This window comes from Sphingopyxis sp. MC1 (assembly GCF_000371385.1).
GTDB lineage: Bacteria > Pseudomonadota > Alphaproteobacteria > Sphingomonadales > Sphingomonadaceae > Sphingopyxis > Sphingopyxis terrae.
Genome location: NZ_AOUN01000003.1, coordinates 109481 through 162966 on the forward strand (window position 1 = coordinate 109481; position 53486 = coordinate 162966).

The 53486-nt window shown below is 66.2% G+C and carries 62 protein-coding genes (2 of these 62 running past the window's edge); 30 read left to right on the top strand and 32 right to left on the bottom strand.

All coding sequences use genetic code 11. The features are described 5' to 3' along the window. Nucleotides 1–208: the 3' end of a glycosyltransferase family 2 protein gene (locus EBMC1_RS17735; RefSeq protein ID WP_196795395.1), read on the top strand. The gene continues 860 nt to the left of window position 1, outside the view; the window shows 208 of its 1068 coding nt (coding positions 861–1068); its start codon lies off the left edge, out of view; its stop codon occupies nt 206–208. Then, nucleotides 205–1224 (top strand): glycosyltransferase, encoded by a 1020-nt coding sequence (locus tag EBMC1_RS04290; protein ID WP_003041160.1) that lies wholly within the window; start codon nt 205–207, stop codon nt 1222–1224. The genes EBMC1_RS17735 and EBMC1_RS04290 overlap by 4 nt, the downstream gene beginning before the upstream one ends. Before the next feature lie 10 nt (nt 1225–1234). Here the strand turns inward: EBMC1_RS04290 and EBMC1_RS04295 are convergent, their stop codons facing one another. Further along, entirely contained in the window at nt 1235–2017 is a 783-nt protein-coding gene (locus EBMC1_RS04295; RefSeq protein WP_003041163.1) for a nucleotidyltransferase family protein, read from the bottom strand. Next, complete coding sequence (locus EBMC1_RS04300) at nt 2014–2937, bottom strand: alpha/beta hydrolase (RefSeq protein ID WP_003041166.1); 924 nt, start codon at nt 2935–2937, stop codon at nt 2014–2016. Before EBMC1_RS04300 ends, EBMC1_RS04295 begins: the two co-directional genes overlap by 4 nt. Nucleotides 2938–3074: 137 nt before the next feature. Here EBMC1_RS04300 and EBMC1_RS04305 point away from each other — a divergent pair, with 137 nt between their 5' ends. From EBMC1_RS04305 to EBMC1_RS04320, 4 genes are all read left to right on the top strand, one after another. Further along, the gene (locus EBMC1_RS04305) at nt 3075–3905 is read left to right on the top strand and encodes a diacylglycerol/lipid kinase family protein (RefSeq protein ID WP_051066336.1); all 831 of its coding nucleotides are present in this window, start codon (nt 3075–3077) and stop codon (nt 3903–3905) included. Next, nucleotides 3905–4750: a metallophosphoesterase family protein gene (locus tag EBMC1_RS04310; protein ID WP_003041171.1), complete on the top strand. Its 846-nt coding sequence runs from the start codon at nt 3905–3907 to the stop codon at nt 4748–4750. Before EBMC1_RS04305 ends, EBMC1_RS04310 begins: the two co-directional genes overlap by 1 nt. A 62-nt stretch (nt 4751–4812) precedes the next feature. Then, the gene (locus EBMC1_RS04315) at nt 4813–5904 is read left to right on the top strand and encodes a hypothetical protein (protein WP_156000965.1); all 1092 of its coding nucleotides are present in this window, start codon (nt 4813–4815) and stop codon (nt 5902–5904) included. Further along, the gene (locus EBMC1_RS04320; protein ID WP_003041175.1) at nt 5901–6944 is read left to right on the top strand and encodes a phosphotransferase; all 1044 of its coding nucleotides are present in this window, start codon (nt 5901–5903) and stop codon (nt 6942–6944) included. The genes EBMC1_RS04315 and EBMC1_RS04320 overlap by 4 nt, the downstream gene beginning before the upstream one ends. On the opposite strand, the gene EBMC1_RS04325 is transcribed toward EBMC1_RS04320, so the two are convergent. From EBMC1_RS04325 to EBMC1_RS04350, 6 genes are all read right to left on the bottom strand, one after another. Then, nucleotides 6941–7501 (bottom strand): type 1 glutamine amidotransferase domain-containing protein, encoded by a 561-nt coding sequence (locus EBMC1_RS04325; protein ID WP_003041179.1) that lies wholly within the window; start codon nt 7499–7501, stop codon nt 6941–6943. The two genes, EBMC1_RS04320 and EBMC1_RS04325, sit on opposite strands and share 4 nt — an antisense overlap. Before the next feature lie 138 nt (nt 7502–7639). Then, nucleotides 7640–11125, bottom strand: a complete 3486-nt coding sequence (locus tag EBMC1_RS04330; protein WP_003041181.1) for an autotransporter domain-containing protein — start codon at nt 11123–11125, stop codon at nt 7640–7642. A gap of 207 nt (nt 11126–11332) precedes the next feature. Next, entirely contained in the window at nt 11333–11830 is a 498-nt protein-coding gene (rpsI, locus tag EBMC1_RS04335; protein WP_003041184.1) for a 30S ribosomal protein S9, read from the bottom strand. Further along, nucleotides 11830–12309 carry a 50S ribosomal protein L13 gene (gene rplM / locus EBMC1_RS04340; RefSeq protein ID WP_003041188.1) on the bottom strand — a complete coding sequence of 160 codons (480 nt, stop codon included), beginning with the start codon at nt 12307–12309 and terminating at the stop codon, nt 11830–11832. The genes rpsI and rplM overlap by 1 nt, the downstream gene beginning before the upstream one ends. A 178-nt stretch (nt 12310–12487) precedes the next feature. Then, complete coding sequence (locus EBMC1_RS04345) at nt 12488–13267, bottom strand: hypothetical protein (RefSeq protein ID WP_003041192.1); 780 nt, start codon at nt 13265–13267, stop codon at nt 12488–12490. Continuing rightward, nucleotides 13264–14307: a COX15/CtaA family protein gene (locus EBMC1_RS04350; RefSeq protein WP_003041196.1), complete on the bottom strand. Its 1044-nt coding sequence runs from the start codon at nt 14305–14307 to the stop codon at nt 13264–13266. Before EBMC1_RS04350 ends, EBMC1_RS04345 begins: the two co-directional genes overlap by 4 nt. 99 nt (nt 14308–14406) lie before the next feature. Between EBMC1_RS04350 and EBMC1_RS04355 the strand changes: the two genes are divergently transcribed. The 6 genes from EBMC1_RS04355 (at nt 14407) to galU (ending at nt 19316) form a co-directional block, all read left to right on the top strand. Then, on the top strand, nt 14407–15378 hold the full coding sequence (locus EBMC1_RS04355) for a M48 family metallopeptidase (RefSeq protein ID WP_003041199.1): 972 nt from the start codon (nt 14407–14409) through the stop codon (nt 15376–15378). Nucleotides 15379–15446: 68 nt separating this feature from the next. Then, nucleotides 15447–15980, top strand: coding sequence for a peptide-methionine (S)-S-oxide reductase MsrA (msrA, locus tag EBMC1_RS04360; protein WP_003041200.1), 534 nt, complete (start codon nt 15447–15449; stop codon nt 15978–15980). A gap of 140 nt (nt 15981–16120) precedes the next feature. Beyond that, nucleotides 16121–16663, top strand: a complete 543-nt coding sequence (locus EBMC1_RS04365; protein ID WP_156000967.1) for a YfiR family protein — start codon at nt 16121–16123, stop codon at nt 16661–16663. Next, entirely contained in the window at nt 16660–17868 is a 1209-nt protein-coding gene (locus EBMC1_RS04370) for a diguanylate cyclase domain-containing protein (RefSeq protein WP_003041205.1), read from the top strand. The genes EBMC1_RS04365 and EBMC1_RS04370 overlap by 4 nt, the downstream gene beginning before the upstream one ends. A gap of 20 nt (nt 17869–17888) precedes the next feature. Further along, complete coding sequence (locus EBMC1_RS04375) at nt 17889–18398, top strand: OmpA family protein (protein WP_003041208.1); 510 nt, start codon at nt 17889–17891, stop codon at nt 18396–18398. A 54-nt stretch (nt 18399–18452) separates the two neighbouring features. Next, a complete protein-coding gene (gene galU, locus EBMC1_RS04380) occupies nt 18453–19316 on the top strand; it encodes a UTP--glucose-1-phosphate uridylyltransferase GalU (RefSeq protein ID WP_003041212.1) in 864 nt (287 codons plus the stop codon). 48 nt (nt 19317–19364) lie between these two features. On the opposite strand, the gene aqpZ is transcribed toward galU, so the two are convergent. After that, nucleotides 19365–20090 (bottom strand): aquaporin Z, encoded by a 726-nt coding sequence (aqpZ, locus tag EBMC1_RS04385; RefSeq protein ID WP_003041215.1) that lies wholly within the window; start codon nt 20088–20090, stop codon nt 19365–19367. Between the two features lie 109 nt (nt 20091–20199). After that, nucleotides 20200–21483, bottom strand: coding sequence for a methyl-accepting chemotaxis protein (locus EBMC1_RS04390; protein WP_003041216.1), 1284 nt, complete (start codon nt 21481–21483; stop codon nt 20200–20202). A gap of 173 nt (nt 21484–21656) precedes the next feature. Between EBMC1_RS04390 and EBMC1_RS04395 the strand changes: the two genes are divergently transcribed. Further along, complete coding sequence (locus tag EBMC1_RS04395; RefSeq protein ID WP_003041220.1) at nt 21657–21962, top strand: hypothetical protein; 306 nt, start codon at nt 21657–21659, stop codon at nt 21960–21962. 60 nt (nt 21963–22022) lie between these two features. On the opposite strand, the gene soxR is transcribed toward EBMC1_RS04395, so the two are convergent. Further along, complete coding sequence (gene soxR, locus EBMC1_RS04400) at nt 22023–22493, bottom strand: redox-sensitive transcriptional activator SoxR (RefSeq protein ID WP_003041223.1); 471 nt, start codon at nt 22491–22493, stop codon at nt 22023–22025. An 88-nt stretch (nt 22494–22581) separates the two neighbouring features. Between soxR and EBMC1_RS04405 the strand changes: the two genes are divergently transcribed. Then, nucleotides 22582–22977: a VOC family protein gene (locus EBMC1_RS04405; protein ID WP_003041225.1), complete on the top strand. Its 396-nt coding sequence runs from the start codon at nt 22582–22584 to the stop codon at nt 22975–22977. Nucleotides 22978–23039: 62 nt separating this feature from the next. Continuing rightward, complete coding sequence (locus tag EBMC1_RS04410; RefSeq protein WP_003041229.1) at nt 23040–23504, top strand: pyridoxamine 5'-phosphate oxidase family protein; 465 nt, start codon at nt 23040–23042, stop codon at nt 23502–23504. Here the strand turns inward: EBMC1_RS04410 and EBMC1_RS17740 are convergent. Then, entirely contained in the window at nt 23501–23983 is a 483-nt protein-coding gene (locus tag EBMC1_RS17740) for a MarR family winged helix-turn-helix transcriptional regulator (RefSeq protein WP_051066338.1), read from the bottom strand. The two genes, EBMC1_RS04410 and EBMC1_RS17740, sit on opposite strands and share 4 nt — an antisense overlap. Nucleotides 23984–24033: 50 nt before the next feature. Further along, nucleotides 24034–25020: a dipeptide epimerase gene (locus EBMC1_RS04420; RefSeq protein ID WP_003041235.1), complete on the bottom strand. Its 987-nt coding sequence runs from the start codon at nt 25018–25020 to the stop codon at nt 24034–24036. A gap of 24 nt (nt 25021–25044) precedes the next feature. Between EBMC1_RS04420 and EBMC1_RS04425 the strand changes: the two genes are divergently transcribed. From EBMC1_RS04425 to EBMC1_RS04435, 3 genes are all read left to right on the top strand, one after another. Next, a complete protein-coding gene (locus EBMC1_RS04425; protein ID WP_156000969.1) occupies nt 25045–25440 on the top strand; it encodes a YkvA family protein in 396 nt (131 codons plus the stop codon). 108 nt (nt 25441–25548) lie between these two features. Continuing rightward, a complete protein-coding gene (locus tag EBMC1_RS04430; RefSeq protein WP_003041241.1) occupies nt 25549–26112 on the top strand; it encodes a hypothetical protein in 564 nt (187 codons plus the stop codon). Between the two features lie 123 nt (nt 26113–26235). Beyond that, nucleotides 26236–26688, top strand: coding sequence for a Dps family protein (locus tag EBMC1_RS04435; protein WP_003041243.1), 453 nt, complete (start codon nt 26236–26238; stop codon nt 26686–26688). A 78-nt stretch (nt 26689–26766) separates the two neighbouring features. On the opposite strand, the gene EBMC1_RS18915 is transcribed toward EBMC1_RS04435, so the two are convergent. Continuing rightward, nucleotides 26767–27564, bottom strand: coding sequence for a cold-shock protein (locus tag EBMC1_RS18915; protein ID WP_003041246.1), 798 nt, complete (start codon nt 27562–27564; stop codon nt 26767–26769). Between the two features lie 260 nt (nt 27565–27824). Here EBMC1_RS18915 and EBMC1_RS04445 point away from each other — a divergent pair, with 260 nt between their 5' ends. The 4 genes from EBMC1_RS04445 (at nt 27825) to EBMC1_RS18305 (ending at nt 29925) form a co-directional block, all read left to right on the top strand. After that, nucleotides 27825–28442, top strand: coding sequence for a ribonuclease D (locus EBMC1_RS04445; protein WP_003041249.1), 618 nt, complete (start codon nt 27825–27827; stop codon nt 28440–28442). Nucleotides 28443–28458: 16 nt separating this feature from the next. Then, a complete protein-coding gene (locus EBMC1_RS04450; RefSeq protein ID WP_003041252.1) occupies nt 28459–29097 on the top strand; it encodes a hypothetical protein in 639 nt (212 codons plus the stop codon). Further along, nucleotides 29094–29672, top strand: coding sequence for an LptA/OstA family protein (locus tag EBMC1_RS04455; RefSeq protein WP_003041256.1), 579 nt, complete (start codon nt 29094–29096; stop codon nt 29670–29672). The genes EBMC1_RS04450 and EBMC1_RS04455 overlap by 4 nt, the downstream gene beginning before the upstream one ends. Before the next feature lie 103 nt (nt 29673–29775). Continuing rightward, a complete protein-coding gene (locus tag EBMC1_RS18305) occupies nt 29776–29925 on the top strand; it encodes a hypothetical protein (RefSeq protein WP_156000971.1) in 150 nt (49 codons plus the stop codon). A gap of 48 nt (nt 29926–29973) precedes the next feature. Here EBMC1_RS18305 and EBMC1_RS04460 read toward each other — a convergent pair whose 3' ends face one another. Further along, the gene (locus tag EBMC1_RS04460; RefSeq protein WP_040589453.1) at nt 29974–31299 is read right to left on the bottom strand and encodes a hemolysin family protein; all 1326 of its coding nucleotides are present in this window, start codon (nt 31297–31299) and stop codon (nt 29974–29976) included. Nucleotides 31300–31511: 212 nt separating this feature from the next. On the opposite strand from EBMC1_RS04460, the gene EBMC1_RS04465 reads away from it, so the two are divergent. Beyond that, nucleotides 31512–32201, top strand: a complete 690-nt coding sequence (locus EBMC1_RS04465; protein ID WP_003041261.1) for an OmpA family protein — start codon at nt 31512–31514, stop codon at nt 32199–32201. A gap of 58 nt (nt 32202–32259) precedes the next feature. On the opposite strand, the gene EBMC1_RS04470 is transcribed toward EBMC1_RS04465, so the two are convergent. From EBMC1_RS04470 to EBMC1_RS04500, 7 genes are read right to left on the bottom strand one after another with little or no spacing between them, the layout of a single operon-like run. Continuing rightward, nucleotides 32260–32889, bottom strand: coding sequence for a MarC family protein (locus EBMC1_RS04470; protein ID WP_003041264.1), 630 nt, complete (start codon nt 32887–32889; stop codon nt 32260–32262). Beyond that, nucleotides 32886–33560: a hypothetical protein gene (locus EBMC1_RS04475; RefSeq protein ID WP_003041266.1), complete on the bottom strand. Its 675-nt coding sequence runs from the start codon at nt 33558–33560 to the stop codon at nt 32886–32888. Before EBMC1_RS04475 ends, EBMC1_RS04470 begins: the two co-directional genes overlap by 4 nt. Beyond that, nucleotides 33560–34465, bottom strand: a complete 906-nt coding sequence (gene folD / locus EBMC1_RS04480) for a bifunctional methylenetetrahydrofolate dehydrogenase/methenyltetrahydrofolate cyclohydrolase FolD (protein ID WP_003041269.1) — start codon at nt 34463–34465, stop codon at nt 33560–33562. The genes EBMC1_RS04475 and folD overlap by 1 nt, the downstream gene beginning before the upstream one ends. After that, nucleotides 34465–34764 (bottom strand): YggT family protein, encoded by a 300-nt coding sequence (locus EBMC1_RS04485; RefSeq protein WP_003041270.1) that lies wholly within the window; start codon nt 34762–34764, stop codon nt 34465–34467. The genes folD and EBMC1_RS04485 overlap by 1 nt, the downstream gene beginning before the upstream one ends. 45 nt (nt 34765–34809) lie before the next feature. After that, nucleotides 34810–35718, bottom strand: a complete 909-nt coding sequence (argB, locus tag EBMC1_RS04490; RefSeq protein WP_174531827.1) for an acetylglutamate kinase — start codon at nt 35716–35718, stop codon at nt 34810–34812. Next, complete coding sequence (locus tag EBMC1_RS04495; RefSeq protein WP_003041276.1) at nt 35715–36392, bottom strand: queuosine precursor transporter; 678 nt, start codon at nt 36390–36392, stop codon at nt 35715–35717. The genes argB and EBMC1_RS04495 overlap by 4 nt, the downstream gene beginning before the upstream one ends. A 43-nt stretch (nt 36393–36435) precedes the next feature. Beyond that, the gene (locus tag EBMC1_RS04500; protein WP_003041279.1) at nt 36436–38400 is read right to left on the bottom strand and encodes an alpha/beta hydrolase family protein; all 1965 of its coding nucleotides are present in this window, start codon (nt 38398–38400) and stop codon (nt 36436–36438) included. A gap of 157 nt (nt 38401–38557) precedes the next feature. Here EBMC1_RS04500 and EBMC1_RS04505 point away from each other — a divergent pair, with 157 nt between their 5' ends. From EBMC1_RS04505 to EBMC1_RS04515, 3 genes are all read left to right on the top strand, one after another. Beyond that, nucleotides 38558–39910 carry a NupC/NupG family nucleoside CNT transporter gene (locus EBMC1_RS04505; protein WP_003041282.1) on the top strand — a complete coding sequence of 451 codons (1353 nt, stop codon included), beginning with the start codon at nt 38558–38560 and terminating at the stop codon, nt 39908–39910. A gap of 125 nt (nt 39911–40035) precedes the next feature. Next, nucleotides 40036–40647: a beta/gamma crystallin-related protein gene (locus tag EBMC1_RS04510; protein ID WP_003041284.1), complete on the top strand. Its 612-nt coding sequence runs from the start codon at nt 40036–40038 to the stop codon at nt 40645–40647. Nucleotides 40648–40658: 11 nt separating this feature from the next. Continuing rightward, nucleotides 40659–40979, top strand: coding sequence for an MliC family protein (locus EBMC1_RS04515; protein ID WP_162928219.1), 321 nt, complete (start codon nt 40659–40661; stop codon nt 40977–40979). Nucleotides 40980–40998: 19 nt separating this feature from the next. On the opposite strand, the gene EBMC1_RS04520 is transcribed toward EBMC1_RS04515, so the two are convergent. The 8 genes from EBMC1_RS04520 to gluQRS form a co-directional block, all read right to left on the bottom strand. Continuing rightward, nucleotides 40999–42141, bottom strand: a complete 1143-nt coding sequence (locus tag EBMC1_RS04520; protein ID WP_003041291.1) for an epoxide hydrolase family protein — start codon at nt 42139–42141, stop codon at nt 40999–41001. Between the two features lie 36 nt (nt 42142–42177). Next, nucleotides 42178–42669, bottom strand: a complete 492-nt coding sequence (locus tag EBMC1_RS04525; RefSeq protein ID WP_003041294.1) for a hypothetical protein — start codon at nt 42667–42669, stop codon at nt 42178–42180. Between the two features lie 80 nt (nt 42670–42749). Continuing rightward, the gene (locus tag EBMC1_RS04530) at nt 42750–43616 is read right to left on the bottom strand and encodes a 3-hydroxyacyl-CoA dehydrogenase NAD-binding domain-containing protein (RefSeq protein ID WP_003041296.1); all 867 of its coding nucleotides are present in this window, start codon (nt 43614–43616) and stop codon (nt 42750–42752) included. Between the two features lie 82 nt (nt 43617–43698). Then, nucleotides 43699–44685, bottom strand: a complete 987-nt coding sequence (gene egtD, locus EBMC1_RS04535) for an L-histidine N(alpha)-methyltransferase (protein ID WP_003041299.1) — start codon at nt 44683–44685, stop codon at nt 43699–43701. 2 nt (nt 44686–44687) lie between these two features. Further along, nucleotides 44688–46010, bottom strand: coding sequence for an ergothioneine biosynthesis protein EgtB (gene egtB, locus EBMC1_RS04540; RefSeq protein WP_003041301.1), 1323 nt, complete (start codon nt 46008–46010; stop codon nt 44688–44690). Between the two features lie 106 nt (nt 46011–46116). Then, nucleotides 46117–46698 carry a cob(I)yrinic acid a,c-diamide adenosyltransferase gene (locus EBMC1_RS04545; RefSeq protein WP_003041304.1) on the bottom strand — a complete coding sequence of 194 codons (582 nt, stop codon included), beginning with the start codon at nt 46696–46698 and terminating at the stop codon, nt 46117–46119. 31 nt (nt 46699–46729) lie between these two features. Then, complete coding sequence (locus EBMC1_RS04550) at nt 46730–46954, bottom strand: HIG1 domain-containing protein (protein ID WP_003041307.1); 225 nt, start codon at nt 46952–46954, stop codon at nt 46730–46732. A gap of 9 nt (nt 46955–46963) precedes the next feature. Next, nucleotides 46964–47824, bottom strand: coding sequence for a tRNA glutamyl-Q(34) synthetase GluQRS (gene gluQRS / locus EBMC1_RS04555; protein ID WP_003041309.1), 861 nt, complete (start codon nt 47822–47824; stop codon nt 46964–46966). A 170-nt stretch (nt 47825–47994) separates the two neighbouring features. On the opposite strand from gluQRS, the gene EBMC1_RS04560 reads away from it, so the two are divergent. From EBMC1_RS04560 to ppc, 4 genes are all read left to right on the top strand, one after another. After that, nucleotides 47995–48561: an HNH endonuclease gene (locus tag EBMC1_RS04560; RefSeq protein ID WP_003041310.1), complete on the top strand. Its 567-nt coding sequence runs from the start codon at nt 47995–47997 to the stop codon at nt 48559–48561. A 64-nt stretch (nt 48562–48625) separates the two neighbouring features. Continuing rightward, nucleotides 48626–49048, top strand: a complete 423-nt coding sequence (locus EBMC1_RS04565) for a YbaY family lipoprotein (protein WP_003041314.1) — start codon at nt 48626–48628, stop codon at nt 49046–49048. Between the two features lie 131 nt (nt 49049–49179). Beyond that, on the top strand, nt 49180–49626 hold the full coding sequence (locus EBMC1_RS04570) for a hypothetical protein (protein ID WP_003041316.1): 447 nt from the start codon (nt 49180–49182) through the stop codon (nt 49624–49626). 79 nt (nt 49627–49705) lie between these two features. Beyond that, nucleotides 49706–52375, top strand: coding sequence for a phosphoenolpyruvate carboxylase (gene ppc / locus EBMC1_RS04575; protein WP_003041319.1), 2670 nt, complete (start codon nt 49706–49708; stop codon nt 52373–52375). Between the two features lie 124 nt (nt 52376–52499). Here the strand turns inward: ppc and EBMC1_RS04580 are convergent, their stop codons facing one another. Both EBMC1_RS04580 and EBMC1_RS04585 read right to left on the bottom strand, forming a co-directional pair. Beyond that, entirely contained in the window at nt 52500–53015 is a 516-nt protein-coding gene (locus EBMC1_RS04580; RefSeq protein WP_003041321.1) for a hypothetical protein, read from the bottom strand. Between the two features lie 140 nt (nt 53016–53155). After that, on the bottom strand, nt 53156–53486 hold the final stretch of the coding sequence (locus tag EBMC1_RS04585) for an SDR family oxidoreductase (RefSeq protein ID WP_003041324.1). It continues 473 nt past the right edge of the window; only the last 331 of its 804 coding nucleotides appear in the window; the start codon falls outside the window, past its right edge; its stop codon occupies nt 53156–53158.

A 53486-nucleotide genomic window follows, 5' to 3' on the forward strand; every position in this document is an offset into this window, starting at 1 on the left:
CTGCTGGCGGCTGCTGTCGAGCAGCGCCTTTCGCATGCCCTGGCGTGACCTGCGCCGCAAGCTCGCCCGCTATCGCGGTATGATGGACGCCGAATCGCCGATCGCTTTTGCGACGCTCGCGCGCCTTTACCGGAGCCGCGGGCGCTTGCCGCGCGCGGTGATACTATCCGCCTGCCTGTGGTTGGCGCAAGCGGACGATGCCGGGTGAACGACGGCGCGGCGGACGACAAAGGGCCGTGGCTCAGCATTCTCATGCCGGTTTTCAACGTCGCGCCCTATCTGGCCGAGACGCTTGCCTCGATCGCCGCGCAGCTTCCCGCGGCGGGCGTGGAACTGCTGCTTCTTGACGATTGGTCGACCGACGGATCGGACGCCATCGGCGCGCGGATCTGCGCAGAGATCGGACCCGCGGCAAGCTTACATCGGCAGGCGGAAAACGGCGGCGTCGCCGCGGCGCGCAATCGCCTGCTCGACTTGGCGAGGGGCGATTATGTCTGGTTTATCGATGCCGACGACCTGCTGCTTCCCGGCGCGATCGCCGCGCTACACGCGATCGTCATGCGCGATGCACCCGATCTGGTCCTTTGCGATTATCGCAAGCGGGGCCGCGACGAGGCGGCTTTCACGGGAACTGCGCGCCGCATCGTGAGCGACCGCGAAGCATTGCTTCATGGCCTGTTCGCTCGCCGCCGGATGCATTTATGGACCAAGATCGCGCGCCGCAACCTATGGCATGATCTGCGCTTTCCGCCCCTCGCCTGCTTTGAGGATATGGCAGTCGTCCCGCATCTGTTCTTGACGGTGCGCAGTCATTATTACGAGCCCGCGCCGTGGATCGACTATCGTGTGCGGGAGGGCAGCCTGACCGGGCTCGCGACCCGCACGGCAGGACATTTCGACACGGCTGGCAATGACGCGCTGACAGCGGTTCTGGCGGACATCATGGCGGCGGTGACGGCCGGTCTGCCCGCCATGCACGATGACATGCGCTACTGCCTCGCCCAATTTTGCGCGAAGGAATATACGAAAATCGGCTGGCGTCTCGTCAGCACGCGCGCCGGCCGGATTCCGTGGCAGGCGCTGCGCCGCGAACTGCGACGCTACCGCGATCTCACCGAGGCAGCGTCGCCGATGCCTTTCGCGGCGCTGCTCCGCACGCACCGACAGCACCGCAAATTCGGGCGCTGGTTCGTTCTGGCCCTGTTTGTGCGCCTGGCCGCATAGGGCCCTGACCCTAGCCGCGCTGGGCCAGAATGCGTTCAATCAGCGTCACGTCCGACGGCTTGTCGGCGTCGATACAGGCTTCGGCGTCGGACATCGGCACCACGCGCGCGGCGAGGCCGAAGCGGCACCCGGCGCGGGCGACGCCGCCCTGGATCGTGAACAGTCGCAGCAAAGCTCCCGCGAGCAGCCACGGTCCGAAGGCGGCAACGATCTTCAGCCCCTTCTTGCGGTCGCGTTCGATCCGTCCCCAAAAGTCGAGCAGCGGCAGCACGCGCTGCCCGCGCAGGCGAAAGAGATTGGCGCCCGACCACCAGCCGCGACGAAATTTGAGCCAGGTGCGCCGCGATTCGGGATAGCGCGCGAGCAGTACGCGCCGCTCGACCATCGCAACCGCGACGTCGCTGCCCGCTGCCCCGGCGAGGAATTCGGCGATCATCGCAGGCGTCAGCAACACATTGTCGGCCGTCGTCACCAGCACCGGTGCGTCGCCTTCGGGCAGGGCGGCGGCGAGCGAGGCACTGATTCCCTGTCCCGAATCGGCAAAGTGCAGGTCGGGCACGGTCGCCAACATGGGCTCGCGCGCCAGTTCGGCGCTGTTCTGCGCGAGCACCCGGATCGCGCCCACCTCGGGCGCGGCACGCAGCGCGGCGATGACATGGACAAGCATCGGCCGTCCGCCGACCGGCAGCAGCGCCTTGGTCGATACGCCGCTGCCGGTCAGCAGCGGGTCGGCACCGGGGCGGCTTCCGGCGAGGACGATGGCGGAAATCGGTCCGGGGATGGGAGCTGTCATTGCGCCGCCGCCGCAGGCGCGACCCGGCGCGCCGTCACGCCGCGCAGAAAGTCGGTGGCCTCGTCGAGCACTGGCCCTTTCGCGCGAAAGGGGGCCGCAAGCGCCATGACGATGCCGGTGTGCCCCATGCCCGGATAGACGCGCAGCGTCGCCGATCCGCCCAGCCGTTCGATCGCGGCGGAAAGGTTCCGGCTGTTGCGCGGGCGCACCGTTTCGTCCTCGTCGCCGCTCGCCAGCCATAGCGGGGGCGCATCGCCGCGCGCATAGTGAATCGGCTGCGTCTTTTCGCGCGGGCGCACCTTGCCCATCGCGCGGTCGGCCATGCCGCCCTTTTCGAACGGCAGGAAATCATAGGGGCCCGCGAGGCCCGCAACGCCGCGGATCACCGACGCGTCGCTCTTGGCCGCGCGCATCCATACCGGATCGAGCGCGAGCATCACCGCATTATAGGCACCCGCCGAATGGCCCATCAGCGCGATACGATCGGGATCGCCGCCCAGTTCGCCGATGTGGCGGTGGGTCCACGCGACAGCCGCCGCGGCGTCCTCCAGAAAGTCGGGCCAATGCGCCTTGGGGACCAGCCGGTAATCGGGGATCACGACAACGAAGCCCTGACTGGCCAGCGCCCGGCCGGCGAAGCCGTAGCTTTGCCGTTCACCGCTGCCCCAGCCGCCGCCATAGAAGAAGACCACGACCGGCAGCCGGTCGCCCGCCTGCGCCTGTTCGGGCACCCAGATATCGAGCGATTGCCGCACGCCGCGGCCATAGGGCTGGTCCGCAAGGAGCAGGCGCGCGCCCTTGCCGCTGCCGAGCAGCTTGTCGGCAAGGTCGAGCGACTTGGCGCCGCCCGCGACGATCGCCCTGGCTCCGCCGCCGAACAGCAGCACGAGCAAGCCGATGAGAAGAAGGAATTTGATCAACCGCCGTTGTTCCCTGACCGTCCGATCCGCCATTGCTTCACCCCGCGACCCGGCCCGTCTCCGCGCCCTACAGATGTCGGCGAGCGCGAACAAGCGCCGTGCGCGTTACCTTTTCGCGCGTCGTGCGTTGGGCGGGCATGACCAGCCCCTATTCGCGCCCCGCCCTGATCTGCAACGACCGGAGCGGCAGCTATGACGAGAGCATCCACCGCCAATTGATTGACGCGTGCGCAGCCGCAGGCGCGCGCGTCGCGGCAAGCTTCGTCCTGCCGAAGGACGATCTGCCCGACGCGGCGGCGCTGCGCGCAAGCGACATCGACCTGCTGATCGTGTGGACCGGCGACGGGACGATCAATGCCGCCGCGACCGGTTGCGAAGGCTGGCACGGCCCGCTGTTGCCGCTGCCCGGTGGCACGCTGAACCTCCTGTCGAAACATTTGCATGGCGACCATCCGGCCCCCGCCATTTTGGAGCGCGCGCTGGTGAGCGGCGGGCGGCGCGCCCCGGTCCCGACCATCCGGTCGGCGGCGCGCGAAGCGTTCATCACAGTCGTCGCGGGGCCGGCGACACGCTGGGCCGAGGTCCGCGAAACGATGCGCAGCCAAGGGCTGATCGAAGCGAGCCGCGAAGCGCCCGACGCGCTCGAGGAAATGCTCAACGCCCCCGGGGTGCAGGTCGCGGGATCGGGCGCCGCCTATCCGGCGATCATCCTGACCCCGACCCGTGACGGCATTACCGCCGACGGCATAGTGGCGGACGCCACGGGCGATGTGCTGCGCCACGGGCTCGCATGGCTCGGCGGCGATTTTCGCGATGGTCCGCACGAGCGCGTCGCGACCGCGGAAACAATCATTCTCGAAAGCGATCGCATCATCGCGCTCGAATATGACGGCGAACTGGCCGAAATCCCCTCGCCCGCCCGCTTTTCGATCGGGCAGAGCGCGCTCGACTTCATCGCGACCGCCTGATGCGCCTGTTCCACATCAGCGACCTGCACTTCGGGCTCGAAGATCGCGACGCGCTCGCCTGGTTCCGCGAATGCGTTCGCCGCGAACAGCCCGACGCGGTGTTGATAACCGGCGATCTGACGATGCGGGCGCGGAGCCGCGAATTCGCCGCCGCCTGCGATTGGATCATGGCGCTCGACCTGCCTGTGACGGTCGAAGTCGGCAACCACGACCTGCCTTATTTCAACCCGGTCGCGCGGTTCCTGCACCCTTATCGCCGGATTCGGCGGATCGAGGCGCTGGTCGAACGCGAGCTCGACTTTCGCAACCTGGCCGTCGTTCCGCTGAAGACCACGGCGCGGGCGCAATGGCGGCTCGACTGGTCGAAAGGCTGGGTGACACGCAAGGCGCTCGCCCGCACACTCGCGGCGATCGATGCCCTGCCGCGCGGGACGCAGGTGCTGGTGACGGCGCACCACCCGCTCGTCGAAGCGGGGACCAAGGGGCGCGCGCTGACCCGCGGCGGCGCGGCGGCACTTGCCGCCCTTGCCGATCGCGGCGTCGCCGCCGTACTGACCGGGCATGTCCATGACGCCTTCGATCTGATCGCCGACACCCCCGCAGGCCCGATCCGCATGATCGGCGCCGGCACCCTGTCGCGCCGGATCCGGTCGACGCCGCCGAGCTTCAACGAATTGCGTATTCGCGGCGGGGAGATTTCGGTCCGCGTCCGCAATCTGGCGCGGGTGCCGACTCCCGACATGCTGATCGACGCCATACCGCCCGACGCGCGGCCGCCACGCGAACCCGGCGAGCCCATTGCACCCGTCGGCGCGGTGCCGCCGACCGATCCGCCCGTCCATTGACGCATCGGGATTGACGCAGTGCCGCGTCCCGTTAGGTTGCACAAAAAAACGGGATGAGGATCATGCTGACAAAAGGCGACGATTATCCGTTGCACCAGACCAGCGAGCCGATTGCGTTCGCCGGGACCGACCGCAACTTCTACGACCGCTATTTCTTCAACGGCTACAGCGCGGACGGCAGCGTCTTTTTCGCCGCCGCGATGGGGTTTTACCCCCAGCTCGGCATCGTCGATGCCAGCTTTTGCGTGATCGCCGAGGGGGTGCAGCATAATCTGCGCGCCAGCCGTCGTTCGGGCGGCGAACGGCTCGACCTGTCGGTCGGCCCCATCGCCATCACCATCGACGAACCGCTGCACAAGGTGACGCTGCGGATCGCCGCAGGCGATGGACCGCTGGCCGCCGAACTGACGTTCACCGGGCGGCATTTTCCGATCGAGGAACCGCGCTTCATCCGCCGCAACGGTACGCGGCTGTTCATGGACTATACGCGGATGACGCAGAACGGCCGCTGGTCGGGATGGCTTTCGATCGACGGCGCGCGCACCGATCTTGGCGCGGGGTGGACGGGTACCCGCGACCGGAGCTGGGGGGTGCGGCCGGTCGGTGCCGCCGAACCGCAACCGCCGCCGGAGGGCAATTTCAACCAGTTCTTCTGGCTGTGGACGCCGTGCAACTTCGAGGCCGCATCGCTCTTCTTCCACAGCAATGACGATGGTGTCGGCGCGCCATGGAACCGGCGCGGCGTGATCAGCGGCGACGACGGGACCGAACGCCATTTCGATGCGCCCGGCTTTGCCATCGACTGGCAGAGAGGGACGCGCCGCATCGCACGAATGACCGCCGATCTCGGCGGCGGCCGCGCGCTGGCCCTGACCCCGGCGGGTCCGGTGTTCGCGATGAGCGGGCTCGGCTACACGCATCCCGTCTGGGGCCACGGGCTCGATCATGGCGCCGAGCTTGCCGTCGCGCATGACCGGCTGACCGAGGCCGAGCGCGGCTGGGGCAATCCGCTGGCGATGCACATCCAGGCTTTCGTGACTGCGGAACTGATCGATGGCGGACGGACCCACCACGGCGTCGGGGTGCTCGAACAATTGTTCGTCGGACCGCACAGCCCGACCGGATTGACCGGCCTGATGGATCCCGCTGCATGAGCTTTCCGACCGCGCCGCAGGCGATGACGGCAGACTGGATCGCCGACAAGCTGGGTCAGCCCAAGGGCGCGCTCAAAGGCTTTAGCGCTGCCGCCATCGGCACCGGGCAGATGTGCGACAGCTTTCGTCTGACGCTCGATTGGGCGGACGGCACCGGGCTGCCCCCAACGATCGTCGCCAAATGCCCGAGCCATGACGAGGCAAGCCGCAATATCGCGGCGCTCACCGCCACCTATGTCAAGGAAGTGAGCTGGTATCGCGAACTGGCAGCGGGCAGCGGCGTCGCGGCACCGCACTGCTACCATGCCGATATTGCGGACAATGACGTCGACTTCATCCTGCTCCTCTCCGACCTCGCGCCGGCGCGGCAGGGCGACCAGCTCGCCGGGCTCAGTCTTGCCGGGCTCGTGCCTTGCATCGACGCCGCGGCAGGGCTGCATGCGCTGTTATGGAACGACGTCCACGCGGATGCGCTGCCATGGCTGAACCGCGACACGAGCCAACTCGTCCGCGCGCTGTTTCCCGCACTCTATGAGGGGTTTCGCGAGCGCTACGCGGGTCGGCTCGACCGCGACGCGCTCGATCTCGGCGCCGGGATCGTCGATCGTCTCGACGCCTATCTGACGCGCACGCCGGCCGCGCGCACGATCGTTCACGGCGACCTGCGCATCGACAATATCCTCTTCGCCCCCGACGGAGCGCGTTGCTGGCTGGTCGACTGGCAGACATTGGGCCGTGGCAGCGGCGCGACCGACATCGCCTATCTGGTGGGGACGAGCATCGCCGATCCGGTTGAACGCGCGGCCGCCGATCGCGCCGCCTTCGACTCCTGGATCTCTGCGCTGCGCGCGCGCGGCGTCGAACCCGACGAAGCGGAATTGTGGGACGATTATCGTGTCGGGGCGCTGAGCGGATATTTCATGGCGGTGTTCGCATCGATGAATGTCGAGCGCACCGAACGCGGCGACGAAATGTTCGCGGTGATGGCCGAGCGCCCCGCGCGGCAGGCGATCGCGCTCGGCAGCCTCGACCTTCTCTAGGTGGCGACGAGGCTGTCGACCACCGCCTCGACGATCGCAGCACAAAAGGCGTCGAGGTCGTCGGGGCAGCGGCTCGTGATGATCCCGCGATCAACGACCACCGCCTCGTCGAGCAGCTTTGCGCCAGCGTTATCGATGTCGGTACGGATCGACTTGTAACCGGTCATCCGACGACCTTCGGCCAGTCCGGCCTCGATCAGAAGCCATGGCGCATGACAGATGGCGGCAATCGGCTTACCCGCTTTGGCGAAGGCGCGGATCAGGTCGATCGCCGCGTCTTCTACGCGCAGCAAATCGGGATTGATCTGCCCGCCCGGGAGCACCAGCGCGTCATAATCTTCGACATCAACGTCCTTGATCAGACGATCGACCGCGACCTTGTTGCCCCAGTCGTCGCCGTCCCAGCCGCGAATGTCGTCCGTCCGCAGCGACGCGATGCTTATGTCGGCGCCTGCGTCCTCAAGCTGCTTCAACGGCACTTCGAGTTCGGATTGTTCGAAACCATCGGTCGCCATGATCAATATCTGGCGGCCGGTGAGCGATGCGGCGTTCGGCATGGGCTTTCTCCTTTGATGCTCTTGCCAAGCCAACGCGCCGCCATCGCCCGATGTTGCAGTCGGCGCTTAGAAAGCACCACGCAAAAAGGGCGGCCCGTCGCCGGACCGCCCCCTTTGCATCGCTGACGTGGGTGGGCGTCAGAAGTGGAAAGTCACCGAACCGCGATAGCTCTGGTTCGACACATCCTTGCGACCGATCGTCGTGTCGGCGCCAATTGAGAGGTCGACATTGCCGGTCGACAGCGTCAGCCCGGCACCGACTTCGGCCCAATCCTTGTCGGTACCCGCCAAACCGAAGATAGCATTGGGACCGAGCCCGCCGACGAAATTCGCTCCGAAGGCCGCCGGCGCATCCTTGAATTCATGCACATAATCGGCGTTCAGATAGGGCTGAACCTTGCTGCCGGCCTTGCCCGACAGGGCGAGCCCGGCGCGCGCCTGCACGCTGTCCACGCTGTCGCGATCATAGACGAGCGCCGGAACGCCGCCCGTTTCCTTATATTTGGAGAAGCCGATATGCGTGGCGCGTAGCGCCGCGCGCGGACCGATTTCCATCGAACCGGCATCGAACATCTTTGCCAGGCTGACCTCGCCCGACACGACAAGCGAACTGTCTTCGCCGGTCAGCGTATAAGGCGTGCCGACCAGATCGGCGATACGTGTGGTCTTCGATCCGAAGGCACCGGCGCTCGCCTGCGCGGCAAGCTCGACACCGCCCGCGAAGCGGGTCTTGCCGTAGAGCGTACCCTGGACCAGCGTGCCCTTCGCCGACTGGCCGGCGACCGCGGTGTTACCCTTGACGTCGGTGTAGCTGAGCGAGAAGCCGACCAGACTGCCGTCGCCGACCGCCTTTTCAACGCCGCCCGCAAGGTAGAAGCCGTCGAATTGATCGCGGCCGGCCGCCGGAACCGCCGTAGCCATCGCACGGCTGTCGCCGTCCAGATAACCGCCGGCAAGGAAGCCGCTCATGTCGTCGGGCAGCTTGCCCTGTTCGACCGCCATCGGCGCCGAATCGCTGCGCACCGCAGCGCCGTCGGCACCCGCCGCTGTCATGTTGAGCGCAGCAAGCTGCATGGGTCGGCCGATATAGGCCAGCGTTCCACCCATGCTGGCTTCATCGAGCCGCTGGAGCCGGTCGCGGGTAAAGCGCGCCATATTGTCGACGGCGACGGTCGCAAGCGAACCGCGCAACGTTTCGGTCCGCGGCGCCCAGCTGTCGAGCGTCGCCTGGATCGTTGCTGCGCTTTGCATGTCGAGCGGGCCGTAAACTCCCGAAAGACCTGCCGCACCGCGCGAATTGTCGAGCAGTTGCGCATAGGCCTGCTGAACGGGCGATGCGCCGCTGACCACATTTTCGTAGAGACCGGCGTCGATCGCCACCGTGACCGACGCGGGACCGTAAGTCAGCGTGGGCGTCAGGATTGCGGAAATATTGGCGACATTGTCGAATGTCCCTGTAATTCCGCCTTCCGCGGTCAGGAAGACATATTCATCGCCCGCCTTGACCGAATAGCCGCTGGCCGGCGAGAAAACCACCGAACCGCCAAGGTCGGCCGTGCCGAGCGACGTGCCGTTCGCGACAACCGACAGCAGATCGGACGTGCCGTCACCCAGATTGACGAACAACTGACTGCCCGATGCAAGCACCAGATTGCCCCCGACGGTCAGCGTCCCGACGGTCGTGGTCGTGCCGGGTGCGATCTGGCCGGTGACGCTGGTCAGATAGGGCGCATTGATCCGCCCCGAACCGAGCAGGCCGCCGCCCATCAGGCTATAGTCGCCGATCGTCGTCAACGTGCCGTCGACCTGATTGAGCCCGGCAAATTGCGTCGTGTTCATCAGCGTGGTGAGCGATGCGCCGCTTGCGATGACCAAACCCGCGTCGGCAGTCCCGATGCTCAGACGGTCGATGGTGATATCGGCGCCCGACAGCGTCGTCGTTCCCGCTGCTGCCAGCGTAACGTCGAAATAGCGCGCCGCGGTGCCCGCGGTGTTGTCGGGGTCCGAATTGTCGGGCACGAAACCGGTCGCGCCCGGCAGTCCGTTGGTCAGCGTGGCAGACGGCAGAACCGTCCCCGTCCCATCGGCCTGCGCTTCGGGTGCAATGCCGTCGATGAACCCGCCGGCGGCCGTGACCTGCCCCTGACCGGCGTTATTGCCAGCCGTCCCGATCGGATCGCCCGTCACCGTTTCGACGCCCGTCGCCGTATCGTAACAGTCGTTAAGGCCCGTCGTCTGATAGCAGATTTGCCCGAAATCCCCTTCGGTCCCGAAAATCTGCTCACCAGGCGTCGTCGGAATGCCGTTAACGGGCTGACCGCCGGACAGGATCATATAGGCGGGATCGAGCGTCGAAACCCAATGATTGGCATCGGTCCACTGTCCGTTTCCGGCCTTCGTCCCGACATAGTGATAGGGATTGTTTTCCGCGATCCAGTCCCAATAGAGGTAGAGCGGCTGATAAAAGCTGACGGCGCCGTAGCTATAGGGCGCCTGGCCGTTGAAGAAGCGCGAATAGCCGCCCGACAGCACGCCAATCACCAACTGCTTCGAAAAATTCTGCAGAATCAGCGGCCCGCCCGAATCGCCGGGAGCGGTGATGCCTTCGGTCGGCGTGCCGTCCTCTGCGGTGCGCGCATTGTCGCGGAACGCGTTGAAATCGAACACACTCGCACCCGAAAAGCCGCGGCGCGGATCGTCGAAGTCGAGGAAATAGAGATTCTGGGTCAGCCCATTGGGGGCTCCGCCGAACAGAAAACCCTCGAAGGTTTCGAGGTCGGTCAGCGCGCCGAGGATGTTTTCGGCGGCGCGGCGACGGAAATCGGAACCGCCCGTCTGGCCGGTTTCGCCTGTTCCGACGCTGCCATATCCGTAGATGCCGACATTGTATCCGGTGCCGTCTGCGGTGACATCGGTCGGGGGCAGCGGCGAGAAGAGCAGCGCCCAAGTGGGAACATCGGCCGCCGGGGTGTCGAGCGTAGCGAGCGCGACGTCGCCATAGAGGAAGCTCTGCGCATCCGGCTCGAGCGAATAGGGATTATAGGCGACATGGTTGACGTTATAGAAGGATTGTGCGGTGTTCGTTTCATACTGCCCCGTGCCGTCGGCACCGCCGAACAGCCAACGGATCAATTCATCTGTCTCCCCCGGCGCGTTGGCACGCAGGTTGTTCTCGAAGCCGAACCCGATCGGAATCCCGCCCGTCGCCGCGCCATAGTCGGCACCGGGCGCCTCATTGACGCAGTGCGCCGCAAAAATCACCGTGCGCGGATTGATCAGGGTGCCGGTGCACAAGCCGACGAAGCCACCGCCCTGATCGATGATCATCTGGCCGATCCCCGTCACATTGTTCGGATCACGCGCACTCACCGTCGTTCCGGGGTTGGCGATCAGAATTTCGGGTTCGGGCGACACCTTGACGGTATAGGCGCCCGCCTGGGTGATGTTCAGACCGTCGTCTTGCGGTTCGGGCGCCACGGCGTCGAGAAAGCCGGCACCGGCCACCGGAGCCGCGCTCGCTTCGACCTGCGCCGAAGCAGGTGCCGCCTGAAAAATCCCGGCAGCGCACACGGACGCGAGAAGAACACCGCGGCGCGCACGCCGCGAGATCGGAAAAGATTGCATTTTCTACCCCCTGATTCAGTGTCATCCGATCCGGGTCGGGATCGACTGACATGGGGACAGAATAACCGCTGTCACGAATATGACAATGTTCGTTTACAGATATTTAGCCATTTCGGAGGCGGTCCCGGGGCACAGGCGTGGACCACGCAAAAAGGGCGGCCCGTCGCCGGACCGCCCTCCTTTTCTCCGCCCGTCGGCGGAAGAAACTTAGCGCTTCGAGAACTGGAAGCTGCGGCGGGCCTTCGCCTTGCCGTATTTCTTACGCTCGACCGCGCGGCTGTCGCGGGTCAGGAAGCCGGCCGCCTTGACCGTGCCGCGAAGCGCCGGTTCGAAGCGGGTCAGCGCCTGCGCGATGCCGTGCAGGACGGCGCCTGCCTGGCCCGACAGGCCGCCGCCCTTGACGGTCGCGACGACGTCATACTGGCCGGCGCGTTCGGTCAGGCCGAAGGGCTGGTTGATGACGAGGCGCAGCGTCGGGCGCGCGAAATAGACTTCCTGGTCGCGGCCGTTGACGGTGATCTTGCCCGTGCCGGGCTTGACCCACACGCGGGCGACGGCGTCCTTGCGGCGACCGGTCGCATAGGCGCGGCCCTGCTTGTCGACCTGCTTTTCGCGGAGCGGAGCCGTCGGAGCGGCCGGAGCGACGGTGCCTTCGACGGCGCCGGCGAGATCCTTGAGATCGGTCATGGTCTGTTCGTCAGCCATTATGCACCCACCTTGTTCTTGCGGTTCATCGACGCGACGTCGATCACTTCGGGGCTCTGCCCTTCGTGCGGATGTTCGCTGCCGGCGAAAATGCGCAGGTTGCGCATCTGCTGGCGACCGAGCGGGCCGCGCGGGATCATGCGCTCGATGGCCTTTTCGAGCACGCGCTCGGGGAAGCGGCCTTCCAGAACCTTCTGGGCGGTGACTTCCTTGATTCCGCCGGCATAGCCGGTGTGCTTGTAATAGACCTTGTCGGACAGCTTCTTGCCGGTGAACTTCACCTTTTCGGCGTTGATGACGATGACATTGTCACCGCAATCGACGTGGGGGGTAAAGCTCGGCTTGTGCTTGCCGCGCAGGATATTGGCGATGATCGAAGCGACGCGGCCAACAACCAGGCCGTCGGCGTCGATCAGCACCCATTTCTTTTCGACCGTACCGGCATTCGCCGACTGGGTCGTCTTGGTCAGCGCCTTCATGGCACGCTCCTTGACAGAGATGGACGGGAGCGACCGGCCGGACGGCCCGCCACCCCGAAAACAAACCGCGCCGCCCGACCCCAAGGGGACTCAAGCGGCGCTTCGACGCGGGCCAATGGCGGTAGACAGACCGAAAGTCAAGCTGAGAGCGGCTTTGCTGACGGGTATTATGATACCATCAGCTGGGATCACCCGGTTCGAGCGCCCTGATCCGCTCCTCGACCAGCTTGCGATCGGCGGCGTTTCCGGTCGCCAGGAAGCTCTGGCGGCGCTCCTCGGCGAGCAGCCCGGTCGCCAGATCGATCGTCCAGCGCGTATCGACCTCGATCGGCTGCGCCGCGCCGGCGGCGGGCGGCTCGCTCGCCGATATGGTGCGCCGGCCGGCGACGGTGACGGTCATGATCGGACCGTCGGCGCCGTTCGGGATCGCGCCGTTCGCGGGCACGACGAGGGCGCGGATGTCGGCACTCGCCAGCTTGTCGCGCTCGGCTGGCGGCAAGGCAGCGATGATCTGCGCGGCCTGCTTCGCCTCGGGCCGGTCCGACGACTCCGCAAGCGCCTGCGCCCGGTCGACGACGCGGCGCCACAGCCCGTCGGGGTCGACCATATCGACCGAGCTGCCGTCGGCGGGGACGAAATAGGTCAGCGTCTCGCCGATCAGCGGGTCGATCATCAGCCGCAGCGTGCGCACGACTTCGGGATGCGCGTCCGACTCGACGCGGTCGATCCGCGCCAGCAACTGATAACCGCGCCCGACGCGCTGCCACCGCAAATCATAAACGAGCGCAAAGCTGGTGAAGCCGCCGTCGCGGCTCAACCGCCGCGTTGCGACGCGATAGGTGAGCGGACGATCGAGCGGCGGTGCGAAGGCCAGCGCGGCAACCTGCTGCGTTTCCGAAGGGACCGGAGGCTCCGGCGCCTGCGCCGCAAGCAGCAACAGGGCACCGAGAGCGATCATGCCGCTGCGCGACCGAGGCGGTGCAGCGCGGCGGCAGTCGTCGCGACGAGAATGGCGCCCGTCACCTGGTGCAACACCGCAATCCACATCGATACGCCGGTCACGACCGTCAGAATGCCGAGCGTCATCTGCGCCGCGACAACCAGCAGCAGGAGCCCGGCCTCGCGCCGAGCCCCTTGCCGGGCGAGCGAGCGCGCCAGCAACAGCAACGCGCCCGCGGCGACCCACGACCACCAGCGATGGAGGAAATGGATGAGGAAGGGATCGTTGGAGACGGCGAGCCACGTGCCGCCCGACCAGTCGATGCCTTCGGGAACGAAATGATCGTTCATCAGCGGCCATGTGCTTGCGACATAGCCCGCGTTGAGCCCGGCGACCCATGCGCCGAGCAGCAGCTGGACGATCAGGATCGCGATAACGCCCAACGCCGCGCCGGTCAGGCGCGCCGGCCGCGCGCCAGGATCGTGCGCCAGAACGGCAAGATCGCGCGCGGTCCAGACGAGCCCCGCGAGCAGGAACAGCGCGGTCAGAAGGTGCGTCGCCAGTCGGAAATGGCTGACATCGGTGCGATATTCGAGTCCCGACGCGACCATCCACCAACCGATCGCGCCCTGCAGACCGACAAGCGCGGCGAGCGCGAACAGCCGCCAGCCATAGCCCGCCGGAATCGCGCGGCGCCATGCGTACCAGGCAAGCGGCACCAGCAAAGCCATGCCGACCAGACGGCCAAGGATCCGGTGCAGCCACTCCCAGAAGAAGATCCCCTTGAAGGCCGCGAGCGACATGCCGAGGTTGATCTCCTTATATTCGGGGATCCGCTTGTATTTTTCGAACTCGGCCTGCCATCCGGCCTCGGTCAGCGGCGGCAGCACCCCCGATACGGGCTTCCATTCGGTGATCGACAGCCCCGATTCGGTCAGCCGGGTGATGCCGCCGACGGCGACGACCATGATGACGAGGATGGCAACAGCCCACAGCCAGCGCGCGAGCGCGGCGGGGCGGGGATGGAGCGGCCGGGCCGATGACGAAGCGTTCAACATCGCCCCGCCCTATCGGCGCTTGCCGGGCGATAGGCAAGAGGCGGCGGCGGCGCTCGAAATTCATGGCTCCGACAGAAAGGCGCTGATAAGTCGGCGCCCATGCTGCGCCTGTCCGCCGCCCTTCTGCTTGCCATCTCCGCCCCCGCCGCCGCGATGGCCGAGCCCTCTCCCTATCCGGCGCTCGCGGCGCTCGAGGCGCGCGTCGCGACCATCGGCTACCGCCTGACGACGGGCAATGCGCCATGGTGCGCGAGGGTCCAGCCGCAGTTCGGCTGGCTGTGGGGCGATCCGCGGCTTTATTCCGACGCGCAGCGCCCGGCTGCCGAGGCCGCCTACGGCGCCGCAGACACCGACACGCCTTTCCTCGCCGCGGTCGCCGCGGGCTCGCCCGCTGCCGCCGCCGGGCTGCATGCGGGGAGCCTGGTGCAAGGCCTTGCCGGTTCCCTGCCGCCGCAGGGCGAGGGCAGCGACGCCTATGCCCGCATCGCCGCGCTCGAAAGGCTGTTTGCAGGCCTGCCGAGCGACCGGCCGGCCATGCTCGACACCGGCAAGGCTCCGGTACGGATCGTACCGGTGGTCGGCTGCGCGACCGATTTCCGCGTCGACGCCCGCGACCGCCCCGACGGGGCCGCCGACGGCCGGCTCGTCGTCATTTCCGCAGGGCTGGCGCAATTCGCAAAGGACGACGCCGAGCTGGCGGCTGCCGTCGCGCACGAACTCGCGCATAATATTCTCGGGCATCGTGCCCGGCTCGACGCCGCGGGGGTCGATCGCGGACTGTTGCAGCAGTTCGGCCGCAATGCGCGGCTGTTCAAGCAGACCGAGATCGAAGCCGATCGCCTGTCGCCCTGGCTGATGGCGAATGCCGGCTATGACCCGCGCGCAGCAGTCCGCTTCTGGACCGCTTTCGGCCAACGTGCCGGCCGTCCGCTGCTTCAGGCGGGAACTCACCCCCGATGGCAGGACCGCGCCGCCTCGATCGAAAGGGAGGTTCGGGCGATCGACGCGCAGCGCGCCGCGGGCCAGCCGCTCGCGCCGCCGCTCACCAGCGCGCCGCCGCCCTTGGAATAGAAGGCGCCCGACCCTATCTGGGCGTCTCCTACCCCATCAAAGGCCCACCCCATCAAAGGATCGACGCGATGACAGAGACCGCCATTTTCGCCGGAGGCTGCTTCTGGTGCACCGAAGCGGTGTTCAAATCGCTGGCGGGCGTCGAAAGCGTCGAAAGCGGCTATATCGGCGGATCGGTCGCCAATCCGACCTACAAGCAGGTGTGCAGCGGCGATACGGGGCATGCCGAGGCGATCCGCATCGGATATGATCCGGCGGCCATTTCCTACGCCGATCTGCTCGACGTGTTCTTCGCGACGCACGATCCGACGCAGCTCAATCGCCAGGGCAACGACATCGGCACCCAATATCGCAGCGCCGTCTTTCCGCTCGACGAAACGCAGGCGGCGGCGGTCGAGGCCGCAATCGCGCGCGCGCAGCCCGATTGGCCCGCGCCGATCGTGACGCGCATCGAACCGGCGTCGACCTGGTATCCCGCCGAGGATTATCATCAGGACTATTGGGACGGCGAAGGCCAGCGCAATCCCTATTGCATGGCCGTGATCCCGCCCAAGCTCGCAAAGCTGCGCAAGGGGTTTTCAGGGCGGCTGCGCGAGGCCTGAAGCCATCGAAAGACGGGCGGCCGACTGTTGCAATATGGCCGCATGGCGTCACTTTTCCTTGACTTAGCGGCGCTTTTCTCTAGCGGACGCCGCCTCGCGGGGGCAGGATCACCCCCTTCCGAGGTGGGGACCGCTACAGCGTGCTGATACCATTGCTCCTGATCGGCTCGTCGATGACGGCGCCGCAGCTCGCCATGCAGGCGGCGGCGCAAACTGTCGTGGACGACAGTCCGGGTGGCATGGCGCTGGCGGTCAACCGCATGCTCGGCGGCATCGTGACCTATGCGACATGGCCGAACGAGGCGCCGGGCGCCCCGCGCACCATGTGCGTCATCGGCACCCCGCGCCTGACCGAACGTCCGGCGCCCGATCTGCCCGGCCGCGGATCGGTGAGCGTCCGGCGCGTCAGCGCCGCAGCGGCAATCGGCGGCGCGGGCTGTCACATGCTCTATCTCGGGCAAATGCCGGCGGTCGACCGGCAGCGGCTGATCGGCTGGGTGCGCGGAAAGGCGGTGCTCACGGTCACCGACGACGACAGCAACTGCAACCTCGGCGCGATGTTCTGCCTGAACGCGCAGGGTCAGCGGCTCAGCTTTTCGGTCAATCTCGATTCGATCGGCCGCGGCACGGTGCGCGTCGATCCGCGCGTGCTCAAGATCGGCAGCGACGGAGGACCGCGATGACGCCGTCCCCCGCCCCCGAACGCAGCGGCGCGCGCACGACCCTGCAAAAGCTGCTGTCGCGCTTTCACTTCGGGGTCACGCTACTCGCGGTCGCGCTGTCGGGGATCACGATCCTGCTCGCCGGGATCACGACGCTGCGCGGCTATGCCGACCGCAATATGGAACTGGCGGCGCAGGTCGCGGCCTATGGCGTCGAACCCGCGCTCGTCTTCAACGATCCGCAGGCGGCGCGCGAGGGGTTGCAGCCGCTCACCAGGATACCCGGCATCGCGCGCTTGCGCGTGCTCGACGACAAGGGACGGCTGCTCACCGAATGGGTGTCGCCGCACGGCGATGCGATGCCGATGCTCACGGGCTTTTTCTTTCCGCGGCCCTTTGCGACCACCGTCCAGCGCAACGGGTCGGTGATCGGGACGATCGAGGTGTGGGGCGACAGTTCGACGCTGACCCATTATGTACGGCTTGGCCTGCTCGCCGGCCTCGCCTGCCTGCTCATTACCGCGATCGGCACGGTCATCCTCGCCCGGCGCTTCGAATATGAGCTGGTCAAGCCGCTCGGAGAGATTGCAACCGTCGCGCACGACGTCCGGCTGCACCGCCGTTTCGACAAAAGGGTACAGGGGCTCGGCATTGCCGAACTCGACCGGCTCGGCGGCGACATCAACGCGCTGCTCGACGAGCTGCAGGGCTGGCAGGGGCATATGGAAAGCGAAAAGGCGCTGCTCGCCCACCGCGCCTCCCACGATCCGCTCACCGCGCTGCCTAACCGCGCGGCGTTCGACGAAGCGCTGGCGGCGCGGCTGGCTGCGGGTGCCGCCCGCTTTGCGCTGCTGTTCATCGATGCCGATAATTTCAAGGCGGTGAATGACGGCTTTGGTCACGCCGCCGGCGACGCGGTGCTTGTGGCGCTGTCGCAGCGGATCAAGGCACTGCTTCACCCGGGCGATTTCGCCGCGCGCATCGGCGGCGACGAATTCGTGATGATCGTCGATCCGGCCGGACATGACGCACAACCCGACTCGCTCGCCGAGCGCCTTCGCGCGGCCATCGCCGATCCGATCACGCTGCCCGGCGGCGACAGCTACCGCCTGTCGGTCAGCATCGGGGTTGCCGTGCATCCTGCCGACGGCACCGATCCCACCGCGCTGCTGACCGCGGCGGATGCCGCCATGTATGCCGACAAGCTCGGCAAGCTCTCGAAATGACGACCCCCCGGAGACCTGCAATGACCCATGCCGCCCCCCGCCACCTTCGCACCCTGTTCGCGCTGGCCGTCGCCGCATTGCTCGCAGCGTGCCAGAGCATGCCGGCGCCAAAGGGCTTCAATGCCGCACAGATCGCGGTGCTGAAGGAAGAAGGCTTCATCCCCGCCCCCGCGGCCACCGACGACAGCTGGCAGCTCACGATGGCCGATCGCCTGCTGTTCGCGACCAACGAAAGCGCGATCCAGCCCGAACAGACCGAACGGCTCGGCAAGCTCGCGCAGCGTTTGATCGCGGTCGGCATCCCCGGCGCGCGCGTCGAAGGCCACACCGATTCGGTAGGGGCAACCGACTATAACCAGAAGCTCTCCGAAGCCCGGGCCCAGGCCGTTGCCGCGCCGCTGATCGCGGGCGGAATGCAATTCGCCCCCGGCCAGATTATCGGGCGCGGTGAAACCATGCCGCTGTCGCCGAACGATACGCCCGAAGGCCGGCAGGACAATCGCCGCGTCGTCATCATCGTGACGCCCTGAACCGCCGTCGGCCCTGCCTTTCCACACCGCCCGATCCCCGCTAAGAGCCCGGCCATGAAACCGATCCGCAAAGCCGTCTTTCCCGTCGCCGGCCTCGGCACGCGCTTCCTGCCTGCGACCAAGGCGATCCCCAAGGAAATGCTGCCTGTCGTCGACCGGCCGCTGATCCAATATGCGGTCGACGAGGCGCGCGAGGCGGGGATCGAGCAGATGATCTTCGTCACCGGCCGCGGCAAGAGCGCGATCGAGGATCATTTCGACATCGCCTTCGAACTCGAACGCACGATGTCCGAACGCGGCAAGGATTTGTCGGTGCTGGAACCCACGCGGCTCGGTCCCGGCAATTGCGCCTATGTCCGCCAGCAGGAGCCGATGGGGCTGGGCCACGCGATCTGGTGCGCCCGCGACATCGTCGGCGACGAACCCTTCGCGATCTTCCTGCCCGACGAATTCATGCACGGCAGCCCCGGCTGCATGAAGCAGATGGTCGATGCCTATCACAAGGTTGGCGGCAATCTGATCTCGGTGCTCGAAGTGCCGCACGAACAGGTGTCGAGCTATGGCGTGATCGCGCCGGGCCGCGCCGAGGGCGCCTTGACCGAGGTGCGCGGCCTTGTCGAAAAGCCCGCGATCGACGACGCCCCGTCGAACCTCATCATCTCGGGCCGCTATATCCTCCAGCCCGACGTCATGCGCGTGCTTGAAAGCCAGGAAAAGGGCGCAGGCGGCGAAATCCAGCTCACCGACGCCATGGCGACGATGATCGGGCGGCAGCCCTTTCACGCGGTCACCTTCGACGGCGCCCGCTACGACTGCGGATCGAAGGCCGGCTATATTCAGGCCAATCTGGCGATCGCGCTCGAACGCCCCGACATGGCCGCCGATGTGCGCGCCTTCGCGCTCGATCTGCTCAAATAGGAAGCGCAGGGCGGAAACCGGCGGGGACGCGCCCCGCCGGTCCGTTCGTCATTCGCCCTCGATATCGGGCTTGGGAAAGCGATCGGCGCCCAGCGTCTTGTAGAGCCAGCCCCCGGCAAGCCCGCCGGCGAGCGGTGCGAGCCAGAACAGCCAGAGCTGCTGAAGCGCCAGCCCGCCGACCACGAGCGCCGGGCCGGTGCTGCGCGCGGGATTGACCGAGGTGTTGGTCACCGGGATCGAGATGAGGTGGATGAGCGTGAGCGCGAGGCCGATGGCCAGCGGCGCGAAACCCGCGGGTGCGCGGCCGTCGGTCGATCCCATGATGACCCACAGGAAACCCGCGGTCAGCACGACCTCGATAATCAGCGCCGACCAGATGTCGTAATGGCCGGGCGAGCCGTCGCCGAAACCGTTGGCGGCGAGGCCCTTGGTCGCAAGATCGAAATCGGGATTTCCGCTTGCGATATAATAGAGAAGAAAAGCGGCGACGATCGCGCCCAGCACCTGCGCGACGACATAGAGCGGAATGTCGCGCGACTGGAAGCGGCCGCCGGCCCACAGGCCGACCGTGACCGCGGGGTTCAGATGACAGCCCGAGATATGGCCGATGGCATAGGCCATGGTGACGACCGTCAGGCCGAAGGCGAGCGCGACGCCGAGCAATCCGATGCCGACATCGGGAAAGGCCGCCGCCAGAACCGCGCTGCCGCAACCGCCGAAGACAAGCCAGAATGTGCCGATAAACTCGGCCAGACCCTTTTGCATATTGGTCATATGGACCCTCCCTCCCTCCCGGGGCCGGAAGCGCCGCGGGCGCGGGAGCAACCTATCACAGCCGATGCCCCCGGCAAGTCTTTGTAAACCATATGTCCCGCGGCGGGATTCAGGCCGCCGCGACGGTCTCGACGAACTGGCTCGCGCGCTGATGCAGCGATCGCGCCGCACGCGTCAGCCCCGACGACAATTCTCCGAGCGCCACCGCCTCCTGTCCGACCGCCGCGGAGCGGCGGCCGATCTGATGGACGCGCGAGTCGATCTCCTTCCCTGCAGCAACCGCCTGCTCGACATAGCTTGCGATCAGCAGGGTCGTCGCGCTCTGGCCGTCGACCGCCGTATCGACGGCATCCGAAAAGGCGTTGTTCGCCTCGATCGCGCGTTCGACCTCGGCAAAGCCTTCGGCAACCTGCCCGACGATTTCGCGAATATGGTTGATGAAGGGCGAAATGTCGCTGGCCGCGGCACGGGTCTGCGCCGCGAGATTCTTCACTTCCTGGGCAACGACGGCGAAGCCGCGCCCGGCCTCCCCCGCGCGCGCCGCCTCGATCCCGGCATTGAGCGCCAGCATGTTGGTGCGGCTCGCCATGTCGATGATGAGGCGCAACATATGCTCGATCGACTGGCTCGCCTCGCGCAGCGCGGTCGCCCGCTCGCTCGCCGACCGGACGCGCGCATGGGCGTCACGCCGCACGTCACGCGCCCGGGTGCCGTCGGCGACGATGCGCGCCATGCTGGCGGCGAGCCCGCGCCCGCGATCGCCAAGCTCCTGAAGCCCCGCGAGCGTCTGGGCGGTTGCGCCCGCGACCGACACCGCGTCGCGCCCCGTCTCGTCGGCGCGCATCCCCAGCCCCTGCGCCACCGCCTCCGCCTCGCGCGCCATCTCGGCGAGCGTCGCGGTCAGCGCGCTGATATCCTGTTCGAAGCGGCGCCCGCTTGCTTCGACCGTCGCGGCGCGCGCGCTGCGCTCCTGTGCCACCTCGATCTCGCGCAACATCGCCAGCTTCGACAATTGCGCCGCGTCGAGCGTTTCGACGAAGCGCCCGCGATCGACAAGCACAAGTTCCTGCGCCGCCGACTGCGCCGCGATCCGGAGCAGCGCGGCGGTACTCTCGCCGACGTCGGCGATCTGGCACGGATCGATGAGCGAGGCGATCGATCCCCCGATCGACGGGTTTTGCATCAGCGAAAACCAATAGGGACAAAAGAGCAGCTCGCGCACCCGCTGTTCGCGCACGATCCCGACCGGCTGCCCCGCCGCGTCGACGATCGTCAGGACGCGCAACTGCGGCTGCGCCCGGAAAATGTCGATCACCGCCGACAGATGCGCATCGTGCGCGATCGCCATCGAATGTCCGGTCGCGGGGGCCAATAGCGGATCGGGGGGCGTCATCTGTCTCTCTTGACTGCAAAGCGATGCAGGGCGACCTAGGCCAAGAGAGTAAATTCGAATTTAACCATTTGTTTCAGTGATATGACAGAAGCGCCGAAAGGCTGCACTTTTGGCCGCAAGCCGCTGGCCATTGCTGCGGCAATGTGCAACGCCGGACGCCGAGGAGAAGGACGATGCGGATATGGTTCGGGGCGATGCTGGCGCTGCCCTTGCTGGCGGGCTGTGTAAGCACCGTGAAATCGGTCGTCACCGCGCCGGTGAAGGCCGCGGGACAGGTCGTCGACTGGTCGACCACCAGCCAGGACGAGGCCGACCGCAACCGCGGCCGGGCGATGCGCGAACGCGAGGAGAGGTTGGGCAAGCTTTCGCGCCAGCGCGACAAGGCGACCGACAAATGCGAGCGCGGCGATCATGAGCAATGCCGCCGTGCCGAAGTGCTGAACCATGAAATCGAAGCGGTGATGGCCGAACCGATGTAGCCCCGGCGCGACCCGGCCGCGTCCGTTGCGGCAACCGAATAGTTGCCGCCGCCACGCGCGCTATCGCGCTTCGGCAATATCGCCCGATCGGTCGCCCAGCAGATAGCGCGGCCCGGCGCCGCGCTGCGCCGCCTTGTCGCGCGCGTTATAAAGTCCGCATTTCTTGAGGCTCAGGCAACCGCAACCGATACAACCGTCGAGCAGATCGCGTGTCCGTTCGAGCGCCGCGATCTGCGCGTCGATCCGCGCGCGCAGGCCGGTGCTGATCCGGCGCCAGTCGGCGGCATTGGGGGTACGTTCCGAAGGGAGGCGCGCCAGTTCCGCCGCGATCTCGTCGAGGCTGAGCCCCATCTGCTGCGCAATCAGGATGAACGACAGGCGCCGCGTGTCCGCACGCAGAAAGCGCCGTTGCCCGCCCGCGGTGCGCAGCGACGCGATCAGCCCCTTCGCTTCGTAGAAACGGATCGCCGACATCGCGACGCCGGTTCGTGCGGCAAGCTCGCCGATGGGCAGAAGGTCGGTGCGGTGCACGAAAGCCCCTTTGCATAATATGCTTGATCTAAAGCTTGGTTGAGCTTTCATATTGGTGTGCGTCAACCCGAATCAGGAGTTTCAGCCCATGGCGCATCCCTTTATCGAACATGTGAATCTGACCGTCAGTGACCCCGAACGCAGCGCCGCGCTGATGGCGCGAATCTTCGGCTGGCACGAACGCTGGCGCGGGCCGGCGCGTGATGGCGGTATGTCGATCCACGTTGGATCGGACGAGGCCTATGTCGCACTCTACACCGGTCCCGACGGCCTTCATGCGAACGCGCATTTCGCGAAAGGCGAACCGCTCAACCATGTCGGCATCCAAGTCGACGATCTCGATGCGATCGAGGCGAAAGTGGTCGATGCCGGTTTGCGCCCCTTCAATCACGGCGATTATGAACCCGGCCGCCGCTTCTATTTCTTCGACCCGGACGGCATCGAATATGAGGTGGTGAGCTACGCCGCGCGGGCCGCGCGCTGAAGCGCGCAACATCGGGGCGGCTCCGCGCGTTAGCATGGCACAAGCAGAAAGGAGCCTCCCCGATGAGCAAAGATATCAAACAGCGTTTCTGGAAGGAACTCGCCGACAATCCCTATCTGATGGTCGCGCTTGACGCCGGTCACGCCCACGCGATCCCGATGACGGCGCAGCTCGACAAGGACAATGACGGCTATTTCCATTTTTTCCACGCCAAGAGCGGCCGTCTCGCCGCCGGCGGGCGCGCGATGGCCCAATATGTCGCCAAGGGGCATGACCTGTTCGCATGCGTCTCCGGCACGCTGACCCCGGTGACCGACCGTGCGACGATCGACAAATATTGGTCGAAGCCGGTCGAGGCCTGGTACGAAGGCGGCAAGGACGACCCGGACCTGCTGATGCTGCGCTTCGATCTCGACGATGCCGAAATCTGGACCGCAGAGGCGGGGATCAAGGGGCTGTTCCGCCTGATGACCGGATCGACGGTAAAGGAAGGCGAACTCGGCAGCCATGCCGAGGTGGCGCTCTAGGACGAAGCCGGCTCGCGCTCGCGGGCCTCGATCCCCATCTCGACCAGCACATAGAGGACACGCCGCGCTGCGGCGATGTCCTCGGCGCCGACCCGCGCCGCGAGCTTCGCGTCGATGGCATCGCGCGCCTTGCCTTGGATTGTCGCGGCTTCGGCGCCGCGCTCGGTCAGGCGCACGACCAGCCGGCGCCGGTCGGCGGGATCGGCCTGGCGCTCCAGATAGCCGCGCATGACGAGCGTATCGACAAGCTGCCCCGCCGCCTGCTTCGATATGCGCAGATCGCGGATCAGAGTCCCCAGCGGCACCTCCTCCGCCCCCAGCGCGAGGCCGCCGATCACATAGAGGCCATTGGCAGGAATGTCGTCAAATCCGGCGCGATCAAGCGCCCGCCGCATCGCTCCGCCATAGATGGTGCGCGCATGGCGCAGAAGGGCGGGCATAACGATCTCGCGGTGACGGGCGGCGTCCGAATTGCTCATTCGGCGAATATTTCCCGCTTCGGTCATTTAGTCAATATGATTTACTATCATTAAATTGGACTAATTTCGCCATTGGCGAAGCAGAATCCATCGGCGCGATCGCGCGCCAGCAAGGCGGGGCCGTCGAGGTCGACCCATCGCGCCCGCTGCGCGAGCAGAAACGCCGGCGCAATCGCCAGGCTTGTCGACAGCATGCAGCCGACCATGATGCTCAGACCCGCCGCGTCGGCGGCATCGGCCAGCTTGAGTGCCTCGGTCAGCCCGCCCGCCTTGTCGAGCTTGATGTTCACGCCGTCGTAAAAGGCCCCGATGCGCGGCACATCGGCAGCGACATGGCAGCTTTCATCGGCGATGAACGGCAGGGGGGCATAAATGCCGTCGAGCAGCACGTCGGTGCCGACCGGCACCGGTTGCTCGATCATTTCGACTCCGAGCTCGGCGAGCGCCTCGGCCTCGGCAAGCAGGTCGAGCGCGCCCCAGCTCTCATTCGCATCGACGATCAGGCGGGCGCCGGGCGCCGCCCCGCGCACCGCCGCAACGCGCGCGCGATCTTCGGCGTCGCCGGCCAGCTTGATCTTGAACAGGCGATAGCCCGCCGTCACCGCTTCCTCGGTTCGCGCCGCCATCGTGCCAGGGCCGCCGAGCGAAATGGTGAAGGCGGTGACGCGCGGCGCCGGCGCTTCGCAGCCGGCAAGCTGCCACAACGGGACCGCGCGCTGGCGCGCTTCGAGATCCCACAGCGCACAGTCGATCGCGTTGCGCGCGGCACCCGCCCCCATCAATTCCTGCACCGCTGCCCGCGCGGCCGCCGCGCCCAGCCCCGCGAGATGCGGCATGACGCGCAACAGGGCGTCGCGGCAGCCGGCTGCGTCCTCGCCCTGATAATAGATCGGCGTTCCTTCGCCGCGCCCGACGACGCCGTCCTCCTCGACTTCGGCGACGACGACATCGACATGGTCGCTTGCACCGCGGCTGATGACGAATTCGCCCGCGACGGGCCACCGCTCGACGCGTGCGCTTTTCAGTTGGATAGCCATGCAGGAAGACTAATGTGCGGCGCGATGACGGGCAAATCCCTTTCCGAACGCATTGGCGATCTGGGTCACCGACTCGCCGTCGAGGCGCACGCCGCGTGGCTCGCCGCGCGCGACCCGCGGACGCCGCTGATTGCCAAGCTGCTGGCGGTCGCCGTCGCCGCCTATGCGCTGTCGCCGATCGATCTGATACCCGATTTCGTCCCTGTACTCGGCTGGCTCGACGATCTGCTGATCGTCCCGGCGGGTCTGTGGCTGGTCCGACAGATGATCCCCGATCCGCTGTGGAGCGAATTGCATGCAGCGGCGGAGCTTACGAGCGAGCGCCCTTCGAGCCGCGGGGGCATGGCCTTCATCCTTCTGTTGTGGGCAGGGCTGCTCTACCTCGTCTATTGGGCGGTTCGGACCTCGCCTTGGCATTGACGGGCGGGATTCGAAACGGGGAAGCGGCGGGCTTGCGCGTCCTCCCCGCCATGCCATGCTTCTGCCGCCCCGTTTCTTCGCCACCAAAGCTGGAGTAGGCTGGTCGTCATGGATGCCATCATGCTTGCCCTCGTCGCAGTATTGCTTGCCAATGCCGATGGCCGAACCGGACGTTTGCTGTCGCAGGTGATGGCGGCGCGCGGGGATCGCCGCGCCGTCGTCGCGATTGCCTTTGCCGCCTTTGTGGCCAATGCGACCATCGCGGCGGTCGCGGGGACGGCAGCAAACCGGGTGATCGGTCAGGGTATCGTGGCGCTGCTGCTCGCCTTCGCGTTGCTCGGTGCGGCGGTCGCGCTCGTCTGGCGGGGGCGCCTCGGCCCGGCGGTCCAGAGTCTGGAGGAAGCTCCGTTGCCCTCGCTCGCGGCACGGCTGTTTCTGGCTCAACTCGGCGACCGCAGCCATTTCCTGATCGGCGCGCTGGCGGCGACGAGTGGCGCCGGGCTGTGGGCGGCCGCGGGGGGGCTGATCGGCTGGACGCTTTCGCTGGTCCCGTTCCTCGCCTTTGGCGCCGCGCTCGCCGATCAGGCCGCGGCACGGATCGCCCGATTGATGAGCGCCGCGATTCTCGCGCTATGGGGCCTCAACACCGCGATGCGCGCCTTCGGTCTCTGATAGAAAATCCGATTACGGCGCCCAATAATCGATTTTATCGATCACAGCATCGAACAGGCTTCATGGGCAGCTTTGCCGCTGCGGCACTATATTGGCCAGGAAGCAGAAAAAGGAGGCTTTCCCATGTCCAACAAGAATCAGCCTGCCGTTGCGGATGCGCTGAACGCGCTGCTCGCCGACAGTTTCGCGCTCTATCTGAAGACCAAAAATTATCACTGGCACGTCAAGGGGCCCAGTTTTCGCAGCCTGCACCTTCTGTTCGACGAGCAGGCGGCCCAGATCCTCGCGACGACCGACCTGATCGCCGAGCGTGTGCGCAAGAATGGCGCGGCGACGCTCCGCTCAATCGGCGACATCAGCCGTCACCAGTCGATCAAGGACGACGACGCAGCGAGCGTCGACGCAGAAACGATGGTGCGCAACCTTGCCGCCGATAACGAGACACTGCTCGCGCAGCTCAAGGATGCCAAGACGGCGGCCGAAGCCGATGGCGACATTGCGACGAGCGGCCTGGTCGATGGCTGGGCGGACGAAACGCAGCAGCGTATCTGGTTCCTCAAGTCCACCCTCGCCTGAGGGGCTGCGCAGACCACCGCTAACGAAAAAGGGCGGCCCTTTGCGGGGCCGCCCTTCGTTCATCCGGTGGACGCCGAATCAGTCCTGCGTCGGCTGGAGGTTCACCGCGGCGAATTTGCCGCGATCATCGACCTCGATGTCGAAAGCGACGCGGTCGCCTTCTTCGAGGCCCGCCATGCCGGCGCGTTGCACCGCGCTGACGTGGACGAAGGCATCCGCCTGTCCGTCATCGCGCGCGATGAAGCCGAAACCCTTGGTCGTGTTGAAGAATTTCACCGTGCCCGACGTGCGTTCGCCGGTCAGCTGACGCCGGCCGCGCGCACCGCCCGCAGCGGGACGATCCTCGCGCGGACGCGGGGCGAAGTCCTCGACAGGCATTGGTTCGCCTTCGATCTTGAGATCGATGGCCGACACCTTGCCGTTGCGTTCGACGAGCGTGAAACCGAGCGGCTGACCCGATGCGAGGCCCTGCAGCCCCGCCTGTTCGACCGCGCTGATGTGCACGAACACGTCTTCACCGCCATCGTCGCGCGCGATGAAGCCAAAGCCCTTTGAAGGGTTGAAGAATTTCACCTGGCCCTGGCCTTCGCCGACGACCTGTGCCGGCATGCCGCCGCGGGCACCGCCGCCGCCACCGCCAAAGCCGCCGCGGCCGCCGCCGGCGAAGCCGCCGCGATCGCCACCGCCGAAACCACCACCACGATCGCCGCCGGCACGATCGCCGCCACCGAAGCCGCCGCGATCACCGAAACCACCGCGGTCGCCACCGCCAAAGCCGCCGCCGCCATAAGGTGCCGGTTCGAAACTGTCGAAATTGCCGAAGTCGTCGCGCTTGCCGCGTCCGCGATGGCCACGGCGATCCTTGTTGAAACTCATTGCTTAGTAGTCGCTTTCGGTCGTCCACACCCGATTGAACCGGCTCCTTGCGCCGGACGGGGACGCAGTTCACCATGGGCACAGACTCGCCCCGTGCCGCTAACGGCGCAATATATAACCTATATGAACGGCATCTGCGAACAGAAAATTCAAAGCCGCGATCGGCGGATTTCCAAGCTTTGCCGTAGCGCTGGCGCCGAGGGGCGGCGCCGCGAAAACCAGTCATTGAGCGCCGCCGCCGCTTCGCCTAAGGCAAGTCGATGACCGTATATTTCCACGAAGAAGACCTGCCCGAAGGCGCGATCGGCCCCGGCCCCGTCGCGATCGACACCGAAACCATGGGCCTCAACCCGCTGCGCGACCGGCTGTGCCTTGTCCAGATCAGCGACGGCAAGGGCGACGAGCATCTGGTGCGATTCGGCCCCGGCAGCCGCTACGACGCGCCGGTTCTCAAGGCGATCCTCACTGATCCTGACCGGCTGAAACTGTTCCATTTCGCCCGTTTCGATATTGCCGCGATGCAGCAGGCGCTCGGCGTCGTCACCGCCCCCGTCTATTGCACCAAGATCGCGTCGAAGCTGGTGCGCACCTACACCGACCGTCATGGCCTCAAGGAACTGGTCCGCGAACTGCTGGGACAGGATGTGTCGAAGCAGCAGCAGTCGAGCGACTGGGGCGCTGCCGAACTGAGCGAGGCGCAGCGCGACTATGCCGCGAGCGATGTCCGCTTTCTGCACGCAATGAAGGAGGTGCTCGACGCCCGCCTTGCGCGCGAGGGGCGCACCGAACTCGCACAATCCTGCTTCGATTTCCTCCCGACGCGCGCCGCGCTCGACCTCGCCGGATGGCCCGAGGTCGACATCTTCGCGCATAGCTGACGGGGAGCCGCCGCGGGTGTCCGAACGCGCCGAAATCGACCGTACGATGCGCCGCCTGTGGGCGGCCAGCGGGTCGCGCCACGACCGCGTGGTGCGCATTTTGCGCTACGGCCTGCCGCTGGTTATCGGCGTTGTTGCGGCAGTGCTCGTCTTTTCGCCCTTCACCCAGCGCAGCGAGGTCAGCTTCCTGCTCGCCAAGGACAAGGTCGAAGTGGCGAAGGAGCGGATGAAGGTCGTACGCGCCGAATATCGCGGCCAGGATACCAAAGGCCAGCCCTTTGCGCTCATCGCGGATAGCGCGGTGCAGAAAAGCTCGGCCGAACCGATCGTGCGGATGAACGGACTGTCCGGGGCAATCAAACTGGCCGACGGCCCGGCGACGATCGCCGCCGCGAACGGACAATATGACATGGACAGCGAAAAGGTGACCGTGCCGGGACTGGTCCAGGTCAAGGGCGCCGACGGCTATCGCATCGACGCGAACAATGTCGCCATCGACCTCAAGAATCGCAGCCTTGTCGGTACCGGCGGCGTCAATGGCGCGTTGAACATCGGCAATTTTTCCGCCAACGAGCTGACCGCCGACCTCGACCAGCGGATCGTCCGCCTGTCGGGGAACGCCCATCTTCGGATCAACCAGGGAGCGCTCAAATGAAGGGGCTTTGGACCGTGAAGAGCCTGACGCTGGCCGGCGCCAGCTTCGTGCTGACCAGCCTGGCGATTCTGGCGGGCGGGCATGGCGGCGGCGCGGCCTATGCGCAGGCGCTGGCAAATCACAACAGCAACGCCCCCGTCGATTTCGACGCGGGCAGCATCGAGGTGCAGGATCGCGCCGACCGCGTCGTACTGGCGGGCGGCGTGCGCGTAACGCAGGCGGGGCTGACCGTGGTCGCACCGCGCATGACCGTTGCCTATACCCGCGCCGGCAACACCGACGTCAACCGGCTCGACGCGACGGGCGGCGTCACCGTCACCAAGGGCAATGAAACGGCGAAGGGAAATGTCGCGATCTACGATCTCGACCGGCGGCTGATCACGATGGTCGGCAATGTCCAGTTGACGCAGGGCGCGAACCGCCTGTCGGGCGGGCGGCTTGTGATCGACCTCAACAGTGGCCGCGCGACGGTCGACGGTCGCGGCGCTGCCCGCGGCCCCGACGGCAATCCGGTCACCGACGGTTCGGGCGGCCGCGTCAAAGGCACCTTCAGCGTACCACAAAGAAACCAGTAACGCTGTCCGTTAAGCGTCGCGCAAGCCGCGCACGCAAGGATGGTTTCGGGGACCAGACCCATTGCGGTGCCGGGGGGCGGCCGCGCGATCAAGGCGTGTTCCGATGCGTTATGCCCCCCTGCTCCCCGTCCGCCGCCCGATGTTCGGACGGCGCCACGCGACGCCCGAAACCGAGCCGGTCCGTCCGACCCGCGAGGAGCGAAAACTCGCGGAAGCGGTGATGCATCATGTCGGACCGACGCGACCCCGATAAACGGCCAGTTGCCATTTCAGCCCCGGCCGTTGCGACCGCGAGCCCCGATCAATCGCCCTCGGCTTCGACCTTGGGCTTGCGCACTTCGCTGACCAGCAGCTTGTCGATCTTGCGGCCATCCATATCGACGATCTCGAACCTCCAGCCGCGGTCGGTGAACGCCTCCCCTTCCTCGGGCAGATGCTTGAGGATAGCAAGCGCGTGGCCCGCGGCGGTCGCATAGTCGCGGTCGTCGTCGAGTTCGATCCCAAGCCGCTCGGCCATCTGGTCGGCGGGCATCGACCCGGCGATCAGCAGGCTGCCATCCTCGCGCTCGACGACGAAGGGTTCGCTGCCGATATCCTGATCGGACGCGAACTCGCCCGCGATCGCCGACATCAAGTCGGCGGGCGTCACCAGTCCATCGAAATGGCCATATTCGTCGTGAACGAGCAGCATCGGCACTTCGGCAAGGCGCAGCGCCGCGAGCGCGTCCATCGCATCGATCTGGTCGTGGATGACCGCGGCGCGGCGCATCAGCCGCTCAAGGTCTATCGGGTCGCCACGGAACAGCGCCGCGGCGATGTCGCGCGCCTGGACGACACCGACGATATCGTCGACCGACCCGCGCGCGACCGGCAGACGGCTGTGCGGCGTTTCGAGCAGCTTGTCGCGCACGCCCTTCGCGTCGAGCGTGATGTCGATCCAGTCGACATCCTTGCGCGGCGTCATCACCTCGCGCACCGGCCGGTCGGCAAGCCGCACGACGCCCGAGATGATCGCGCGCTCGCTCTCCTCGATCACGCCCGATTTCGACGCCTCGGCGACGATCAGATGCAGTTCCTCGGCGGTCACCTGATCGTCCGATTCGCGCTTGAGACCGAGCAGGCGGAACACCAGACCCGAACTGTTGTTGAGCAACCAGACCAGCGGAGCCGCAATGCGCGCAAGCCAGAACATCATCGGCGCGACGAAGATCGCAATCCGTTCGGGTGCGCGCAGCGCAAATTGTTTGGGGACAAGCTCGCCCGCGATCAGCGAGGCATAAGTCGTAAGCGCGATGACGAGGGCGAACGCCACCGTGCGTGCGGTGTCGGCATCAAGGCCGGTCCATGCCTGCAACCGTTCGGCGACAGGCTGGCCCAGGCTGGCCCCCGAATAGGCGCCCGTCAGCACGCCGATCAGCGTGATACCGACCTGCACCGTCGACAGAAAGCGGCCGGGGTCGGAGGCAAGCTGACGCGCGATCCTTGCCCCACTGCTGCCGCGCTTCTCGGCGGCCTGCAACCGCGGGTCGCGCGCCGAAACGATCGCGAGTTCGGACATGGCGAAAACGCCGTTGAGCAGGATAAGGATCAGGATGATCGCCACATCCGACCAGGGAAAAGGGGTCATTGGGCGGTCGTACGGCGCTGGCGCGCCCGGCCCCTGTCAGCTTCGGTCATGCCGGTCCTATAGGCCAAAGCCGCGGTGCTGCACAATGGTGACGACATCGGCACGCTCAGCCAGCGTTCAGCATGAATGACGGAACGGAAAGCGCGATCATATGTTATCCTTGTGGTCGTGGCATCGCATGGACCGGCGATGCCCAAAAAAGGGAGCCAGAAATGAACAAGAGGACGATCAAGCTCGCGGCCGTCGCCAGCCTTGGCGCGCTCACGCTGACCGGTTGCGTCACCGACCCCGAAACGGGCAAGCAGCGCATCTCCAAGGCCGCGATCGGCGGCATCGGCGGCGCGCTCGGCGGCTATCTGCTCGGCGATCTCGTCGGCGGACGCAACGACCGGACCGAAAAGATCCTGGGCGCGGGCATCGGCGCCGTCGCCGGCGCGGGCGTCGGCTATTATATGGATCAGCAGGAAAAGAAACTGCGCGAACGCACCGCAGGCACCGGCATCGATGTCGAACGCCAGGGCGACCAGCTCGTGCTCAACATGCCCGGCGACGTGACATTCGACCTCAACAGCGCGGTCGTGAAGTCGCAGTTCCGTGGCGCGCTCGACAGCGTCGCCTCGACCCTGTCGGAATATCCGAGCACCTATATCGACGTTTACGGCCACACCGATTCGCAGGGCAGCGAAACCTATAATCAGGGGCTGTCCGAACGGCGCGCGGCGTCGGTCGCAGACTATCTGGCGGGCCGCGGCGTAAACCGCGCGCGCATGGCGACAATGGGCTATGGCGAAACGCAGCTCAAATGCGCGCCCGAACGCACGCAGGCCGACTATCAGTGCAACCGCCGCGTCGAAATCCGCATCGCGCCGGTGACGCAGGCGGACGTGGCCGCCGCACAATAAAGTCCATTCCCGTGGACAATGGAAAGGGCGTCGCCGGCAGGTGGCGCCCTTTTCCTTGTCAGGCGAGGCTCGAGAAGCTCGCTTTCAGCCCGTCGATGACGAACTGCGCCGCGAGCGCCGCGAGCAGCACGCCGAGCAGGCGGGTGATGACGGCCTCGCCCTTGTTGCCGATCAAGCGCATGAACGGCCCGGCGAGCAGCAGCGCCGCGAGCGTCAGCAGCAGTACGAGCAGCAGTGCGCCGAAAATCACCAGCGCGCGGTCAAGCCCGCTGTTCTGCGACACCAGCAGCATCACCGACGCGATCGATCCCGGCCCGGCAAGCATCGGCATCGCCATCGGGAACACCGACACATCTTCGACCTCGGGAGTCGCCATCAGCTTTTCGGCGCGCTGTTCGCGGCGCTCGGTGCGCTTTTCGAACACCATGTCGATCGCGATGATGAACAGCATTACCCCGCCCGCGATGCGGAAACTGTCGAGATCGATGTGCAGGAAACTGAGCAGCGCCTCGCCGAACATCGCGAAGAAGATCAGGATGAAGCCGGCGATCAGTGTCGCGCGGATCGCCATCGACCGGCGCTGCGCCGCGCTGGCTCCCGTCGTCAGGCTGGCGTAGATGGGCGCGCAGCCGGGCGGATCGATGACGACGAAAAGCGTCACGAAGGCCGATATGAAAAGGTCGATCATGGCTGCTTCGGCGCCGCTATGCGGTCATCGATAATGGTCGTCATTTCGTGCCCGTCCCACAGCCGCACGGTGATGCTGCGCGATCCGTCGGGGCGCACGACCGAAGTCCAGTTCAGAGTCTGGTCGCGCGACATGCCGACCATCATATCGTCACCCTCCGCGGCGGCGGTTACCGTGGCGCCCGGCTTGCCGGTGCAGGTCGCCTGCTTCGATTCGATGAAGTCGGGCGCTGCGCGCGGGGTCGCAAGCGCGTCGCCCGAATCGAGCAGCCAGCGCATGTCGCCCTTCATCGGATCGCGCGACCACACGGTGGTGAAGAATCCCTGCGCCGGACCCTTCTGCCATGCGCCCGTCGTCACGCCGCTGTTGCCATCACAGCTTACGAACACCTTGTGCGGTTGCCAGCGCACCGCCTCGGCCGGATCCTTTTGCGTCTTCAGCCAGTCGCGGGCGTTGACCCGCTGCGGCACGAACATCACCGCGTCGGGCGCCGCGGTTTCGCGAAAGGCCGTCCATTGCCCCTTTTCCTGCGCCAGCCGCGCGAAGGCGATTTCCGCCGCGATAAAGCCGCTCGGATTCGCCGAAAGCGGGCGCTTGCGTGCCTCGGGCCCCTGCGGCGCGCAACCGTCGAGCATCGTCAGCACAAGCCCGGCAAGGAGCAGTCGGCGCATCAGAAACCCTCCGGATCGGCGAGGCCGGCGCGGCGGTGCGCGGCGACCAGCGTGTTGCGCAGCAGGCAGGCAATCGTCATCGGGCCGACGCCGCCGGGCACCGGGGTGATCGCGCCCGCCACCCCCGCCGCGCTGGCGTAATCGACGTCACCGACGAGCCGCCCCTTGGTCGCGCCCGCTTCGGGCGGCAGGCGATTGATGCCGACGTCGATGACCGCCGCGCCGGGCTTGATCCAGTCGCCCTCGACCATTTCGGGCCGACCGACCGCCGCCACGACGATATCGGCTCGGCGGACCAGATCGGGCAGATCGCGGGTGCGGCTGTGCGCCATGGTCACGGTGCAATTGGCGCCAAGCAGCAGCGCCGCCATCGGCTTGCCGACCAGAATCGAGCGGCCGATCACCACCGCATCCTTGCCGCCAAGATCGCCGAGCACATCCTGCAACAGCAACAGACAGCCATAGGGGGTGCAAGGCACCATGCCCGGGATGCCGAGCGCGAGCCGTCCGGCGCTGACCGGGGTCAGCCCGTCGACGTCCTTTTCGGGATCGATCGTCGCCACCGCGCGCTGCTCGTCGAGATGGGCAGGCAGCGGAAGCTGGAGCAGGATGCCGTCGACCGCAGGATCGTCGTTGAGCGATGCGAGCAGCGCCTCGACCTCTTCCTGGTTCGCGGTCGCGGGCAGGCGATGTTCGAAACTCGCCATGCCGGCGGCGACCGTCGCCTTGCCCTTGGAGCCGACATAGACGGCGCTCGCCGGATCGTCGCCGACCAGCACGACCGCCAGCCCCGGCACGCGCCCGGTCGCGGCTTCGAACGCCGGGACGGCGCCGGCAATGCGTGCGCGCAGCCCGGCGGCGAACGCCTTGCCGTCGATGATGCGCGCTTCGGTCGCGACGGACATCAGGCCATTCCGCTCGAATAGGCGAGGCGCGCGAGGTAGCCCAGCACCGGCCCCTGAATGATGATGATCAGGATCAGCACCAGCATCGGCGTCAGGTCGAGCCCGCCGAAATCGGGCATGATCCGCCGGAACGGCCGATAGAGCGGCTCGGTGATGCGATCGAGCATCATCCACAGCTGCGCCACGAAGTCATTGTGGGTGTTGATGACGTTGAAGGCGATCAGCCACGACATCACCGCCTGCGCGATGATGAACCACCACAGGACCGTCAGGATGATGTCGACGATCTGGATGAGCATGAGAAGCAAGGCGGGTCTCCGTAAAGGGGGGTCTTGCAGGCCCTCTTAGCGGTGAATGAGCGTGCCTGCACCCCTTGCGGTGAAAATTTCGAGCAGCATCGCATGCGGCACCCGGCCGTCGAGGATAACCGCGGCATCGACCCCCGCATCGACCGCCGCGACGCAGGTTTCGACCTTCGGAATCATGCCGCCGGTGATCGTCCCGTCGGCCTTCAACGCGTCGATCGCGGGGCGGTCGAGGTCGGTCAGCAGAGCGCCCGACTTGTCGAGCACTCCGGCCACGTCGGTCAGCAGGAAGAAACGCCGCGCGCCAAGCGCGCCGGCGATCGCCCCGGCCATGGTGTCGGCGTTGATATTATAGGTCGCGCCATCGGCGCCGAGCGCGACGGGGGCGACGATCGGGATGAAATTGTCGGCCGCCAACCGTTGCAGGATCGTCGGGTCGACCGCGACGGGTTCGCCGACGAAGCCCAGGTCGACGTGGCGTTCGATCCCCGAATTGGGATCGGGTTCGGTGCGGTGGACCTTTTCGGCCAGCACCAGATTGGCGTCCTTGCCCGACAGGCCGATCGCGCGGCCGCCAAGCCCGGCGAGCCATCCGACGATTTCCTTGTTGATTTTGCCCGCCAGGACCATTTCGGCGACCTCTGCGGTCGCGGCGTCGGTAACGCGCAGCCCGCCGACGAACTGCGATTCGATGCCGAGCTGCTTGAGCATCGCGCCGATCTGCGGTCCGCCGCCATGGACGACGACGGGATTGATCCCCACCGCCTTCAGCAGCACCACATCCTCGGCAAAGTCGCGCTGCGCCTCGGGATCGCCCATCGCATGGCCGCCATATTTGATGACGAAGGTTTCGCCCGCATAGCGCTGCAGATAGGGCAACGCTTCGACGAGCGTTTCGGCCTTGGTCAGCAGATCGGGCATGGTCGTGGGGTCGGTCATCGTCATCATTCCGCGGTCTTCGCGTCGAGGCTGCGGCCGAGCGCGACGAGGCCGGTGATCACCGCCGGGATGACGACAATCGACAGCGCGACCTTGGCCAGCATCTGTCCCGCCATCAGATTGGCGATCGGGAAAACGCCGTAAAAGGCGATGGTGACGAACAGCAGCGTGTCGACGATCTGGCTGAGCGCGCTGGCGACTGCGCCGCGGATCGCGAGCCAGGTCGACCCCGTCCCCGCGCCTTCACGGCCGCGCAGTTTGGAAAAGATGGTGACGTTCAGGAACTGCGACGTGCCATAGGCGACGATGCCCGCCGCCATCAGGCGCGGCGTTTGTCCCAATATCATCTCGAACGATGCCAGCCGGGCCGGGTCCATCTCGGGCGCGGCGGGGACGAAATAGACGAGCGAGGTCAGCATGATCGACAGGATCAGCGGCACGAAACCCCACAGCACCAGCCGGTTCGCAGTCGCCTGTCCGTGCAATTCGGACACTGTGCTCGACAGCGCGACGAGGATCAGGAACGGAAAAATCCCGGCCTCGACCGCAAGACCGGCGCCCAGCGCGACCTGCTTGTTCCCGAGCACGCCGGCGAGCACGACCATGCCGCCATAGATGATCGTGAACAGGAAAAGCGAAGGGGTGATCGTGCGCGGCAGCGCGGTCGAAGTCGGTTCGGTCATCGGCGCCCGATAGTCGCTTTTGCGACGCGTGGAAAGATGCCGGTCAATCGGCGGGATTATACTTGGCGAGGAAGGATTCGATCGATTGCAGCAATAGCAGCCGGTCAGCCTCGCGCGTGAAATAATGATCGGCGAGCGGCAGCGAGACGAAGTCCACCGTCTTCCCGGCCTTGGTCATTGCCGCATACATGCGCGCCGACTGGCTGTGATCGACCGTCACATCCTTCTTGCCGTGGATCAGCAGCAGCGGCGTCTTGATCCGGTCGATGGCGTTGATCGGCGACACCGCCGCGAAGTCGGGGGTCATGCGCTTCCACTGCGTCCGGTACAGATTGGCGCGCAGCGTGCCGCCGAAATCATTGACCTCGCGCCGCAGATTGGCGACCCCGGCGATCGAGATCGCGCAGCGATACTGGTCGGGATCCTTGGCGATCCCCCACATCGCCGCATAGCCGCCATAAGAGGCGCCGACGACGCACACGCGCTTGGGGTCGGCGATCTTTTCGGCGACCGCCCAGCGCACGCCGTCGGTCACATCATCCTGCATCGCAAAGCCGAGTTGCCCCTCGCCGGCCTTTTCGAACTCGGCACCATAGCCCGTCGAGCCGCGGAAATTGGGCTGCAATACCGCATAGCCGCGTTCGGCGAGGAACTGCGCCCAATAATCGTAGGTCAGCTCGTCCTGGCCCCAGGGTCCGCCGTGCGGCATCACGATGAACGGCAGGTTGGTTGTCGCTCGGCCCCGCGGCATCGTCAGCACGCCCTCGATCTCCAGCCCGTCGCGCGCCTTGTACCGGACGAGCTTGGCGCGCGAGAGGCGCTTCGCCCCGATCTGTTCGTTCATTACCGCAAGACGCGACAAATCGCCGGTCGTCGAATCATAATAATAGAGCAGCCCCGGATTGTCGGGGGTGCTGATCCGCACGAGCATCTTGGTCAGGTCGCGGCTATAGCTGTCGATCCGGACACGCGCCGCGCGGGCCGTCGCGTCCAGCGTATCCTGATGCGCTGCCATCGCCGGGTCGAGCCAGCGCACCGGCTTCAGATCGTCGGCGACGTGAACGCCGAGTAGCTTCGATCCGTCGGGCGCGCGAATGGCGCCTGATATGTCGCCCGCGTCGGGTGCAACGACCGTGCGGACTTCGGCACCGGTAGCAAGATTGACCTCGGCAATCGCGGTCTTGCCATCGTCCCGGTCCTTGTAAACCAACCCGTTGTCGGTGCCGTCGACGAAGAGGATCGGCACCGTCAGCCGCTCGTCATCGCGTAGCGAAGCGCGCTCGATCGACCGGAAAGCCCCTTCTCCGGCGCCACGATAGAGCAGCGTGGCCCGGGTCGTATCGTCGCGATAGCCGATGCCGTAGCGCACCCGGCCGAGATGGTCGGCGCCCCATTCCATAACCCCGGTGCGCGACCGCAGTTCGGTCTTCTTGCGCCCCGTCTCCACATCGATGCGGTATACGGCGGGCCAGAAATCGGCGTTGTCATATATCGAGTCCTGACCCGCGACCAGAATTTCGCTGCTGCCGTCCTTGGGCAGCCAGACGACATCGGACGCATTCTGGCCCTTGAGATCCCATAGTAGCCGCGTGATCTTGCCCGAGGTCCGGTCGATGGCGATGATGCGGGTAACGTACCAATTGTCGGCCTCCACCGCCATCAACGCCCGCAGGCCGACGAGGAGATGATCGTCGTTGACCCAGGTCAGCCAATCGATTTCGGTCTGGTCGGGAACCGCAATGATGACCGATTTGCTCTGATCGCCCAGCACGGGAAGGATGCCGATCCGCTGTTCCCCACGGACCGCGAACAGGCCCGCCATATGCGTTCCGTCGGGCGATAATTCGGTATTTTCCGCAAAGGGAAGCTGCGCAAAGGCGGCCGTGGGCAATGGCGGAGCGGGGGTCGATGCGGTCGTGGCGGGCGCCTGCGCCGCCGCGGGCACGGCCGCCTGCACCAGCGCGCATATCGCCAAAATTACATGTCCCGCAACGCCAGTCCGCATCATATTCCCCCTGTTTCAGCGCTGCCTATCAAGCCGTCACGGAGCCGCCAAGCGGGATCGCTGCCGTTATGGATGACTGCAATGCTCCGCCGCCCCCCTTGCCCGATCCGCAAAGCCCGCTAGACAGGCGCAATAAACTTGCGGGGGACGCAAAACACTTATGGGACATCTTATCGGCCTGCTCGGCATCGTTGCATTGCTTGCGATTGCCGTGCTGTTTTCATCGAACCGTCGCTGGATTCGCCCGCGCGTCGTCGTGCCGGCCTTTTTGTTGCAGGCCGGGTTCGCGCTGCTGGTGATCGGTACGCCGTGGGGCCGCGCGATCATTCAGGCGATGTCGACCGGCGTCGCCAATCTTCTGGGTTATGCCAAGGCGGGAACCGACTTCATTTTCGGCCCGCTCGCCGGACCCGAAATGGGCGGCCACAGCTTTGCGATTGCCGCGCTGCCGGTGATCATCTTCTTCGCCTCGCTTATCTCGATCCTCTATTATCTCGGCATCATGCAGTTCGTGATCAAATGGGTCGGCGGTGCGATCCAGAAGATTACGGGGATTACCAAGGTCGAAAGCCTGGGCGCCGCGGCGAATATCTTCGTCGGGCAGAGCGAGAGCCCGCTCGTCATCCGTCCTTATCTCGCCGGTCTTACCCCGTCGCAGCTCTTCACGGTGATGACGGTGGGCATGGCCGGGGTCGCGGGGACCATTCTGGGCGCCTATGCCAGCATGATCGGCGAACAGCTGCTGCCCTATCTGCTCGCCGCCAGCTTCATGTCCGCGCCGGGCGGCATCCTGATGGCCAAGATCATGATGCCCGACGATCCCAAGGATCTGGGCATCGAACCCGTCATCATGCCAGAGGCGAGCCATGACGAGGAAAAGCCGGCGAATATCATCATGGCGGCGGCGCAGGGCGCGCAGACCGGCGTCAAGCTGGCGGTCGCGGTCGGCGCGATGGTGCTGGCCTTCGTCGCGCTCGTCGCGCTCGCCAACGGGCTGCTCGCCGGGATCGGCGGCTGGTTCGGCTATCCCGATCTGTCGTTCCAGGCAGTCATCGGGGCGATCTTCCGCCCGGTGATGTGGCTGATGGGCGTGCCGTGGGACGAAAGCGCGGCGGTGGGCGGCCTGTTCGGTACCAAGGTCGTGCTCAACGAATTCGTCGCCTTCATCGACCTCGGCAAAATCCAGGGGGGGATGTCGATGGTGTCGGTTGCGATTGCGACCTTTGCGCTGTGCGGCTTTGCCAATTTCAGCTCGATCGCGATCCAGATGGCGGTGACCGGCGGCCTCGCCCCCAATCAACGGCCGATGATCGCCAAGCTGGGGCTGAAGGCACTGCTTGCGGGCAGCCTGTCGAACCTGATGTCGGCGGCGCTCGCCGGCCTGATGCTCAGCTTCACCACACCGATCGCCGCCCCGCCGCCGGCTGCCACACCGGTTGCAGCCACGCCGCTTCCCGACGCGCCGCCCGCGGCCGTCGATACCGCCGCCCCCACCGCGGCCAAGGCACCCTGACCCGCTGGCGGCGCCGCGCAAGGCTCGGTGAGCACGGGATAATTTGCAAGTCTCCCTGTTGTGGCGTAGCTTCGGCACCGGAAAAACGAATCCCGGGTCGCGTTCGCCAAACAGGGAGGTTGTTGATGAAATCCATCCATCGCTGGTCGCTCTTCGCCGCTGCCGCCGCGTCGCTCGGCGGGGGCTTCCTTGCCGCGTCGCAGGCGCAATCGCCCGAAGACAGGATGATGCGTCCGCCCGAGGCGACCATCTATCGCGACGCCGCCTACAAGGGGCCGGCGGTGTTCATTGGCGAAGCGAAGCCCGATCTGGGCCTGTCGTGGCCGGTCAATTCGATCCGCGTGACCAGCGGTCGCTGGGAGCTGTGCGAGAAGACGCGCTATCGCGGCAATTGCCGGACGGTCGAACGCGACACGCCGATGTTGGGTAATATCCTGCGCGGCATCAAGATCCAGTCGATCCGCCCCGTCGGATCGGGCGGCGGCTGGAATCCCGGCCCGGTCGCCAATGATCAGGCGGCGCGCGGCAATTTCGCCGAATTCCACACTCAGCCCGCCACCGGAAATTATCGCGTTCTCGCGTGCCAGAGCGGATCGGCAACCGCCGCCTGCGCGGCGCGGACCGCCGACACATGGTGCCGCTCGATCGGCTGGAACGGATCGGCCCGCGAACATATGGAAACGGTTTCGGGCCGCGTTTATCTGGCCGACGTGCTGTGCGTCCGTTCGGGCTATTGAGGGGAATGGAGATGATCCGAATCGCGAAGCTGGCCGCCGCGGGCGCGGCCATTCTTGTCGTTGCGGGCTGTGCCTCCTACCCGCAGAACACCGGCACGCTTTACGAATGCAATCGCGGCACGCGGTTGCAGGTCGATTATGTGGCGAACGGCGCGATCGTCCGCGTCGACGGCCGCCGCAGCATGGTGCTCAAGGCCGCGCCGACCAACATGGGGCAGGCCTATGAAAACAAGAGCGGCGCGCGGCTGTATCGCAACGGCAACGAGGTGACGTGGAACACCGCCGCGCGCACCGCGCCCGAAAGCTGCCGCCCCGTCAATCGGCCGATGTAGGCGGGGCGCCTCTCCCCCGTTACAGCGTCATTTGCGCAAGCGCCGCCCGGACCTCGCGCGCGAAAAGTTTGGGCTGCTCCCACGCCGCGAAATGGCCGCCGCGATCGACCTCGTTCCAATAGACGATGTTGCGATAGCGCTTTTCGGCCCAGCGGCGCGACAGGCGCATGATCTCGTTCGGGAACAGGCTGCCGCCGGTCGGCACGTCGATCTCGCCCGCCGCGAAGCTGCGGAAACTGTGCCAATAGAGCCGCGCCGACGACGCGGCGCTGGCGGTGAACCAATAGAGGCTGACGGTGTCGAGCATCGCATCTTTCGACAGCGCGCGCTCGGGATGGCCGCCGATCGACTGGCCGCCCGGCTGATGCCCGCAATCGGTCCAGCCGTGGAATTTCTCGACGATCCAGCACATCTGCCCGACCGGTGAATCGGTGAGCGCATAGCCGATGGTCTGCGGCCGCGTCGCCTGCTGCGTCGAATAGCCACTGTCCTTTGCCTGATACCAGCCGAAACGGGCGAGATAGAGTTTTTCGGCGTCGGTCAGATCGGTCATCAGCGCCGGGTCGGGCTGGCCGACGATCATGTTGACATGGATGCCCGCGCAATGGTCGCCATGGCTCATCCCGATGGCGCAGGTGACGGCGCTGCCCCAGTCGCCGCCCTGCGCGAAATAGCGATCATAACCGAGCGCGCGCATCAGCGCGTCCCAGCCCGCGGCGATATGTTCGACGCTCCATTTCGCGGCCGCGGGCTTGCCCGAAAAGCCGTAACCCGGCAGCGACGGGATCACGAGATGATAGTCGGCCGACAGCGTCGTGATCACGTCGAGAAATTCGAGCACGGACCCCGGCCAGCCGTGCGTCAGCACCAGCGGCCGCGCCGCCGGATTGTCCGAGCGGATATGGAGGAAATGGATGTCGAGGCCATCGACGGTGGCCAGATAATTGGGCAGCGCGTTGAGCCGCGCCTCGACCCCGCGCCAGTCATAATCGTCGCGCCAATAGGCCGCGAGTTCCTGCGCATAGGCGAGCGGGACGCCCTGGTCCCAATCGTCGACGGTCTCCTTTTCGGGCCAGCGCGTGCGCGCCAGCCGGTCTTTCAGATCATCGATCGCTGCCTGCGGAACCTCGGCGCGGAACGCGCGGATATTTTCGACCTTCATTCAGTCTCTCCCCCACCTGACTGCTTCGGCTTTGTGTCAGGGCCGCGCCGGCGCCTTGCAACCGCGCTGCAATCCGACGCCCTTCAGGAAGCCGCGACGCACCGTGCCGGCATAGACCGCCTCTGCATAGCGCCGACGTTCGGCATTGGCACCCGTGACCTCGCCGATCAGGCTACGAAAGGGAATGATGGACCCGGCGACGGTGCCCGCGACACGGCCGACGGTTTCCTCGCGCTTTTTCGCCGCACTCTTGTCGGCGGGTTCGTTGACGTCGGGGCCGAGCACGTCGTTCAGTTCGCTGACCTCCCGGATGATCGCCGAACATTTGCGCAAGCCCGCCAGCGAATAGGGGTCGTCCTGGATCGCCTTCAGCTTGTCGGGCACTTCCTTGCCGTCGAAGGGCTCGGTCACACTGTTCGCGGTCGATTTCAGCGTCGAATCTTCGGGCGCGCCTTCCTGCGCCTGCACCGCACCATTGACCGATAGCGCGGCGATGATCGCCAGCGGCAGCCATGTTTTCCGCATCATCCCTGTCCTCCTGTTGTCCGCAGGCGCCCGCACCGGCGCCAGCGGGATAACGAACGAGGACCGATTCGGCTCCCGCCGGGTCAGCGCGTGGGAACGGGCGCCTCGCCGGTCCAATCATAGAAGCCGCGTCCGGCCTTTTTGCCGACCCAGCCCGCCTCGACATATTGGACGAGCAGCGGCGCCGGACGGAATTTGGGATCGCCGGTGCCGCTATGCAGCACGCGGATAATTTCAAGGCAGGTATCGAGCCCGATGAAATCGGCGAGCGTGATCGGCCCCATCGGGTGATTGAGGCCGAGCCGGCATCCGGTGTCGATGTCCTGCATCGTCGCCACCCCTTCGCCGAGCGCGAACACCGCTTCGTTGATCAGGGGCATCAGCACGCGGTTGACGATGAAGCCCGGCGCGTCGTTGGCGTGGACGATTTCCTTGCCGAGTCCGCGGCCGAAGGCTTCGACGCTGGCAAGCGTCGTGTCGCTGGTCGCAAGGCCGCGGATCAGTTCGATCAGGCCCATGACCGGCACCGGATTGAAGAAATGGACGCCGATGAAGCGCGCCGGATCGGGGGCCGCCTGCGCCAGTCGGGTGATCGGAATCGAGCTGGTGTTCGACGCAAGGATCGCACTGTCCGACAGATGCGTGCCGACGCTGGCGAAGATCGCGCGCTTGATTTCCTCGCGCTCGGTCGCAGCCTCGATCACCAGGGCGGCGGGGGCGAAGGCGGCGTGATCGGCGACGGGGGTGATCCGGCCAAGCAGCGCGTCGGCATCGCCCTGCGTCATCTTGTCCTTGGCGACCAAGCGCCCGAGCGCCTTGGCGATCCCCGCCTTGCCGGCTTCGGCGCGGGCGATGTCGATGTCCGACAGCAGCACCTCGTGGCCGGCGCCTGCCGATACCTGCGCGATCCCCGCGCCCATTTGCCCTGCCCCGATAACGCCGACGATCATGATATGCCCTTTCGCTGGAAATCGCAGCTCTGCCCCTAGGGACTGGGCAAGCGTCGTCAAGGCCGAGAGTCGGGCGCGCGCGTCAGGGCGCGGCGCGCACCTCGGTCGCTTCGGCGAGGATCAGCGCGAAAGCGGGATCGACATCGTCCCACGCCGCGATCGGCGTCCAGCCTCCGGCACGGAGGAGCAGGCTGGCGTCGCGCGGCCCATATTTATGGCTGTTCTCGCTGTGGATCGTTTCGCCCTTCGCCATCGTATAAGGACGACCATCGACCATGAAGTCGAGGTCGCACGCCGCCACCAGATGCATTTCGATACGCGCATGAACATCGTTCCAGCAGGCGCGATGGTCGAAATTGGCAACCGGGATCGTGCCGTCTAGTTCGCGGTTGATCCGTTCGAGCAGATTAAGGTTGAACGCCGCGGTGACGCCAGCCGAATCATCATAAGCGCGTTCGAGGGTGCCGATATCCTTGATCCGGTCGACCCCGATCAGCATCAGCGCGCCGTCGCCGAGCGCGCTGCGCCAATGGCGGAGCAGATCGACCGCGCTGCGCGCCACCATATTGCCGATCGTCGAACCCGGAAAGAAACCGAGTTTGGCAAGGCCGCAAATCTCACGCGGGAGCGCGACCGGCTGGGTGAAATCGGCCTCGACCGGATAGACCGGCAGATCGGGAAAACGCGCCGAGAGGGCGGCCGCGCTGTCGCGCAGGAAATCGCCCGAAATATCCACCGGCACATAGGCGCCGGGCGCAATGGCATCGAGCAGCAGCGGCGTTTTCGTCGAGCTGCCCGATCCCAGTTCGACCACCGCGCGGTCCGGCCCGATCGCCGCCGCCAGTTCGCGCGCATGGCGGGTGAGCAGCGCCACCTCGCTGCGCGTCGGATAATATTCGGGCAGCCCGGTAATATCCTCGAACAACGCCGATCCGGTCGCGTCATAGAACCAGCGCGCCGGAATCGCCTTTTGCGCCTGCGACAATCCCGCATGAACGTCGGCGCGAAAGGCGATATCGATGCCGCTGTCATCGGCATCGACCTGCCGCAATTGGCGAACAACGCCCATGATCACAAATCCTTGGCAAGGCGCAGGCCGGTGAACTGCCAGCGCTGGTGGGGGTAGAAGAAATTGCGGTAGGAGGCGCGAACATGGCCGCGCGGGGTCGCACAGCTGCCACCGCGCAGCACGAACTGGCCGCTCATGAACTTGCCGTTATACTCGCCGACCGCGCCCGGCGCGGCGCGAAAACCGGGATAGGGGCGATAGGCGCTGCCGGTCCATTCCCAGACCCCGCCGAACATCCCCGCAAGCGCAGCGCCGTCCGATGCGGCGCCGTCCGCCGCCGCCGGATGCACCGGGCCGGCGGCATCGAGCTGCTGCCCCGCGCGCGGATCATATCCCGCCGCCGCCGCTTCCCATTCAAATTCGGTCGGCAACCGCGCCCCGGCCCAGCTGGCGAAGGCGTCGGCTTCGAAAAAACTGATGTGCGTCACGGGAGCGGCGGGATCGATCGCCTGCCATCCGGCAAGGGTGAACTGGCGATCGCCCTCCCAATAGGCGGGGGCGTCGACGCCTTCGGCCTGGACCCATGCCCAGCCGTCGCTGAGCCACAGCGACGGGGTGCGATAGCCGTCGTCGGCGATGAAGTCGCGCCACTCGCCGTTCGTTACCGGTCGATTGGCGAGCGCATGCGGCGCAAGAAGCGCCGAAAAGCGCGGAAGTTCACAGTCGAATGCGAAACCCTCGCCTTCATGCCCCACGGCAACGATCCCTTCCGCTCCCGCGATCCAGCGCAGCGGCCCCGCCGCGGCAGCCGATGCCGAAGAATCGGCGGAAAACTGCGCAACTTCATTCGCGATTGCACTGTCGGAAGCGTCCCAGACGGCGGGGCCGAGCGGGTTCTGCGCGAACAGATGCTTGATGTCGGTGAGCAGCAATTCCTGATGCTGCTGTTCATGATGGATGCCAAGCTCGACGAGCGCGCGCGCGGCCGGCGACAGCGTCGGCAGCGCCTTCACGATCGCCGCATCGACATGCGCGCGCCAATCGCGCACCGCATCGAGCGACGGCCGCGTCAGCAGGCCGCGGCGCGGGCGCGCGTGGCGCGGCCCCTCTGCCTCATAATAGCTGTTGAACAGATAAGCGAAGCGGTCATCGAACAGCGAATAGCCGGGGCAATGATCGCGCAGGACGAAGGTTTCGAAAAACCAGCTCGTATGGGCGAGATGCCATTTGGCGGGCGATGCGTCGGGCATCGACTGCACGCTGGCGTCGGCGTCGGACAGGCGCGCGACAAGGTCGAGCGAGAGCTGCCGCGTCGCAGTGAAGCGCCGAGTCAGGTCGTCCGCCAAAGGAGCGGTCGTGGGCGAAGCATCGGTTCGGCTGGCCATGGTTTGACAATCCCCCGAAGAGCGATTCGGTTTCGTCGCCTGCCCCAATATGGTTACAGGACGGAGAATTGTCTAGAACAAAAGAAGAACAATATGACGATCGGTCCTAGCGCGTCGCGCCGGGTTTCCACAGGATGTCACCCCCCGCCGCGGCGTTGAGGTGGCGCGTCGCGACGAACAGATGGTCGGACAGGCGGTTAAGATAGGCAAGCGCCAGCGGGTTGAGCGGCCGCGTCGCCGACGCCGCGACCGCCGCCCGTTCGGCGCGGCGCGCGATCGCGCGCGCGAGGTGGAGGCGCGCCGCGGCTTCGGTGCCACCGGGCAGGATGAAGCTGGACAGCGGCGCGAGCCTGTCGTTCATCGCGTCGATCTCCGCCTCCAGCCGGGCGATCTGGCTCGCGACGATGCGCAGCGCCATTTCGTGCGGGCCGAAGCCATGCTGCGGATCGGCAGGCGTCGCGAGATCGGCGCCAAGGTCGAACAATTCGTTCTGGATGCGCGCGAACATCGCCGCTGCCTCGCCGCCCGCGGGCAGCGCCGTGACCGCGATGCCGAGGGCGCTGTTCGCCTCGTCGACGTCGCCGATCGCTTCCATCAGCGCGTCGGACTTGGCGATGCGCGACCCGTCGACGAGGCCCGTCGTGCCGTCATCGCCGGTGCGCGTATAGATTTTGTTGAGCTTGACCATAAGCGAGGGGCCGCGGGCAGACGCGCCGCGATCAGCTGCCCGCGGCGAGAAGGCCGATCAGCACGATCAGGATGATCGTCACCGCCTGCCACTTCACGCGCGCCATCATCATCCGGTTTTGCATGAGCTGATTTTCATGCTCATTGCCCTCCATCGCGGCGCGGTGACCCTGCGCGAAATAGAAGAGCCCGCGCGCGAGCGCGAAGAGGACGAGGCCGGCCGACGCAACGACCGCAAGGATGAGAAGCACCTGCATGTCTTCTATTTAGGGCATTTGCAGCGAATATCCAGCCGGAAGCCGCCCGGCGCGCAAATCGTCGGCCAGCGCGCGCCCGTCCGCGCCCGCAGCGCGCAGCGCGGCAAGCGCCGCCGCGCCGTCGCGCTTGGCGAGCCGCTTGCCGTCGGCGCCGCAGACAAGCGCATGGTGGCGGTAGACCGGCGTCGCAAAACCAAGCAGCGCCTGAAGCAGCCGGTGGACGTCGGTCGAGGCGATCAGATCGGCGCCGCGAACCACCAACGTCACCCCCATCGCGGCATCGTCGATCGTGCTCGCGAGATGATAGCTGGCAGGGGCATCCTTGCGCGCGAGGACGACGTCGCCATGCGCGGCGGGATCGGCGGCGCGCGGCCCATGCGCGTCCTCCTCCCAGACGAGCGGCCCCGCAATCGCGACCGCGCTTGCCATGTCGAGCCGCCAGCAATGCGCCTCCTGCGCCAATCGCCGTTCGCGCTCGGCCGCGCCGAGGTGGCGGCAGGTGCCGGGATAGAGCGGCGCGCCGTCCGCCGGTGCGCCGTGCGGCGCCGCGAGGCTGGCGGCAATATCGGCGCGGGTGCAGAAGCAGGGGTAGACGAGCCCGCGGGCACGAAGATCGGCAAGCGCGGCGGCGTAATCGCCCAGATGCTGCGACTGGCGAACCGGCGCGCCGTCGAAAGTCAGGCCCAGCCACTCGAGATCGGCGAGCGCAGCGCCGACAAACGCCTCCCGCGAGCGGCTGCCGTCGATGTCGTCGATGCGGAGGTGGAACGCCCCGCCCGCGGCGCGCGCGGCATCGTGCGCCAGGATCGCGCTGAACGCGTGGCCAAGGTGCAGTTCGCCGGTCGGGCTGGGGGCGAAGCGGGTCAGCATGGCGTGGCGGCCGAATCCATATGCTGTGGGGCTCTCAATCCATCCATTCCATATATTGCGACACATCCCCCCTTGACGCCAGATTCTGATGCGTCATGTAATGATGGTGTCACGCGAGGAAGGCAGTGGCGCGCCATCCCGAGCAGCATAGGGGGCAGCGTTACCAAGCCATGTTCCATCCCGATCTTGCCCGGCATCCCGATAATTGTCCGGCTCTCGTCCTGAATGCAGATTATACGCCGCTGAGTTATTACCCGCTGAGCCTGTGGCCGTGGCAGACCGCGGTCAAGGCGGTATTCCTCGACCGCGTCACGATCGTCGAGAATTATGAGCGCGAAATCCATTCGCCGACGCGGACGATGCCGATCCCCAGCGTCATCGCGCTGCGACAATATGTGAAACCGTCGCAATATCCCGCCTTCACGCGCTTCAACCTGTTCCTGCGCGATCGCTTCGCCTGCCAATATTGCGGGTCGGGCAAGGATCTGACCTTCGACCATGTCGTGCCGCGGCGGCTGGGCGGGCGGACGAGCTGGGAAAATGTCACCACCGCCTGTGCGCCGTGCAATCTGCGCAAGGGCGGGCGAACGCCGGCGCAGGCGCATATGCCGCTGCACCAGAAGCCGTGGCGCCCGACGAGCTGGCAGCTTCAGGACAATGGCCGCGCCTTTCCGCCGGGCTATCTGCACGAAAGCTGGATCGACTGGCTTTACTGGGACGTCGAACTGGAGGGCTGACAGGCCCGGTTCAGCCGGAGGGTGCCAGACGGTCGCCAGATATTTGGTCAACAGGAGTATCGTCATGAACCGCGCCGTCGCTTCGCTCGCCATCGGCCTCGCCGCCCTCCCGCTCGCCGCCTGCGCAAGCTTCGCGCCCGCCGAGCAGCCCGTGTCGGTGACCGGCGCAATCACCTATCGCGAGCGTATGGCGCTGCCGCCGACGGCGCAGGTCGAGGTGACGCTGGCCGACGTCAGCCTGATGGATGCGCCCGCGTCGGTGATCGCACGCCAGAGCTTCACCGCCGACGGCCGACAGGTGCCCTTCGCCTTTTCGCTGACCGTCGACCAGCGCCGGCTCGACCCGCGCCACAGCTATGCCGTGGCGGCGCGGATCACCGATGCGTCGGGCAAGCTGATGTTCATCACCGACACGCGCAACAGCGTGACCTTCGACGGGGCGCCGCGGATCGACCTGGGGACGCTGGTGATGGTGAAGACGCGCTAGTTTCGACCTGATTGCTCCAAATCGGACAGAAGCGAAAGCCGTGACTGGCCCACACTGGTTCAGCGCGTTAACTCGTGCATGCGAGCTGTTCGCATGCAATGCGATCAGCCGCTGATGACAGGGGGACAACGATGGCTTATGAGGGTGGTATCGGGAGTACATTCAAGAAGTTGTGGTCGCCGGAACTTACGACCCGCGCCGGTGCATTGAGTGCCGCTCAAACGGCTTCTACGGCGCTCAATATTGTCGCGACGCTCAGCGCGCTCAGGCTGTGGTTTACCTTTGGCACTGACCCTTTGGTCCGGCTTATTGGTGCATCGAATCCGGTTGTCTTAATTGCCATCGCTCAAATTCTCCTGATGTTTGTCGCCGCCGCTCTTCTTCGCCAAGGCCGAGGCATAATTCCCGGAATCCTTGCGACGCTCCTCTATTTTGTCGGTGCGATTTTGTGGAGTACGCCAACAAGTTGGATAGTGGGCGCGGTTCTGCTTGGTGCGATGGTCGGAGGCATTCGCGGTGCCATTGCCCTAAAACGCGGCAAGGGCTTCTCCGACGACGTCTACGAAACATTCGCCTGACAAGACGACCGGCCGCGCATAGCTATGCGCGCGCGCTGCCCTTGACGCTGCACCTTCGCAGGTGCAGCACTCTTGGCCCATGGGCCCACCGATCCAGATCTCGCAGAATCCCGACATTCGCTATCTCGGGCGGATCCTCGGCGACGTCATTCGCGCCTATGGCGGCGAAAAGCTGTTCCGGCAGACCGAATATATCCGATCATCGAGCGTCGACCGGCATCGCGGCATCGCGGGCGCCGAGACGATCGATCCGGGGCTGGAGGCGCTGAGCCTTGACGATACCATCGCCTTCGTGCGCGGTTTCATGCTGTTTTCGATGCTCGCCAATCTGGCCGAAGACCGGCAGGGCGTCGCCGCCGAGCCCGAGGCGACGGTGGCCGCAGCGCTGGCGCGGCTGAAGCAGGACGGCATCGATGGCGATGCGGTCGCGGCGCTGCTCGACGCGGCGCTCGTCGCGCCGGTGCTGACCGCGCACCCGACCGAGGTGCGCCGCAAGTCGATGCTCGACCACAAGAACCGCATCGCCGAGCTCATGCGGCTGCGCGATGCCGGCGTCGAGGAAACCGCCGAGGGCGATGTCGTCGAGGAGGCGATCCGCCGCCAGATCGTGCTGCTGTGGCAGACGCGGCCGCTGCGCACCGAAAAATTGTTCGTCGCCGACGAGATCGACAATGCGCTGACCTATTTGCGCGACGTGTTCGTGCCCGTGATCCCCAAGCTTTATGCGCGCTGGGAACAGGAGCTGGGCGCGCGCCCGGCGAGTTTCCTGCGGGTCGGGAGCTGGATCGGCGGCGACCGCGACGGCAATCCCTTCGTCACCGCCGAGACGCTGCATATGGCGACGAGCCGCAACGCCGCCGCAGTGCTCGGCCATTACATCGACGCGGTGCACGCACTCGGCGCCGAACTGTCGGTGTCGTCGTCGCTCGCGACGGTCCCCGAAGCGGTCGAGGCGCTGGCTGCGGCGAGCGGCGATACCGCGCCGAGCCGCAGCGACGAACCCTATCGCCGCGCGCTGTCGGGCATTTATGCCCGGCTGTGCGCAACCTATGCCGGCATCGTCGGGCGCGCGCCGCCGCGGCCGTCGGCACTGGCCGGCGACGCCTATGCCGCCCCCGCCGATTTCCGCCGCGACCTCGTCACCATTGCCGCCGGCCTGTCGGCGAGCGGCGAGGGCCAGCTCGGCGGCATCGGCGCGCTCGGGCGGCTGATCCGCGCGGTCGAGGTCTTCGGCTTCCACCTCGCGACGCTCGACATGCGGCAGAACAGCGCGGTGCACGAACGCGTTCTCGCCGAGTTGCTCGCGGTCGCGGGGGTCGAAGGCGATTATCTCGGCCTGGGCGAAGAGGCGCGCGTCGACCTGCTGCGCCGCGAACTGGCGACCAACCGCCCGCTCGCCGCGCCGTGGCACAAATGGAGCGAGGAAACCGCTGGCGAACTCGCGATCGTCCACGCCGCCGCCGCGATCCGCGCCAAGCTGGGCGCCGAGGCGATCGTCCAGTGGATCATCAGCAAGGCCGAAAGCCTGTCCGACCTGCTCGAGGTCCATGTCCTCGCCCGTGAAGCCGGACTATGGTCGGCCGAGGCGCAGGACAATCTGATGGTCGTGCCGCTGTTCGAAACCATCGCCGACCTCGACGACGCGCCGGGGATCATGGCCGCCTATTTCGCGCTGCCCGAGATTGCGCCGCATGTCGTCGCGCGCGGACATCAGGAAGTGATGATCGGCTATTCGGATTCGAACAAGGATGGCGGCTATCTGACCTCGACCTGGGGGCTCTACCAGGCATCGGAAGCGTTGACCCCGGTGTTCGAGGCCGCCGATACCGCGATGCAGCTTTTCCATGGTCGCGGCGGTGCGGTCGGGCGCGGCGGCGGCAGTGCCTTCGCCGCGATTCGCGCGCAGCCCGCGGGGACGGTGCAGGGCCGCATTCGCATCACCGAACAGGGCGAAGTGATCGCGGCCAAATATGGCACTGCCGACAGCGCCGCGACCAATCTGGAGGCGATGGTATCGGCAAGCCTGCTCGCCAGCCTCGAGCCCGAGGCGATGAGCGCGGACGACGCCGGGCGCTTTGCGGGCGCAATGACCGCGCTGTCGAACAACGCCTTTGCCGCCTATCGCGGGCTCGTTTACGACACGCCCGCCTTCAAGGACTTCTTCCGTGCAATGACGCCGATCGCCGAGATCGCGACGCTGAAGATCGGATCGCGGCCGTCGAGCCGCACCAAATCGACCGCGATCGAGGATCTGCGCGCGATTCCCTGGGTGTTCAGCTGGGCGCAGGCGCGCACCATGCTGCCCGGCTGGTACGGCACCGGTGAAGCCTTTGCGGCGTTCGCGGACCAGGCGCTGCTCGCCGATATGGCGCAAAGCTGGCCCTTCTTTGGCGCGCTGCTGGGCAATATGGAAATGGTGCTGGCGAAATCGGACATCGGCATCGCCGCGCGCTATGCCGAACTGGCCGGGCATGTGGGCGGGCATACGGCGATCTTTTCGCGCATCCGCGACGGCTGGCACCGCGCCCACGACGGGCTTTTGACGATCACCGGCCAGTCGCGGCTGCTCGAGAATAATCCGGCGCTCGAGGCATCGATCCGCCTGCGCCTCCCCTATATCGAGCCGCTCAACCTGCTGCAGATCGAATTGATGAAGCGCCACCGCGCAGGCGAAACCGACCCCCGCATCGCCGAGGGCATTCAGTTGACCATCAACGCGATCGCAACCGCGCTGCGCAACAGCGGGTAGGCTAGCGGATTCGTCATCCCCGCGAAGGCCGGGATCTCAACTTCGCGTCATTTCGCGCCGTCGAGACCCCGGCCTTCGCCGGGGTGACGATTAAAGGAAAGCCGCGATTGAAACAGGATTCCGCTCAGCTCTTGACGATTCGCACCTCGCCCTTGCTCGTCTCGCCCGCGGGTTCGAAGCTGATCGTGAAATCGGCGCCGTCCTTGTCGGTCCCGCGCAGCGTGTCGCCGGCGCGCTGGACCTGGATATTCTTCTTCGCAAATTCGCCGGCCATCCAGTCGGCCGCCTTGGCTGGCGCGGCCGGCGAGGTGAAGCCGAGGTGCACCGTCGCCTTGTCGGCGCCGCCCTTGTCGCTCGCATTGACATCGATGCTTGCGATCTTGCTGCCCGGATAGAGCTTCACCCCGTCGATGTCGAAATCGCTGTCGACGTCGATATTGGCGAAATCGGGGAGCTTGAAGCTCATCGAGCCGTGATCGCCGTCGATGCTGACCTTGCCGCCATCCTTGCCGGCGGTGATCCGGACATTGCCGCCGTCGCCATCGGCATTCACCGTGACCTCGGCCTTATCGCTCTTGTCTTCGGCGTGCCCGCAGGCGCCGAGCAACAGCATCGGGGGAATCAGGAAGGCGAAACGCATGGACTGTCTCCTTGGTGCACTATTTGAATAATACACCTGCGCGCGCGGCGAGTCAATTTCCTGTCGGCTCGCCATGACCAGGTTACGGTTCCACAGGGATACTCCCCGGATCAAGTCCGGGGTGGCCAGCGAGAAGCGACCTAAGCGTCGATGCTGGTCTTGAGGTCGCCATGGACGAGACCGCCGTCGACCGCGATCGTTTCGCCGACGACATAATCGCCCGCCTTCGATGCGAGAAAGATCGCTGCGCCGGCCATATCCTCGGGCACGCCGATGCGCTTGGTCGGGATACTCTTGGCAACCGCGTCGCCATGGTCGCGCGCCGCCTTGTTCATGTCCGACTGGAAGGCGCCGGGTGCGATTGCGGTGACGAGGATATTGTCCTGCACCAGCCGCGCCGCCATCCGCTTGGTCAGATAGAGGATCGCCGCCTTCGACGCGTGATAGCTGTAGGTTTCCCACGGGTTGAGG

Excerpts from the sequence above, each read along its gene's own strand:
- aqpZ (WP_003041215.1), bottom strand. The coding sequence starts at position 20,090 with ATGACCAATATGCAAAAGGGTCTGGCCGAGTTTATCGGCACATTCTGG.
- EBMC1_RS04505 (WP_003041282.1), top strand. The coding sequence starts at position 38,558 with ATGGGACATCTTATCGGCCTGCTCGGCATCGTTGCATTGCTTGCGATT.
- egtB (WP_003041301.1), bottom strand. The coding sequence starts at position 46,010 with ATGGCCAGCCGAACCGATGCTTCGCCCACGACCGCTCCTTTGGCGGAC.
- rpsI (WP_003041184.1), bottom strand. The coding sequence starts at position 11,830 with ATGGCTGACGAACAGACCATGACCGATCTCAAGGATCTCGCCGGCGCC.
- EBMC1_RS04425 (WP_156000969.1), top strand. The coding sequence starts at position 25,045 with ATGACGGGCAAATCCCTTTCCGAACGCATTGGCGATCTGGGTCACCGA.
- rplM (WP_003041188.1), bottom strand. The coding sequence starts at position 12,309 with ATGAAGGCGCTGACCAAGACGACCCAGTCGGCGAATGCCGGTACGGTC.
- gluQRS (WP_003041309.1), bottom strand. The coding sequence starts at position 47,824 with ATGCTGACCCGCTTCGCCCCCAGCCCGACCGGCGAACTGCACCTTGGC.
- EBMC1_RS04325 (WP_003041179.1), bottom strand. The coding sequence starts at position 7,501 with ATGCCGAACGCCGCATCGCTCACCGGCCGCCAGATATTGATCATGGCG.
- EBMC1_RS04295 (WP_003041163.1), bottom strand. The coding sequence starts at position 2,017 with ATGACAGCTCCCATCCCCGGACCGATTTCCGCCATCGTCCTCGCCGGA.
- EBMC1_RS18305 (WP_156000971.1), top strand. The coding sequence starts at position 29,776 with ATGCGTTATGCCCCCCTGCTCCCCGTCCGCCGCCCGATGTTCGGACGG.
- EBMC1_RS04560 (WP_003041310.1), top strand. The coding sequence starts at position 47,995 with ATGTTCCATCCCGATCTTGCCCGGCATCCCGATAATTGTCCGGCTCTC.
- msrA (WP_003041200.1), top strand. The coding sequence starts at position 15,447 with ATGACAGAGACCGCCATTTTCGCCGGAGGCTGCTTCTGGTGCACCGAA.
- EBMC1_RS04545 (WP_003041304.1), bottom strand. The coding sequence starts at position 46,698 with ATGGTCAAGCTCAACAAAATCTATACGCGCACCGGCGATGACGGCACG.
- EBMC1_RS04420 (WP_003041235.1), bottom strand. The coding sequence starts at position 25,020 with ATGGCTATCCAACTGAAAAGCGCACGCGTCGAGCGGTGGCCCGTCGCG.
- EBMC1_RS04320 (WP_003041175.1), top strand. The coding sequence starts at position 5,901 with ATGAGCTTTCCGACCGCGCCGCAGGCGATGACGGCAGACTGGATCGCC.
- EBMC1_RS04530 (WP_003041296.1), bottom strand. The coding sequence starts at position 43,616 with ATGATCGTCGGCGTTATCGGGGCAGGGCAAATGGGCGCGGGGATCGCG.
- EBMC1_RS04515 (WP_162928219.1), top strand. The coding sequence starts at position 40,659 with ATGATCCGAATCGCGAAGCTGGCCGCCGCGGGCGCGGCCATTCTTGTC.
- EBMC1_RS04565 (WP_003041314.1), top strand. The coding sequence starts at position 48,626 with ATGAACCGCGCCGTCGCTTCGCTCGCCATCGGCCTCGCCGCCCTCCCG.
- EBMC1_RS04330 (WP_003041181.1), bottom strand. The coding sequence starts at position 11,125 with ATGCAATCTTTTCCGATCTCGCGGCGTGCGCGCCGCGGTGTTCTTCTC.
- EBMC1_RS04465 (WP_003041261.1), top strand. The coding sequence starts at position 31,512 with ATGAACAAGAGGACGATCAAGCTCGCGGCCGTCGCCAGCCTTGGCGCG.
- EBMC1_RS04315 (WP_156000965.1), top strand. The coding sequence starts at position 4,813 with ATGCTGACAAAAGGCGACGATTATCCGTTGCACCAGACCAGCGAGCCG.
- egtD (WP_003041299.1), bottom strand. The coding sequence starts at position 44,685 with ATGGGCGTTGTTCGCCAATTGCGGCAGGTCGATGCCGATGACAGCGGC.
- EBMC1_RS04510 (WP_003041284.1), top strand. The coding sequence starts at position 40,036 with ATGAAATCCATCCATCGCTGGTCGCTCTTCGCCGCTGCCGCCGCGTCG.
- EBMC1_RS04520 (WP_003041291.1), bottom strand. The coding sequence starts at position 42,141 with ATGAAGGTCGAAAATATCCGCGCGTTCCGCGCCGAGGTTCCGCAGGCA.
- EBMC1_RS04475 (WP_003041266.1), bottom strand. The coding sequence starts at position 33,560 with ATGCGCCGACTGCTCCTTGCCGGGCTTGTGCTGACGATGCTCGACGGT.
- EBMC1_RS04310 (WP_003041171.1), top strand. The coding sequence starts at position 3,905 with ATGCGCCTGTTCCACATCAGCGACCTGCACTTCGGGCTCGAAGATCGC.
- EBMC1_RS04345 (WP_003041192.1), bottom strand. The coding sequence starts at position 13,267 with ATGATCGCTCTCGGTGCCCTGTTGCTGCTTGCGGCGCAGGCGCCGGAG.
- EBMC1_RS04500 (WP_003041279.1), bottom strand. The coding sequence starts at position 38,400 with ATGATGCGGACTGGCGTTGCGGGACATGTAATTTTGGCGATATGCGCG.
- EBMC1_RS04485 (WP_003041270.1), bottom strand. The coding sequence starts at position 34,764 with ATGCTCATCCAGATCGTCGACATCATCCTGACGGTCCTGTGGTGGTTC.
- EBMC1_RS04410 (WP_003041229.1), top strand. The coding sequence starts at position 23,040 with ATGAGCAAAGATATCAAACAGCGTTTCTGGAAGGAACTCGCCGACAAT.
- EBMC1_RS04370 (WP_003041205.1), top strand. The coding sequence starts at position 16,660 with ATGACGCCGTCCCCCGCCCCCGAACGCAGCGGCGCGCGCACGACCCTG.
- EBMC1_RS18915 (WP_003041246.1), bottom strand. The coding sequence starts at position 27,564 with ATGAGTTTCAACAAGGATCGCCGTGGCCATCGCGGACGCGGCAAGCGC.
- EBMC1_RS04455 (WP_003041256.1), top strand. The coding sequence starts at position 29,094 with ATGAAGGGGCTTTGGACCGTGAAGAGCCTGACGCTGGCCGGCGCCAGC.
- EBMC1_RS04350 (WP_003041196.1), bottom strand. The coding sequence starts at position 14,307 with ATGTTGAACGCTTCGTCATCGGCCCGGCCGCTCCATCCCCGCCCCGCC.
- EBMC1_RS04375 (WP_003041208.1), top strand. The coding sequence starts at position 17,889 with ATGACCCATGCCGCCCCCCGCCACCTTCGCACCCTGTTCGCGCTGGCC.
- EBMC1_RS04550 (WP_003041307.1), bottom strand. The coding sequence starts at position 46,954 with ATGCAGGTGCTTCTCATCCTTGCGGTCGTTGCGTCGGCCGGCCTCGTC.
- EBMC1_RS04405 (WP_003041225.1), top strand. The coding sequence starts at position 22,582 with ATGGCGCATCCCTTTATCGAACATGTGAATCTGACCGTCAGTGACCCC.
- EBMC1_RS04580 (WP_003041321.1), bottom strand. The coding sequence starts at position 53,015 with ATGCGTTTCGCCTTCCTGATTCCCCCGATGCTGTTGCTCGGCGCCTGC.
- EBMC1_RS04460 (WP_040589453.1), bottom strand. The coding sequence starts at position 31,299 with ATGACCCCTTTTCCCTGGTCGGATGTGGCGATCATCCTGATCCTTATC.
- EBMC1_RS17740 (WP_051066338.1), bottom strand. The coding sequence starts at position 23,983 with ATGAGCAATTCGGACGCCGCCCGTCACCGCGAGATCGTTATGCCCGCC.
- EBMC1_RS04355 (WP_003041199.1), top strand. The coding sequence starts at position 14,407 with ATGCTGCGCCTGTCCGCCGCCCTTCTGCTTGCCATCTCCGCCCCCGCC.
- EBMC1_RS04395 (WP_003041220.1), top strand. The coding sequence starts at position 21,657 with ATGCGGATATGGTTCGGGGCGATGCTGGCGCTGCCCTTGCTGGCGGGC.
- EBMC1_RS04435 (WP_003041243.1), top strand. The coding sequence starts at position 26,236 with ATGTCCAACAAGAATCAGCCTGCCGTTGCGGATGCGCTGAACGCGCTG.
- EBMC1_RS04305 (WP_051066336.1), top strand. The coding sequence starts at position 3,075 with ATGACCAGCCCCTATTCGCGCCCCGCCCTGATCTGCAACGACCGGAGC.
- EBMC1_RS04430 (WP_003041241.1), top strand. The coding sequence starts at position 25,549 with ATGGATGCCATCATGCTTGCCCTCGTCGCAGTATTGCTTGCCAATGCC.
- argB (WP_174531827.1), bottom strand. The coding sequence starts at position 35,718 with ATGATGACGATGACCGACCCCACGACCATGCCCGATCTGCTGACCAAG.
- EBMC1_RS04445 (WP_003041249.1), top strand. The coding sequence starts at position 27,825 with ATGACCGTATATTTCCACGAAGAAGACCTGCCCGAAGGCGCGATCGGC.
- EBMC1_RS04570 (WP_003041316.1), top strand. The coding sequence starts at position 49,180 with ATGGCTTATGAGGGTGGTATCGGGAGTACATTCAAGAAGTTGTGGTCG.
- galU (WP_003041212.1), top strand. The coding sequence starts at position 18,453 with ATGAAACCGATCCGCAAAGCCGTCTTTCCCGTCGCCGGCCTCGGCACG.
- EBMC1_RS04470 (WP_003041264.1), bottom strand. The coding sequence starts at position 32,889 with ATGATCGACCTTTTCATATCGGCCTTCGTGACGCTTTTCGTCGTCATC.
- ppc (WP_003041319.1), top strand. The coding sequence starts at position 49,706 with ATGGGCCCACCGATCCAGATCTCGCAGAATCCCGACATTCGCTATCTC.
- EBMC1_RS04495 (WP_003041276.1), bottom strand. The coding sequence starts at position 36,392 with ATGACCGAACCGACTTCGACCGCGCTGCCGCGCACGATCACCCCTTCG.
- EBMC1_RS04525 (WP_003041294.1), bottom strand. The coding sequence starts at position 42,669 with ATGATGCGGAAAACATGGCTGCCGCTGGCGATCATCGCCGCGCTATCG.
- folD (WP_003041269.1), bottom strand. The coding sequence starts at position 34,465 with ATGTCCGTCGCGACCGAAGCGCGCATCATCGACGGCAAGGCGTTCGCC.
- EBMC1_RS04390 (WP_003041216.1), bottom strand. The coding sequence starts at position 21,483 with ATGACGCCCCCCGATCCGCTATTGGCCCCCGCGACCGGACATTCGATG.